We start from the raw sequence: 55,264 nt of genomic DNA, 5'->3' as shown, positions 1-55,264 counted from the left end.
TGGAGGCCTTCGCCGCCGAGGACATGCAGAACCTGCCGTTGTAGTCGATCTGCGAGGTTCCCAGCGCGACCCTGGCGAACTTCCCCAGCGCGTAGGTCTTCTCATTGGTCAGGCTGCCGGAGCCGAACACCCCGATCGCGTCTGGGCCGTGGGTGGCCTGGATGCTGCGCAGCCGCTCCGCGATATGGTCCAGCGCCTCCTCCCAGGAGGCCGCGCGGAAGCTGCGCTCGCCGTCGTCGTCGGTCTCGGCGATCAGGGGGGAGCGGAGCCGGTCGCTGCGTGGGCCGAGCAGCTCCGCGGCGGTGCTGCCCTTCCGGCACAGCCGCCCCCGGTTGGTCGGGAACCGGGCACCTTCCACCGTGATGCCCGGCGGGGTCTGCTCCGTCTCGGCGCTGCTCGGTCTCTCGGGGATCCGCAGCGTCATGGCGCATTGCAGCGCGCAGTACGGGCAGTGGGTGTTCACCTCGCGGGTGGTCTGGGGTGCCGGCATCAGACGTTGGCGCGGGCGAAGACGGTGCCGGGGCGCATGTAGACCAGCCAGGTGAGCCCGGCCAGGGCGACGTAGCCGGTGGCGAAGACCCAGAAGGCGATGTCGAAGGAGCCGGTGGACTCATTGGACACCCGCAGGATCTGCGGAATCGCAAAGCCGCCGTAGGCGCCGATCGCGCCGATCAGACCCAGCGCGGAGGAGGCCTTGCGCTCGTGTCCGACCCGGTCGGCAGGGTCCACCGAGAGCCTGAAGACCACCGGGATCATCCGGTAGCTGGACCCGTTCGCGACCCCGGTGAGGGTGAACAGGGCCAGGAACAGCAGCAGGTAGATCCAGAAGTTGGCCATCGAGAGCGTCAGCACGACGGCGGCGGTGACCCCGGCCATCGCCAGGAAGCTGGTGATGGTCACCCGGGCGCCGCCGATCCGGTCGGCGAGCCTGCCGCCGCAGGGCCGGGCCAGCGAGCCGACCAGGGGACCGAGGAAGGCCAGCGAGAGCGCCGCGCCGAAGACCTGGATGCTGGAGAACTCGGGGAACTGGATGTTGATCAGGGTCGGGAAGACCGAGCCGAAGCCCATGAAGGAGCCGAAGGTCCCGATGTAGATCAGCGAGATGATCCACAGGTGCTTCTCCTTCAGCGCCGAGAGCGAGCCTTTGAGGTCGTTCTTGGCGTGAGAGAGGTTGTGCATGTACTTCCGAGCGCCCCAGGCGGCGAGCAGGATGAACGGGATCCAGAACAGCCCGGCGGCCGGCAGGTTCGGCTGCAGCGCGCCGAAGGCGAACGCGGTCACCACGATCGGCACGGTGAACTGGGCGACGGCGACGCCGAGGTTGCCGCCGGCGGCGTTGACTCCCAGCGCCGCGCCCTTCTCCTTGGCCGGGTAGAAGTAGGTGATGTTGGCCATCGAGGAGGAGAAGTTGCCGCCGCCGAACCCAGCGGCCGCGGCGATGGCGAACAGCGCCCAGTTCGGCGTCTCCGGGTTGCCCAGGGTCAGCGCCATGGCGACGGTGGGGATCAGCAGCAGCAGCGCGGAGATGATGGTCCAGTTGCGTCCGCCGATCATCGCCACCATGAAGCTGTAGGGGACCCGCAGGGTCGCCCCGACCAGCGGAGGCAGCGACACCAGCCAGAACTGCTCGGAGGTGGTCAGGTCGAAGCCCACCAGGGGCAGGAATACGACCGTGACCGACCAGAGCTGCCATACGGCGAATCCGAGGAACTCGCAGAACACGCTCCAGATCAGGTTGCGCCGCGCGGTGGGGCGTCCCGGGCCATCCCAGAACTCGGAGTTCTCGGGCTGCCAGTTGGTGATCCAGCGGCCCTCCTCGACGACGAGCCGATCCGTCGGCGCGGCGACATCGGTCTCGGCGGCCGGACTTCTGCGTTGCGCCGCTGTGGCGGAGATCTGGGGGTTCATCGCGATGTCCTGCTTCCTGGCGTCTCGCGGGGCTGGGCCGCGCGGTGACCATTCAGGGTCCGGTGGTGAGGGCTCCACTGTGCCAAGGCCGTGTTTCCGCGAGGGGATCGTCGAGTTTCGGTCGCGATAAACCAGCCTCATAGTCCCCACCGGGTGGTGTGAGGTTTTTCGAGAGCGCCTCGCCGAGGCCTGTAAGCTGACCGCCGTGAGCACTCAGTCCTTTGACCCGTGGACCAGCGGGACGCGCGCCTACCGGGTCACCCTCGTCCTGGGCATGGCCTCCACCGCCGTCGGTGTGATCCTGGTGGTGCTGGCGACGCTGCTCGACGCCGCGGAGACGACCGACGCGCTGCGCAGCACGGGTCTGGTCTTCCTGGGCGTCGGCATCCTGAGTCACCTGATCGCCATCGGACTGCGCCGACGCCAGGCCGCTCAGATCCTCTCCCGTCGAGCGAAGGAAGACTGAATGATCAACCCAGACCGCCAGGGCCACCAGTACCCTCCCGCCGCGCCGTACCAGGTCAGCCGTGAGGCGATCCGTGAGTTCGCGCTCGCGGTGCAGGCCGAGCACCCCGCGCACCATGACCTCGACGCCGCCCAGGCGCTGGGTCACCACGACCTGGTCGCGCCGCCGAGCTTCGCGGTGATCATCGCCCAGCGCGCCGAGGCTGCTGTGATCAACGACGACGAGGCCGGCATCGACTTCTCCCGCGTGGTCCACGCCGAGGAGCGCTTCACCCACCACAGCCCGATCCTCGCCGGAGACACGTTGAGCTCCCAGGTCACCCTGGAGCGGATCCGCACCATGGGCGCCGGCGCGATGGTCACCACCGTGGTGCAGATCAGCGCCGAGGACGGCGCCGCCCGGAGCACCGTGACCTCCACCCTGCTGGTCCGCAACGAGGAGGATGCCGCATGAGCACCCCAGTCTTCGAAGACCTCCAGAAGGGTCAGCAGATCGGCACCCGCGAGCTGAGCTTCTCCCGGGCGGACCTGATCCGCTACGCCGCCGCGTCGGGGGACCACAACCCGATCCACTGGAACGACCGCTTCGCCCGCGAGGTCGGCCTGGACGGGGTCATCGCCCACGGCATGCTCACCATGGGCTCCGCCGTGGACCTGGTCAGCGTCTGGGCGGGCGACCCGGGCGCCGTCGTCGACTATCAGTCCCGCTTCACCAAGCCGGTCCCGGTGCCCGACGCCGCGTCGGGCTCCCCGGAGACCGCCACCGCCCGGCTTCAGATCAGCGGGAAGATCGGCGCGGTGGATGCGCAGCAGCGCCGGGTCCGGGTGGACCTGAGCGTGGAGCTGCTCACCGAAGCTGCGACTGAGGCCGGACCGGATCAGCAGTCGCACCAGGAGCCCGTCCGCACCAAGGTGCTCGCGAAGTCCCAGGCCCTGGTGCAGTTCTAGGTCACGTTCAGTTCTGGATCACGTGCAGGTCCCGCTCACATGCATCCCAGGTCACGGCGCGACGGCCCTCGATGAAGACACGCCGTCAAGCTTCCGCCCGGCTGACATAGGGCTGAAACACAGCATCACCGTATAATCGCGGAAACCGTCTGACATCGGTTTCAGCTGATCAACCTAAGGATCCAAATATGCCCAAGCATAAGACCGCGGCCAAGGCCGTAGGCGCCTCCGCGCTGGCAGCGCTTCTGCTGACCGCCTGTGGCGACAGTGAAGAAGGTGGCGAGACCCTCGAGGCCGAGCCGCAGAACGAGATCACCGTGGACCTCGATCTCGGCGACGTCGAGCTGAACAACGAGGGCACCCTGCAGGTCTGCTCCGATGTTCCCTACCCGCCGTTCGAGTACTACGACGGCGAGGGCGATGTCGTCGGCTTCGACATCGACATCGCCGAGGTCATCGCCGACGCGCTGGACGCCGACCTGGAGGTCGTGCAGACCGGATTCGAGGGCATCCAGTCCGGTGTGGCACTGGACGCCGGCACCTGCGACCTGGCGATCTCCGGCATGACCATCACCGAGGCGCGAGCGGGCAACATGCTCTTCTCCGAGCCCTACCTCGACGACAACCTTGGCCTGCTCGCCGCCACCGAGGCTGAAGTCAGCTCGCTGGATGACCTTGAAGGCCTCACCGTGGGTGTGCAGACCGAGACCACCGGCGCTGACTACGCCCAGGAGCAGGGTTATGAGGTGCGCGAGTACAGCGACTCCGGCCTGCTGATCCAGGGCCTCGACTCAGGTCAGGTGGAGGCCGCAATCGGCAACATCTCCATCCTGGGCTACCAGGCCGGCGAATCAGACACGTCGGAGTTCATCGAGGAGATCGACACCGGTGAGCAGCTCGGAATTGCCGTGGCCACCGGCAACGATCAGCTGATCACTGCGGTCAACGAGGTCCTCGCCGAGCTGGACGCCTCCGGCGGTATGGAAGAGCTCGAGGACCGCTGGTTCCGCGAGGGCGACACTCCTGAAGAGGGTGACGCCGACGAGGAGGCTGCCGACGAGGAGCCCGCTGAGGACGCGGCCACCGAGGACGAGGGCGACGAATAACCCTCATGGCAATGACAACCCGTGACCGAGCGCGCCTGAGCCTCGGGATCCAGGCAGGGATATTCCTTGCAGTCGTGATCGTGCTGGCCATCCTCATCGACTGGACAGCGATCCGCAGCAGCTTCTTCGCCGTCGAGAACATCGGACCGATGTTCCCGGAGATCATCACCGTGGGACTGGTCAACACCGTGCAGTACACGGTGGTGGGCTTCGTCTTCGGTCTGCTCGGCGGAACGCTGCTGGCGCTGATGCGGATGTCCTCGTTCCCGATCTACCGGTGGCTGGCCACCGCGTACATCGAGTTCTTCCGAGGCATCCCTGCGATCCTGGTGTTCATCGCGCTCGGTTTCGGTGCGTCGCTGGCCTTCGGGTGGAACCTCTCCACCCTGCAGATCGCCGGTTCAGCGTTGGCCATCGTGGCCAGCGCCTACATCGCAGAGACCCTCCGGGCAGGCCTTCAGGCCGTGCCCAAGGGCCAGCTGGAGGCCGCCCGCGCGCTGGGCATGCCCGCCTGGCGCGCCATGGTCACCATCCAGATCCCGCAGGCCTTCAGGATCGTGCTGCCCCCGCTGACCAATGAGGCGATCCTGCTCACCAAGGACTCCTCGCTGATCTTCGTGGTCGGCATGGCCGGCGGCGCCGCCGAGCTGACCAAGATGGGTCGCGACGGAATCAACATCTACCAGGCGGGGCTGACCCCGCTGGTGGTCGCCGGATTCTGCTACCTGCTGCTCACCGTGCCGCTGTCGCTGCTGGCTCGCCGCATGGAGCACCGCACCCCCCGGACGGGGAAGAAGTAGAGATGGACGCGAATATGAGCCAGAGCCAGAGCCAGAGCCAGGGCCAGAGTCAGAGTCAGGCCGAGACGTCGGGGTCCACGGCCCCGGACACCGCCTCAGCCAAGCGCGTGCCCGGCGCGCGCAGCACTTCCGCCGCCGGGGTGACCATCACCGGTCTGCACAAGTCCTTCGGGGACAACGAGGTGCTCAAGGGCATAGACATGAGCGTGGCTCCGGGTGAGGTCGTCTGTCTGATCGGAGCATCCGGCTCCGGCAAGTCCACGCTGCTGCGCTGCGTGAACCGGCTGGAGACCCCCAATGCGGGGACGATCACCGTCGGTGAGCACGAGGCGACCCATGCGGACGTCAATCTCGACGCCATGCGCCGGCAGATCGGCATGGTCTTCCAGCAGTTCAACCTCTTCCCCCATCTGAGCGTGCTGGAGAACTGCACCATCACCCCGCGGCGGGTGCTGGGCCAGTCCAAGGCCGAGGCAGAGACCGAGGCGCTGGCACAGCTGGACGCCGTCGGGCTCCAGCACCTCTCCGAGCGCCGCCCCGACCAGCTCTCGGGCGGTCAGCAGCAGCGGGTGGCCATCGCCAGGGCGCTGACCATGAAGCCGCAGCTGATGCTCTTCGACGAGCCCACCTCCGCGCTGGACCCTGAGACCGTCGGCGACGTGCTCGCCAGCATGCGCAAGCTCGCCCAGGCCGGCATGACCATGCTCGTGGTGACCCACGAGATGGGCTTCGCCCGCGAGGTCGCAGACCGGGTCGTCTTCATGGACCAGGGTCTCGTGGTCGAGGAGGGCCCGGCGACCGCAGTCATCGGGGATCCTCAGCAGTCGCGCACCCGGGACTTCCTGCGCCGGGTGCTGAACCCTCTCGGCGAGTAGCCGAGAGGGAGACGCCCGGGCGCCTGCTCCGGGCGACCCGACGAGGGCCTATCTCGGGAAGGTGATCCACGGCGCACAGGGCGCAGATGCCCATTTCAGCGACGCCGGGTAGGCTTCTCGTCTGTGACCAGTGTTGATACCTCCCCCCTCGCGTGGCCCCGTCGTTTCAGGGATCACACCACTGCCCGCGTCGGCGGCCCCGCCGGTCGATGGATCCGGGCAGACACCCAGGAGCAGGCGCTGGAGGTGCTTCGGCAGCACCCGCTGCCAGAGCACGCAGCCCGCGAGCGCGGCGAGGACACCCTCATCGTCCTGGGCGGCGGATCGAACCTGCTGGTGACCGAGGACGGGTTCCCCGGCACCGTGCTGCAGCTGGCGTTCCAGGGGATCAGCACCGAGTTCCACGGCGACCGGGATGTGCTGCTCACCGTCGCCGCAGGACACAACTGGGACGACGTCGTCCGATTCAGCGTGGCACGCGGCCTCACCGGGCTGGAGGCGCTCTCCGGGATCCCCGGCGCCACCGGTGCGGTGCCGGTGCAGAACGTGGGCGCCTACGGCGCTGATGTGGCCCACACCCTCAAAGACATCCAGGCCTGGGACCGGGCACGCGGTGAGCTGGTGCGCTTCACCAACGCCGAGCTGCAGTTCGGCTACCGCGACTCGGTGCTGAAGCAGACCACCGTGCATGGCTCACCCCGCTACGTGGTGCTGCAGGTCCGGTTCATGCTGCAGAACCGCCCCGATGGGCTCTCGGCCCCGGTGCGCTACGGCGAGCTGGCCCGGACCCTCGGCCTTGACGCCGAGAGCGCAGACCACGAGCGCCGCGCCCCGCTGAAAGAGGTCCGCAGCACGGTGCTGCGACTGCGCGAGGGCAAAGGCATGGTGCTGCGCGAGGGCGACCATGACACCTGGTCCACCGGGTCCTTCTTCACCAACCCGATCGTTCCGCGCGAGGTCGCCGCGGCGCTTCCGAACGGGGCGCCGCAGTTCTCCGCCGGAGTCGACGAAGCGGGCGCCCCGATGGTGAAGCTCTCAGCCGCCTGGCTGATCGACAACGCCGGCTGCGGCAAGGGGTTCGGCCTGCCCGACGGGCCGGCGGCCGGGCGCGGGGCGCAGGGGACCGGCATCGCCGGGGGCCGCGCAGCGCTCTCCACCAAGCACACGCTGGCGGTCACCAATCGAGGCTCCGCGACCACCGATGACCTGCTCGCGGTCGCCCGCGCCGCCCGTGACCAGGTCAGCACGGCCTTCGGCATCACGATGCACGAAGAGCCGGTGCTGATCGGACACGCGCTCTAGCAGCAGACCTCAGGTCTGCCGAGCCGGGCGCTGAAGCTCTGCAGAGGCGGCCTCAGACGCTCCGCGACGGAAGGGCTCAGAGCTTGCCGACCGCGATCAGCAGCATCCGGCGCAGCGGCTCCGCCGCGCCCCAGAGCAGCTGGTCGCCCACCGTGAACGCGGAGATGTACTCCGGGCCCATCTCGAGCTTGCGGATCCGCCCCACCGGGATGTCCAGCGAGCCGGTGGCGGCCACCGGGGTCAGCTGCGCCACGGTGGCTTCCTTCTCGTTCGGGACGAAGCTGGACCATTCGGTGCCCGAGGCCACGATCGCTTCGATCTCGGCCAGCGGAAGGTCCTCGCGCAGCTTCAGCGTCAGCGCCTGGGAGTGTGAGCGCAGCGCGCCCACCCGGACGCAGAGCGAGTCGAATGGCACTGCCGCGCCGCGGGAGGTGACCCCGGGGGCCAGATTGTCGCCGCGGCCCAGGATCTTGTTCGTCTCCACCCCGGCCTTCCACTCCTCCTTGGCCACGCCGTTGCCCAGATCGGCGTCGATCCAGGGGATCAGCGAACCGGCCAGCGGGACGCCGAACTGGGTGGCGTCGAGGTCGTTGCGCTGGGCGTGGAGCACGGCGCGGTCGATGTCCAGGATGGCGGCCGCGGGGTCGCTGAGCTCCTCGGCGACGGCGGAGTGCAGCGTGCCGAACTGGTTCAGCAGCTCGCGCATGTGCTTCGCGCCACCGCCGGAGGCCGCCTGGTAGGTCATGGCGGTGCCCCATTCGACCAGGTCGTTGGTGAAGAGCCCGCCCAGGCCCATCAGCATGTTCGAGACCGTGCAGTTGCCGCCGATGAACTCCTTCACGCCAGCGGCAAGCCCGGCGTCGATGACGTCGCGGTTGATCGGGTCCAGCGCGATGATCGAGGTCTCGGCCATGCGCAGGGTGGAGGCGGCGTCGATCCAGATCCCGTCCCAGCCGGCCTGGCGCAGCTTGGGGTACACCTCGGAGGTGTAGTCGCCGCCCTGGGCGGTGACGATGATCGGCAGCTTCACCAGCGTGTCCAGATCGAAGGCGTCCTGCAGGGTGGTCTCCTCGGGCGTGACGCCCGCGAAGCTCGGTGCCTGGCCTCCGGCGTTGGAGGTGGAGAAGAAGACCGGGTTGATGTGGGCGAAGTCCCCCTCCTCGAGCATGCGCGTGATCAGCACCGAGCCGACCATGCCGCGCCAGCCGATCAGACCCACCGAGGGGGTCTCGCCTGGCACGGCGGAGAGGGCAGGGGACACGGAGGAGTTCACTGCAGAAGTCATGCCTCCAGGGTAGCGGAGTCGGCTCAGCGCGTCAGGGTCACTTCTCGACGCCGGGGGCTTCCTCGGACTTCCTGGCTTCTTTGATCTCCTGCAGCAGACGACGGCGCGACAGATGAGCCCACAGCCCGCCGGCCACCCAGAGCTGCGCGACGAACAGGAAGACCAGGCCCGGGATGATCCGGTCATTGAGCACCAGGACGAAGCCCAGGGTCACGGTGAACAGGGCCAGGAACGGCAGGATGAGGTAGCCGCCGAGGCCCAGCATCATCAGATTGGTGGAGCTGGCCTGGGAGGCATTGTGCGTGTTCGGGGCGGGTGGGGAGGTCTCGGTCATCTCGGGCTTCCGTCGGGTGCGGGTGCGGGTGTGTCGTGGCAGGTGGACGAGGCCCCGGAGGTGGTCGTGTGCCGCTCAGCGGCGCCGCCGCGGCGGCGGTGGGTCTCGATGTGGTATCGCAGCCCGTCGGCGCCCTGGTGCGTTCCTGCGGCAGGCTCGCGCTGGGTCAGCTCCCATTCCGGAGTCAGGGTCGGGGCCGAGGTGTCACCGGAGACCTCGCTCTGGATCACGGTGATGACCGCGAGGTCCGCGATTCGTCGGTCCACGGTCTCGGCGTAGACCCGGCCGCCGCCGATGATCCAGATCTTCTCGGCTCTCGAGGCCGAGGCGATCTCAAGTCCTTCGTCGAGACTGGCCACGGGGTGCCCGCCCAGCGCGCGGATCTGATCTGCGGCGCGCTGATCGGCGGTGATCACGATGTTCTGCCGGCCCGGGAGCGGGCGGTACTTGGCCGGGAAGGATTCCCAGGTGCGGCGACCCATGACCACCGGGGCGCCGCGGGTGGTGGCCTTGAAGTGCGCCAGGTCCTCGGGCAGGTGCCAGGGCATGGTCCCGGCGTCGCCGATGACCCCGGTGTGGGTCTGCGCCCAGATCATGCCGATATCGGCCGCGATGGAGCGGATGCTCATACAGCGACGGCGGCCTTGATGGCGGGGTGGTGCTGGTAGTCGCGCACCTCGAAGTCCTCGAACTCGTAGTCGAAGATCGAGTCCGGGGTGCGGGTGATCGCCAGGGTGGGTGCGGGGTAGGGGGCGCGGGAGAGCTGTTCACGCACCTGCTCCACGTGGTTGTCATAGATGTGGCAGTCCCCACCGGTCCAGATGAACTCACCGGGGGCAAGCCCTACCTGCTGGGCGACCATCCTCGTCAGCAGCGCGTAGGAGGCGATGTTGAAGGGCACTCCGAGGAACATGTCGGCGCTGCGCTGATACAGCTGGCAGGAGAGCCGACCGTCGGCCACATAGAACTGGAACATGATGTGGCAGGGCGGCAGCGCCATCTCATCGATCTGTGCCGGGTTCCAGGCGCTCACCACGTGGCGTCGGGAATCAGGGTTCGTCTTCAGCGAGGTGATGAGCTGCTCGATCTGATCGATGTCCTCACCCGAGGGGCTGGGCCAGGAGCGCCACTGCACGCCATAGATCGGGCCGAGCTCGCCGTCCTCGCCTGCCCATTCGTTCCAGATCCGCACGCCGCGCTCCTGCAGCCAGCGCGCATTGGAATCTCCGCGCAGGAACCAGAGCAGCTCCAGCGCCACGGACTTGAAGTGCACTCGTTTGGTGGTGATCAGAGGGAAGGACTCCGCGAGATCGAACCGGATCTGGCGCCCGAAGACACTTCTGGTGCCGGTTCCGGTGCGGTCAGACTTGGCGGTGCCGACGTTCAGCACGTCTGCGAGCAGGTCCTCGTACGGGGTGGGGATCGTCGAGTTCACGCACCACAGCATACCTGCGGGGCCTGAGCGTCGGAGCGGGCCGAGCTGTCAGCGGGTTCGGCCGTTCGACGGCTGGACCCGCGTGCCGCAGTTCAGGAGAACGTGGCCTGCAGGGTGCGGTATTCGGGGTAGCGGTGCAGGTAGGCATCCACGTAGGTGCACTCGGAGGCGAAGAGCCTGCCCTCGGCCTGGAGCTGGTCCAGCAGCAGGGTGACCAGGCAGCGGGCGTAGCCCTGCCTGCCGTACTGGGGGTGGACGATGGTGTGCTGCAGGAGGGTGACCTCCTGGCCGCGGAGCGTCTCGGGGGTGAATCCGATGAACCCGATGAAGGTGCGGCGTCCGTTGATCGTGTCCCAGAGCTCGGCCCGGCCTCGGTCCTCGTCGATGTTGAGCTCGGCGGTCGGGTGAACGTTCTTCGGCGCACTCATGCAATGAGACTACCGTCACGGCCCGACATTGTCAGGAGTCCCGCCAGCGGTCAGTCCTCGAACGGCTCGTAGACCTCGATCGAGACGATCTCTCCACCGCGGTCCATGGCCTGCTGCGCCACCAGAACCGCGCCGGGGCGCAGATAGGGGTCCTCATCCGGGATGGCCCGCAGCAGGTCCGGGTCCTGCAGCCAGCTGCCCATGGTGTCCAGGATCAGCGGAAGGACCGGACGGTGGCTGCAGATCAGCGTCGGCAGCAGCAGCTCCAGGCAGCGGCGGACCCGGGTCCGGGTCCTTTCCGGGTGGGCCTCGGCGCGCTTCTCGGTGAGCGATTTCCGGTACGTGGCGCGGTTTCGATGGGCCTTGACGTAGGGCGCGATGGTCTCAGCGCAGCGTTGCCAGGGGCTGGACTCCAGATGTCGCGGGCGCCAACAGACCAGCAGCCGCTCCACCGCCCGGGCCTGACGCTTGCCGGTGGCCGCCAGCGGGCGCTCCGACTCGGCGCGGGACCAGGAGGAGCGCGGCTTGGCCTTGGCATGGCGCAGAACGATGAAGGGCAGGGTATGCAGCCGCTGGTCGTCGTGGAGGTTGGCAAGCTCGTCCAGCGGCAGCACGTCACCGCGGTTGGTCAGCATCTCCCGGGCTCGGTCCACGCTGACCCAGGCGGTCTCGTCCACCTCATCGCCGTCGGGGATCGGAGAGCCCTCAGCGACCTGGGCGGCCCAGTACCAGACGGCCTTGTCCTTGCCGCCATTGCCGTTGCCATTGCCGTTGCCGTTGCCATTGCCGTTCTTGACTCCGCGCGACTTGCCCACGGAATAACGGGTGATCGGCAGCGGCATTCCGAGCCTGACCTTGAGCCCGATCTCCTCACGGACCTCGCGGACCGCGCACTCCGGGAGGGTCTCACCCTCATCGAGCTTCCCCTTGGGGAAGGACCAGTCGTCATAGCGGGGCCGGTGGATCACCAGGACCTCGAGCTCGCCGCGGCGGAGCCGCCAGCACAGGGCGCCGGCGGCGAGTATCTCGGCGTCGAGCCCGTCATCGGAGACCGTGACAGTTCTGCGGCGGGGGACCTTGCTCATGGTCTCGGAGGAGCTCACGAGAGACCAAGATATCAGGCTGGTTCGGCGGCGGGCTCCACGGTCGGGGCGTACATGGTGTCGGCGTCCCATTTGGTGAATCCGAGCTTCTTGTACAGCTCCACCGCGGCGGTGTTGTCGGCGTCCACGTAGAGCATGATGGCGGCCAGGCCCGCTCGGTGCAGATGTTCGATCCCGGCCAGGGTGAGGCTGCGGCCGAGCCCACGCCCGCGGGCGCCGGGCACGACGCCGACCACGTAGACCTCGCCGAGCTCGGCGCCCTGGACCTTGGTCCAGTGGAACCCGACGAGCTCCTCGCCCTCCCAGGCCAGCAGGAATCCCTCCGGGTCGAACCAGTCCTCGGCCATCCGGGCATGCAGATCCTCCAAGGTGAGCCGGCCCTGCTCGGGGTGATCAGCGAAGGCGGCCGCATTCGCAGTCAGCCAGGCCTGATCGTCCTCACCGGGGCGGAAGCTGCGCACGGTGATGGTCTCTGGCAGCTCGGGGGAGGGTGCCTCATCGAGGTCGGTGAGTCGCATCCGCCAGAGCTCTCGGACGGGGGTCCAGCCGAAGCGCCGGGCGAGCCGGGCGGCGGCGTCGTGCTCGCCGTGGGCCCAGGCCCGCTGCACCCGACCGGCCGCGGGCGAGAGCACGTCTGCGGTGAGCGCCTCCACCAGCGCTGTGCCGATCCCGCGCTGCCGGCAGTCTGGACGGACCACCATCTCCAGCACGTCGGGGACTCCCTCCGCGCCCTCGACGACGACGCCGGCCCCGGCGAGCAGCCGCGAGTCGGGCTGGGCATCGGTCCAGGCGTAGGCGATGCGCAGCGGACTGCGGTTCGCTTCCTGGGAGGCGGCAGTCTCAGCGGACGCGGCCTCGCGCCGGTCGGCGGCGCGGTGCAGCTCTACGAGAGTCTGTTCCGAGAACGGCGGGTTGGCGTCGGCCTCGGTGGAGACGGCGGCCAGCTCGAGCAGCGCGTGGTGCAGGTCGGCATCGGGTGCGCCGTCGCTGAGCTCGACCACGGCCGGCTCGGTGCCTTCTGGGGTGACATCGCCTGGGTTCATGGGCTCACTGTAGCGGAGCCGAACCCTCAGGTCACCGGCTCAGGCGGCGTCCGCGCCGGCGACGCGCCGGTCATCGTCGGCGGGGCCGGCGGTGTCTGAACCGCCGATCACCAGTCGGTAGCCGACATTGCGCACCGTGCCGATCAGTGACTCGTGGTCGGGCCCGAGCTTGGCGCGCAGGCGTCGGATGTGGACGTCGACGGTGCGGGTGCCGCCGAAGTAGTCGTAGCCCCAGACATCGTGGAGCAGCCGGTCGCGGGTGAAGACCTGACCCGGGTGCAGAGCCAGGTGCTTGAGCAGCTCGAACTCTTTATAGGTGAGGTTCAGCAGGCGGCCGTTGATCGTGGCCATATAGGTCGTCTCATCGATGGTGATCCCGCCGGCGCGGATCTCTCCGACCGGGGTCTCCTCCGCGGTCTCCACCGCCGCGAGCCTGATCCGGGCATCGATCTCGCCCGGGCCGGCCTCGTCGAGGATGAAGTCATCGGCCTGCCAGGACTCGTTCAGCGTGGCCAGGCCCGCCTCGGTGACGATCACCAGCACCGGGGAGAGCATCGAGGACTTCACCAGCTGGCACAGGGAGCGGGCGTGGGCAAGCTTGGTGCGCGCATCGATCAGCGTCACATCCACATTGGGAGCCCGCACGATGGAGGAGGCCTCGGCGGGGAACGTGCGGATCCGGTGGGTGAGAAGCCCCAGTGGCGGCAGTGCGTCGTCGGGGGTGTCTGAGAGCAGCAGAACCTGGGCCATGCATGACTCCTTCCCCTCGGGCCATCATCTTCACCGGGTCCCGCAGGGTCGTCAACGGTGATTGCGGTCTTCAACGCCGGTGATTGCACAATGTGGAAACGCGATTCAGCGATCCGGGGTTGAGTATATGCGACGTGCGAAGCGCGGACCTCTAGGATGGCCTGTTGTGAAGTACATCCCAGTGGCAGCCTCCGCCCTGCTCGCAGCCACAGCGCTCGCCCTGGCCTCCTGGGCCGGGACCATCGCTATGACCCTGGTGGTCTGTGGGCTCTCGATCCTCATCGCGCTGGGGTGGCCCCAGCTGATGGGAGTCTCGGCCCGACGCTCGCTCTCCGCCGTCATCGCCTGCGCCGGAGTCGTCGCGGCCCTCGGCGCCGGCATCGTGGGGACCGCCGGTGACCTCTTCTTCTGGTCCTCCGTGGCACTGGCCTTCGGCGTCATGAGCGTCTTCCTGATCCAGGTCCTGCGCGGCACCGGAAGGCCGCACCGGCTGGAGTCCACCATCGGAGCCTGCGCCGGGGTGCTGATCGCCACCACCGGAGCCGGCTGGGTGGCCGGTCTGCGCTACCCGGTGGAGCTGGCAGGAGCAAACGGGGGAGACGACGCCGGAGGGATCCTCGCCGTGCGCGGTCTGCTGCCGGTGGAGGACACCACCCTGCTGGCCGTCACCGGAGCGTCCGGGGAGCTCGCCGTGGTGACGCTGGCCGCGGGTGCGCTGATCATCGCGACCCTGCTCGCCGCGATTCCGCTGCCCAATGCGTGGGCCATGCTCCTGGTGGTCCTGGGAAGCGTCGGGGCCGCCATCGGGATGACCTTGGCCTGGGGTGAGCTGACCCTGCTCTTCGCCGGGACGCTCGGGCTGGTGGCCGGACTGCTGCTCGCCTCCTTCCGCCGCTTCCTCCTCGCACAGGGTCCGCCACAGGGGATTCTCTCCGGAATTGCGGTCGGCGCAGCCCCGATCGCGGCCATGGGCGCGCTGACCTACTTCACGGAGCGTCTTCTGCTGGTGTGAAGTTGTACACTTTCACCCATGAACCTCGCATTGCAGAACGTCTCACTGCTCGCACTGGAGATCTTCTTCATCGGGCTGCTGGTCCTGGTGACGCTGATGATCGCCGGCATCTCCTGGACCGTCATCTCCCGGTTGTACAAGGGTCAGCGCTGATCCGCCTGCACCGCACCGAGACACAGCCCAGTGTCGACCGCGCGCTGAGGAGCTGAGCCGATGGCCCCGATGGAGCTTCCCACCGACCTGACCCCGGAGCTGGCCCCGCTCTACTGGCTGCTCGGCAGCTGGCGCGGTCAAGGCCGCCTGGGCTCGGGAGAGCAGGACGATCCGATCTTCACCCAGGACGTCACATTCCGTGACACCGGCCTGGAGTTCGTCGAGTACCGCGCCGAGACCTGGCTCGCCGATGAGGCGGGTGCACGGCTGCGTCCGCTCTCGGTGGAGACCGGCTTCTGGTCGCTGGACCGGGCCCGCACCGACGCCGATGTCGGCCCCGGCCTGGACCCGGCGGACGTGGTGCCCGCGTACAAGAGCGCGGCCGAGGTCGACCAGCTCGCGGAGCAGGACGGATCCTTTGCGATCACCGCCACCATCACCCATCCGGGCAGCATCTCGGAGCTCTACTACGGCAAGATCAAGGGCCCGCAGCTGCACCTGGCCACCGACGCGGTGATGCGCGGGGAGCACGCTGCGGAATATCCGGGTGCCTCGCGGATGTTCGGACTGGTGAACAGCCAGCTGTTCTGGCGCTGGGATCTTCGCGCCGCCGATGGGGAGATGGTTCCCCACGCCTCCGCGATCCTCGACCGCACGGCTTCCGCCGACGAGGTCAGCGCCAAGCGCACCGCCTGAGCCTCGCTCTCGCCTGCCCCTGGCAGGTGCCCCGCGCCGTGCGCCCTGCGCGCTCGCCGCAACGAACAAGGAGTCCGCCCGTGGATGAGAACTCGAAGTCACCCCTGCTGAACCGCGCCGGCGCCGTCGCTGACGGCGGTGACGACGCCGCGGTGGCCGCACACTACGGCGACCCCACCCGGGAGCAGCGCGCACTGGCCCGTGGCGCCGCCGTCGTCGATCTCTCCCAGCGCAGCGTGGTCACGGTCTCCGGGCCCGACCGGCTGACCTGGCTGACCACGCTGTCCTCCCAGGAGATCGCCGGACTCAAGCCGGGGGAGCCCACCGAGCTGCTGCTGCTGGACATCTCCGGGCGCATCGAACACGATGCGGCGGTGGTCGACGACGGTGAGACCGTCTGGCTGATCACCGAGAACTCACACGGCGGGGTGCTGGCCCAGTGGCTCGACTCGATGAAGTTCATGCTCCGGGTGGAGATCGCCGACCGCACCGCCGACTACGCGGTGCTCGGCTCCACCGCACCGCTGCCCGCCTCAGCCTCCGGTGAGGTCGTCATCGGCTGGGCGGACCCGTGGCCGAAGCTCGGTCCCGGCGCGGCCAGCTACGCCCAGGTCGCCGAGGCGGACCACCCTGGCGCGGACTGGTCCTGGCGGCTGCACGTGGTGCCGCGGACCTCGTTGGAAGCCACGATCGACGGTCTCGAACAGGCCGGATGGATCCTCGCCGGCACCATGGCGGCCGAGGCGCTGCGCGTCGCCGCCTGGCGACCCCGTCTGGCCCGCGAGGTCGATGAGAAGACGATCCCGCACGAGCTGGACCTGATCCGCACCGCCGTGCATCTGAGCAAGGGCTGCTACAAGGGTCAGGAGACCGTGGCACGGGTTCACAACCTCGGCCATCCACCGCGCCGCCTGGTGTTCCTGCATCTCGACGGCAGCGAGCACACGCTTCCGGCGATCGGTTCAGACATCCTGGCCGCCGCCCCAGAGGCCTCCCCGGCCGAGCTGGCCGGGGAGCGCCCGGTGGGGAAGGTCACCTCGGTGGCGCGGCACCACGAGATGGGCCCGATCGCGCTGGCGCTGGTCAAGCGCAAGGTGGACCCGGCGCTGCAGCTGGTGGTGCGCGACGGCGACGCAGATTCTGCGACCTTCTACGCGGCGGCCCAGGAGGTCATCGTCCGTCCCGACGCCGGACAGGCCGTGGGGCGTCCCAAGGGAGACTTCCTGCGCGGACAGCGCCGCTGAGCAGGTCGCCCAGCAGGTCTCGCCGAGCTGGAGGCTCAGTCGAAGACCACGGTGGTCTGTGAGCCGGCGGGGCTGAACCCCAGCGCCGCGGCGATGCGCAGCGAGCCGACGGACTCGGTGCGGGCCCGCCACTGCGGGACGAGTCCCTCGCTGAATGCCTCCTCCGCCGCCACCGCGGCCAGCTGCAGCCCGACCCCGGCACGGCGCTGATCGGGCACCGTGAGGACCCCCAGCTGGCCCAGCATCCCGGCCCAGAGCTCCCGCCCGGCGGCGCCGAGCGCCGTGCCGGTGCCCTCATCCACCAGCGCTGCGCTCCAGGGCGCCGCGGCGATCCCTGAGGCCTGCACGTCATCGGCCGGTGAGGCGGCGAGCACTGCGCGCACATGTTCCGGATCGAAGGAGACCGCCCCGCGCTGCGCGGCGCCCAGGGCGGCCGGCTCCTCGGCGTAGAGCAGGTTCGCCGCACCCAGGCTGCGCGCGCCCGGGGCGTGCCGACGCGAGAGCTCCAGGAGCCGGCGTTCATCGGCGAGCTCGGTGTCGTCGCGCCGGCGGGCATGGCGCAGCACCTCGGCGGGTCCGCTGAGAACGGTGTGATCGAAGAGTCGCAGGAAGGCCACCGCGGAGCCGTCTGCGGTGATGACCTCGTGATGGGATCCCGCGCCGAGCAGCTCCTCATCGCCGAGGCCGATCATCCGTGCCCACGCCAGCGCGATGATGCTGCGCGTATGGTCCGCCAGGCTCACGGGAGGAGGCTCAGCAGGGAGGGTGCGTCCTGCGCCGCGGTCCGGGGCAACGGTTCAGCGGCCGAAGAGGATCTGGGCCTCGTTGTAGCGCTCGGGGGGCACGGTCTTGAGCCCGTCCAGCGCCTCGGCGAGATCGACCTGGAGAATCTCGGTGCCGCGCAGCGCCGCCATGTGGCCCCAGGCCTGTTCGTGCACGAGGTCCAGGGCGCGGATGCCGAAGCGGGTGGCGAGCACCCGGTCATAGCCGGTGGGGTTTCCGCCGCGCTGGATGTGGCCCAGGGTGGTGTTGCGCGACTCGATGCCGGTCTTGGACTCGATCTGCCGAGTCACCCAGTCCCCGATGCCGCCCAGCCGCGGGCGACCGTCGGACTCTTCGCCCTTGCCTGCCAGCGCCTCCTCGGCGTCTTCGGGGATGAACCCCTCGGCGACGACCACCAGCGGGGAGCGTCCGCGGGAGTGGACCTGCTCGACCCATTCACAGACCTGGTCCATGGAGACCTTGTGCTCCGGGATCAGGATGGCGTGGGCTCCGGCGGCCATGCCGGAGTGCAGCGCGATCCAGCCGACGTTGCGGCCCATGACCTCGGCGACCATGCAGCGGTGGTGGGACTCCCCGGTGGTGCGCAGCCGATCCATCGCATCGGTGGCGATGGAGACCGCCGTGTCGAAGCCGAAGGTGTAGTCGGTGGCCTTGAGGTCGTTGTCGATGGTCTTCGGCACCCCGACCACCGGGATCCCGTCATCGGCCAGGCGCTTGGCCCCGGCCAGGGTGCCCTCGCCGCCGATGGCGATGACGGCGTCGACGTCGTGGCGCTTGAGCTGCTTGGCCATGTTCTCCGGTCCGCCGCCCGGGTGGTTGTACGGGTGGGTCCGCGAGGTGCCGAGGATCGTGCCGCCCTGACGGGAGAGACCGCGCACGGACTGCCGGGGCAGGTCGATGTAGTCGCCCTCGATGAGGCCGCGCCAGCCGCCCTTGAAGCCGACGAACTCGTCGCCGTAGCTCTTGATGCCGTGGAGCACGGCGGAGCGGATGACGGCGTTCAGGCCGGGGCAGTCGCCGCCGGAGGTGAGCAGTCCGATGCGCATGATGATTCAGCTCGTCCCTTCATGGATTCCAGGAAAAATCTCAGGCCTGACTTCCTCGGCAGGTTGCTGCGCCCAGTCTATGGGGTCCCGCCCGACGGGAGGCATCAGCCGGGCGGGGCTGCGCTCATCAGCCGAGCAGGTCCTGGAGCCGACGCAGCCCCTTGGCCAGGTCCTCATCGCCCAGCGCGTAGGACAGGCGCAGGAATCCGCTGGGACCGAAGGCCTCACCCGGGACGACGGCGACCTTGGCCTCCTCCAGGATCAGCTCGGCCAGCTCCGCGGAGGTCTGCGGCGTGCGACCGGCGATCTCACGGCCCAGCGCCTCGCGGACATCGACATAGGCGTAGAAGGCGCCTTCCGGGGTGGGGCAGGAGAACCCGGTGATCTCATTGAGCCCGCTGACGATGGCACGGCGTCGTCGGTCGAAGGCGGTCTTCATCTCGTTGACCGCATCCAGCGGACCTTCGACGGCGGCCAGCGCGGCCATCTGTGAGACGTTGGCGACGTTGCTGGTGGCATGGGACTGCAGGTTCGCCGCGGCCTTGATGACGTCGGTCGGACCCACCATCCAGCCCACGCGCCACCCGGTCATCGCGTAGGTCTTGGCGACTCCGTTGAGGATCACCACCTGATCGGCCAGCTCCTCGACGGCGGCGATGGAGGTGAACTCGGCGTCGTCGTAGGTGAGGTGCTCGTAGATCTCGTCGGTGACCACCCACAGGCCCTTCTCCGCCGCCCAGCGGCCGATCTCGCGGACCTCCTCGGCGGAGTACACCGCGCCGGTGGGGTTGGAGGGGGAGACGAAGACCAGCACCTTGGTGGCCTCGGTCAGGGTCTGCTCCAGCTGCTCCATCGTGACCTTATAGCCCTGCTCCGGCCCGGCGAAGACGTCCACGGGCACGCCGCCGGCCAGCTTGATGGCCTCGGGGTAGGTGGTCCAGAAGGGAGCCGGGAGGATGACCTCATCGCCCGGGTCCAGCAGGGTGGCGAAGGTGTTGTACACGGCCTGCTTGCCGCCGTTGGTGATCAGCACGTTCGCCGGCGCCAGCGCCTCGCCCTCGATCCGGTACCCGGAGTCCCGGGTGGTCTTCTCCGCCACCGCGGCGCGCAGCTCGGGCAGCCCGGCGGCGGGGGAATAGCGGTGGAAGCGGGGGTTCAGGGCCGCTTCGCGCGCCGCTTCCACGATGTAGTCCGGGGTGGGGAAGTCCGGCTCGCCCGCACCGAAACCGATGACATCCTCACCGGCTGCCTTCAGCGCCTTGGCCTTCGCGTCCACGGCAAGGGTGGCGGACTCGGCGATGGAGCCGATACGGTCGGAGATGCGTGAGTTCGGAGCAGTCATGTCTGAGGGATCCTTTCGGGATTCATGGACTGGTTCAAGCCTACCGGTTTGTCCTGCACCGGGCCGAGGGCGTAGAGTGATCTACCGGTGTCTCAGGCGCCTCCGATCCATCGTGCCCCGAAACCGGTGCTCCGGTTCTCGATGCGGTAGCGTGGCGGAGGGTCGGTTACCCCTAGGGCAGTGGCGCAATTGGTAGCGCAACGGTCTCCAAAACCGTAGGTTGCAGGTTCGAGTCCTGTCTGCCCTGCTAGGCACCCGCCTTAACCGTGAACAGATGGAGTCTTCGTGTCCCAGTCGCCTTCGACGCCAGATCAGGGCTCCACGCCTGCCGGCGGCGATCCGAAGGGCCCGTTCGGGAAGCTGTGGCTGTTCCTCCGCCAGGTCATTGACGAGCTCCGCAAGGTGGTCGTTCCGACCCGGCGGGAGCTGACCAACTACACGCTGGTCGTGCTGGTCTTCGTCATCATCGTGATCGGGATCGTCACCGGCTTCGACGCGGTCTTCAGCCGGGGCGCCGAGGCGCTCTTCGGCTCAACGGGAGGCGTCGAGCAGCCCATCGAGCCGCCCGCCGGAGCCGATGGCGGCGCCGAGGACTGAACTGGGCCCGCCAGATGACCATGACGTGATGCCGCAGCCAGGGCATCCACCACGTGAACGAGAGCTCGCCGTGTGGCGGTGAGCACCACGGAAAGCAGGAGAACAGTGTCTGAACAGGATCTTTCGCAGCAGACCGAAGAGGTCGACGCCGCCCAGGATGCCGCTGCCGAGTCAGCAGCGGGCACCGAAGCGGCCGAGGGCACCTCAGCCGCTGTCGAGACGGACGCGCAGACCGAAGCCGAGATCGGCGAGGACGCCGAGGGTGCTGACGCCGCGCCCGCCGAGGCTGAGACCGACTCCGACGCCCAGCCCGAGGATGCGGCTGAGGGCGAGGGTGACGAGCCGGTCGCGACCGAGGCCGACGCGGAGGTGCCCGAGGAGGAGAAGTCCTACGAGGAGCGCGCCGCCGCACTGAAGTCCACGCTGCGCCGCCAGCTCGGTGACTGGTACGTGGTGCACACCTACGCGGGCTACGAGAAGCGCGTGAAGTCCAACCTGGAGACCCGTATCCAGACCCAGGACATGGAGGACCACATCTTCGAGATCGAGGTCCCCATGGAAGAGGTCGTGGAGATCAAGGGCACCCAGCGCAAGGTCGTGAGCCGGGTGCGCATCCCGGGCTACGTGATCGTCCGCATGGAGCTCACCGACGCCTCCTGGGGCGTCGTCCGGCACACCCCCGGAGTCACCGGATTCGTGGGCAATGCCCACGACCCGCACCCGCTGAGCTCCGACGAGGTCTTCGACATGCTCTCGGACCACCTCCTCGGCAAGCCCGATGCACCCAAGCACGGCGCCGGTGAAGACGGCTCCGCCGCGGCAGCCTCGGACATCAAGGTGGACTTCGAGATCGGCGAATCGGTCACCGTCACCGATGGCCCCTTCGCCACCCTGCCGGCTTCCATCTCAGAGATCCACGCAGACTCGCGTCAGCTCGTGGTCCTCGTCTCGATCTTCGAGCGTGAGACCCCGGTGACGCTGAACTTCAACCAGGTCGAAAAGATCTACTGAGGTTCACTCACCCGACCTGGGCCGACGACGTCGTCGGCCCAGGTCGGGTGAGAACCAAAGACTTTCGATGTCGCAGGTGGCTTTGACCGGCGACGTCGAACCGGTCATCACGCCATGATGGCCACCCCCCTGCGTCACGCTCCTGTGGCACAGGGACACCAGGTGAGGGTTGAAGCCCTCGCGCCGCCCAAGCGGCGTGAGAGCCTGAATCCACCACGCAAGCAAAGGACGCTGAACATGGCCCCGAAGAAGAGAGTCTCCGGCCTGATCAAGCTGCAGATCAAGGCAGGCGCCGCTAACCCGGCTCCGCCGATCGGTCCTGCACTCGGTCAGCACGGTGTCAACATCATGGAGTTCTGCAAGGCTTACAACGCCGCGACTGAGGCTCAGCGCGGCAATGTGATCCCTGTGGAGATCACGGTCTACGAAGACCGCTCCTTCACCTTCGTCACCAAGACCCCGCCAGCCGCCGAGCTGATCAAGAAGGCCGCAGGCGTGGCCAAGGGCTCAGGCGTGCCGCACACCGACAAGGTCGGCAAGCTGAGCCGGTCGCAGGTCGAAGAGATCGCCCAGACCAAGATGGAGGACCTCAACGCGAACGACCTCGCCGCGGCCTCCAAGATCGTCGCCGGAACTGCCCGCTCCATGGGCATCACGGTCGAAGGCTGAACCGGGCTCACGCCCAACATCAACTGACAAACAGTCCGGCCACGAGTCGGACGGTGGGAAGGGTCGAGCGCGACCCGCGTACCACGACTGCTAAGGAGAACAACGCAGATGGCAAAGCGCAGCAAAGCTTATGAAGCAGCGGCACAGAAGGTCAACGAAGATGCCCTGTACTCCCCGGCCGAGGCAGTAGCCCTGGCCAAGGAGATCAACCCGTCCAAGTCGGACGCCACCGTCGAGGTCGCCATGCGGCTTTCGGTGGACCCGCGCAAGGCGGACCAGATGGTCCGCGGCACGGTCATCCTGCCCAACGGCACCGGCAAGACCTCCCGCGTCGTCGTCTTCACCCAGGGCGACAACATCGCCAAGGCTGAAGAGGCCGGGGCTGACTACGTCGGCGGCGACGAGCTCATCGCCAAGGTCGCCGATGGCTGGACCGACTTCGACGCCGCCGTCGCCTCGCCCGACATGATGGGCAAGGTCGGTCGCCTGGGCAAGGTGCTGGGTCCGCGTAACCTGATGCCGAACCCCAAGACCGGCACCGTGACCCCCGACGTCGCCAAGGCTGTCAACGAGCTCAAGGGTGGCAAGATCACCTTCCGCGTGGACAAGCACTCCAACCTGCACTTCATCGTGGGCAAGACCAGCTTCGATGCCAAGGCGCTGGCGGAGAACTACGCCGCAGCGCTGGAAGAGATCCTTCGTCTGAAGCCCTCGGCTTCGAAGGGTCGCTACATCGCCAAGGCCACCGTGACCACCACCTTCGGCCCCGGCATCCCGGTGGACCCGAACGTGACCAAGGTGCTCACCGACTGACACGAGGCAACTCGTGCAGCACCAGGAAAGGCCCTCGTCCACCCGGACGGGGGCCTTTCCCGTCTCCGCGTCGTCTCCCGTTTTGCGCGGGCGCAGACCACCATGTAGAGTCAGGGCTGACCAAAGACCGCCGGTCGTTGTCGTCGTGCGCAGATCATTGGCTGATCTGCGTGGTCAGCAGACATCATGTCTGTGAGGCGATGCAACGTAAAGACCCGAATCGGGCGACCTGCGCAGGACACGATCAGCTCTTCTGAGAGACTCTGCTCGCGGTGATACGCGAGCAGGTCAATCTTGAAGCCACGCCCCGTGCCTTGCGCAGCGGGGCATTTTTTATGCCCCGCCCGAGGGTGGTGACCGGCTTACATGATCGGAAGGAGTGCCATGGCGAATCCTGAGAAGGCTGCCGCCGTCGACGAGTTGAAGGAACTCTTCAACAACTCGACTGCCGCAGTGCTCACGGAGTACCGCGGCCTCTCCGTGGGCCAGCTGCAGACTCTGCGCCGGTCCGTGCGAGAGAACGCACACTACGCTGTGGTGAAGAACACGCTCACCGAGATTGCGGCCCGGGAACTCGGCATCGACGCCTTTGAAGGCAAGATGTCCGGACCCTCCGCAATCGCCTTCGTCCACGGCGATGCCGTGGACGTGGCCAAGGCGCTGCGTGACTTCGCCAAGAGCAATCCTGCACTGATCGTCAAGGGCGGCTACATGGATGGCGCCACCCTCGACGAGGCAGGAATGAAGCAGCTCGCGGATCTTGAATCCCGTGAGGTTCTGCTCAGCAAGATGGCTGGTGCCTTCATCGGCGTCCAGTCCAAGGCTGCCGCCGTCTTCCAGGCGCCGCTGTCCAAGACCGTTCGCACGGTCGAGGCGCTGCGCGAGAAGCAGGAAGCTGCCTGAGCTCGAGCTCAGCATTGATCCGCAAGCAACACCCCCTAAACATTTAGAAGGAGCGCCCCCATGGCGAAGATGAGCAACGAAGAACTGATCGAACAGTTCAAGGACATGTCCCTGATCGAGCTCTCCGAGTTCGTCAAGGTCTTCGAAGAGACCTTCGATGTCACTGCAGCCGCTCCCGCAGCCGCCGCAGCAGCTCCGGCAGCCGCAGCTGAGGAAGAAGAAGAGCAGACCGAGTTCGACGTGGTCCTCGAGGCCGCAGGCGAGAAGAAGATCGGCGTCATCAAGGAGGTGCGCGGTCTGACCTCCCTGGGTCTCAAGGAGGCAAAGGACGTCGTCGACAGCGCGCCCAAGGCAGTTCTCGAAGGTGTCGACAAGGCAACCGCCGAGAAGGCCAAGGAGACCCTGGAAGCAGCAGGCGCCACCGTCACCCTCAAGTGATCGGGGCGGCGACAGCCGCATCCAGGCAGTCCTGACTGCACACAGAGATCCCCCGGAAGGCTTCCTTCCGGGGGATCTCTGTATGCGCAGCACCTGGACCCGGCTGCAGCGACGGCTCAGATGCGCTGTCCCGGCTTCGGCCGCAGACCTGCCCCCACCAGGGCCAGCCCGGCAAGGCTGCAGACGCCGAGCGCGACGATGAGCGGCTCGATGTGGATCCCGAGCACCACGCTCGCCAACACCCACAGGGCCAGCGCGATGGCCACCGCGGCGTAGACGGCGCCGCCGATGCGCGGCCCCTGCCGGTGTCCCGACCGGGGGGATCGCTCGGCTCCGGACACCATGCCGCCTGGATCCCTGGTCGTCCTCGTGAGCGCATCCCGGGCCTGGTCGGGGTCTGTCGTCGTGCCGCCGGCGAGAGCCGCCTCCTGCTCGGCGCGCTCGAACCAGCGCGGCCCGCGCTCCGGTTCCTTCCAGGCGAAGTCCTGCTCGCTCTGGGCCCGCAGCGATTCCGCGAGCAGCTCATCGACGTCTGCGGGCTCGGGCGGCAGCGGGGTGGTGGGATGCGTGGGGGAGTGTTCGCCTGGGCGCTCTGGTGTGGTGTTCATCGCGCATTCTCTGCTTCCTGGGCGTAGGTGGTGTCGTCATAGATCGTGGTGTTGCCGAAGGCTGAGTTCAGGTCGAGACGGATCTCCCGCTCGAAATCTTCCGGGCCCAGCACGAGGTCCTCCCCGGAGATGCCGGACCGCTCGAGCCGGTCGTCCTGGGTGGCGATCTCGAGGTTGCTCAGCGCCTGCCCATTGCTGACCACGATCCGCGCGTCATCGGGAACGATCACCGTGGTGTTTGAGAACGCGTTGTTGATCTCCGCGTCCTCGGTGGGGATCACCCCATCCGAGGGATCTCCGGCGGCGAGGTCGCGCAGATCAACCGTGGTGTTGGAGAAGCCGCTGTTCACCTCCGACTCCGTGGTCGTGTAGCTGCCGAAGGCGTAGTTCGCGCCGGATCCGAAGCCCCCGGCCCCGCTCTGGCCGGCGAAGAGCACCAGCATGATCACGGTGCTGACCATCAGCAGACCTGGGGCGCCGGGTCGTCCGCGCAGCGCGGCGACGAGGTGGCCTGAGGCCAGCAGCAGCACCAGGCCCGCGGTGGCGACCAGGGCCACGGCGAGTGCGGAGAGCCCTAACCCGCCGCCGAACCAGGCCAGCCCGATGATCACCGGGATGGAGAGCATGGCCAGTCCCCAGCTGAGCTGGCGATGACGACGACGCTCGGCGCGTTCGCGCGGGGAGGCTCCCGGGCTCCTGCCGGGTCGCGGTGCCGCGGCCCGCGCGGTCATCGTCTCCTGACGAGCAGCCCGTTGAGCGGCAGAACCGTGTCCCGCAGCTGAAGCCGGGGCCCCGGTCTGAGGCGCGGGGTCCTGTTCCTTCGGGTACCAGGCCGGCTTTCCGTCCGCACGCGGCGGTGCGGGCTCGCCGGCCTCAGCTTTTCCCGCCTGCGCGCCGGCCGTTCCCGGGGTCGTGCGCGTGCCTCCGGCACCGTTGATGGTGGTGTTGCTGCGGTGATTGCGGATCAGCACGTAGACCAGCCAGGCCACCGCGCCGAGGACGACCAGGTTGATCAGCACCGCCAGCGGTCCGGCGATGCTGATCGGGGTGAAGATGTTCAACGCCCCCACGATCGCGAGCAGCACGCCTCCGATGAAGCCGGAGCTGAAGCTGCCGCGCACGGCCTGCTCCGCGTGTATCTCACCCGCCCGGTTGGGGACCAGGATCCAGGCCAGCCCGTAGAGCAGGGCCGCCGGCGAGAAGAAGATGATGAAGGCGACGACGCCGAGCCCACGCACCAGCGCGACGTCCCAGCCGACCTTGGCGGCCAGTCCGGCGAAGACCCCGCCGAACCAACCTTCGTCGGGGCGCATCAGCCCCGTTGTGCGCATCCAGCTGAAGAAGCGCCGGCCCGTCTCAGGCTTGTGATTTTCCATGTCTCCAGTCTGCGCCAACCACACCGGCGGCCGCTATTGGGGGGCCCCCTGATCGAACCCTGATCTCCGTTCTCCGTCCCCGGATCCTGGGGCAGAACGCATCGAGGTGAGGGAGCGGGCGTGGCACTATGGAAGATATGGACGCCGCCCCCGAGACACCTCCGGCGCCGCAGCGCAGCCCCGTGCCGCGGCCACCGCTGCTGCGCGCCGCCGACACTCCGCTGGCGGGGGTCTGTCTGGGGCTCTCCCGCCACCTGAAGGTCTCGGTGCCCGTGGTGCGCGCCGTGATGATCGGGCTGAGCATCGCCGGAGGGGTGGGGCTGCTGCTCTACTGCTGGCTCTGGATCTTCGTCCCCGGCGAGGATGAACCTCGTTCGCAGGCCGCCACCCGTGGGCTCAGCGGGCCCGCGGTCGACGCCGCCGGGTCTGCCCACCCCGATGCCCGTACCTCCCCGTCGAGTGCCGCGGAGGGGATCGGTCCGAGGGCCGACCCGATGTCGTCCTGGGGGACCCGGGTGAAGGGGCTCGTCGATGCGCTCACGTCCTCGCCCCAGGTCCTGCTCGGCGGCGCGCTCCTCGGCGGAGCCGGTCTGATCGGACTGCAGCTTCTCGGTGCGCAGATCAACTGGTGGCTCATCGGCCCTCCCATGATCCTCGGGGCCGGAGTGCTGCTGGCCTGGTCCCAGGTCGACGCGATCAGTCCCATCGCCGGGGACGAAGCGGGGGCAGGTGCGCGCGGCGCGGCCGGGCGACGCTCGCGACAGGCGATCCTCTGGCAGTTCTGCATCGGAGTGGCCCTGGTGATCCTTGCGCTGCTGCTGCTCGCGGGAGGATTCCTCCCGGCCGCGGACCTGATCCTGGGACTGATGGTCGCCGGGATGCTGCTCGCCGGCGTCGCCCTGGTGACCGCCCCCTGGCTCATCAGGCTCTACCGCACCTCCAACACCGAGCGTGCCCGCGCCGCCGCCGAGGCCGAACGGGCCGACATCGCGGCACACCTGCACGACTCGGTGCTCCAGACGCTGGCCATGATCCAGAAGCATCGCCATGACCCCGCCGCGGTGGAGCGGCTGGCGCGGCGGCAGGAGCGGCAGCTGCGCGGGTGGCTCTACAGCCGAGACAGCGCCGACACCGGGACGCTGAAGGAGCAGCTGACCAGCGTCGCGGCAGAGCTCGAGGAGCTGCACAGCGTGCCCGTGGAGGTCATCGCCGTCGGCGAGTCGCGGGGCACCGATCACCGAGTCCTGGTGGCGGCGGCCCGGGAGGGGATCGTCAACGCGCTCAAACATGCCGGCCCCGCCTCGGTGTACCTGGAGTCCACCGCTGCTGAGGACGCGGTGTTCATCCGCGACCGTGGGGTGGGCTTCGACCCCGCCGGCATCGAATCTGACCGGCTCGGGGTGCGTGAATCGATCATCGGGCGGATGAACCGGGCCGGGGGATCCGCGCGGATCCGTTCCGGGGAGAACGGCACCGAAGTCCAGCTCCGGATGCCCGTCGCCGCGGCGACCGGGCCGGAGCCGGCGACCGAGCCGACGCCAGAGCGCGAGGAGACCTATGGGTGAGCACCCTCCCCGGCAGCCTTCAGGCGCCATGGGCGGCCAGAGCAGAGGCCGCGCAGAGCCAGCACCACCGGGCGCGCGACTGCGCCGGGTGGTGATCATCGATGACCACGGCATCTTCCGCGCCGGGCTCAAGTCAGAGTTGGCTGGTCGCGTGGAGGTCGTCGGAGAGGGCCACGACGTCGAGTCGGCGATCTCTGCGGTCCGGGCCGGACAACCGGATGTGGTGCTCCTCGACGTCCATCTGCCCGGAGGCACCGGCGGGGGAGGGGCCGAGGTCGTGCGCGCCTGCCGAGACCTCCCCGAGGTGCGCTTCCTCGCGATCAGCGTCTCCGATCAGGCTGAAGACGTGGTCTCGGTGATCCGCGCCGGGGCCCGCGGCTACGTCACCAAGACCATCAGCACCGCCGAGCTGGTCGAGGCGGTCCAGGACGTCGCCGGCGGTGATGCGGTCTTCTCTCCACGCCTGGCAGGCTTCGTCCTGGACGCCTTCGGCACCGGCGGCGTCGAAGACGTGCGCGATGAGGAGCTCGACCGACTCTCCGCGCGTGAGGTGGAGGTCATGCGGCTGATCGCGCGCGGCTACACCTACCGGGAGCTCGCCAGCGAGCTGTTCATCTCGATCAAGACCGTGGAGACCCATGTCTCCAAGGTGCTGCGCAAGCTCCAGCTCTCCTCCCGACACGAGCTCACCCGCTGGGCGGAGCGGCGCCGGATCGTCTGAGGCCCGACCGGCCGGGCCGCAGGCCCCGCCCAGAGGGCCACCGCGCCCCCGGCCGGAGGCGTCGTGGACCCTCGGCCGGCGGCGTCGTGGACCTTCACCCGGAGCCGGCGCTGAGTCGGCGCTGAGCCGGGCGCGCCGGGGATGTGTCCCACCGCACGCCCCGCGCGTGGAGGCTGGTACAGTTACTGCCCAGAAAGCCCGGAGCCCGTCAGCGCTCTCCGCCGGCCTTCCCATTCGGCGTCAGGCGCAGTCCTCACGTCCTTCGCCCCAGTGGCCTCGTCTTGCCTTGGGCTGCCTTCGTGGTCTATTCTGTACTTTTGCGCATCTTCTCTACATCAGTGCCTTCAAATAGCGGTGGGCAGTTGAATTTATGCGTGATTCCTACGGAAGCTACGAAGGTCTGTGGAAGGATCCAACTTGGTCGCCTCGAGCACCTCAACGACTCAAACCGCTGCCTCGGCCCGCACTGCTGAATACGCAGGCCGACTCTCATTCGCAAAGATCCACGAACCCCTCGATGTCCCAGAGCTTCTGGCTCTGCAGATCGACTCCTTCGACCGCCTCATCGGCAACGACAGCTGGGCTGCTCGCGTCGAGGAGGCCCGACAGAAGGGCATCAAGGGCGTTTCCGAAACCTCCGGACTCTCCGACATCTTCGAAGAGATGTCACCGATCGAGGACTTCCAGGGCACCATGTCCCTGAGCTTCTCCGATCCTGAGTTCGCCGACCCCAAGATGCCGGTCGCTGAGTGCAAGGAACGGGACACCACGTATTCCGCTCCGCTGTACGTCAAGGCCGAGTTCATGAACCACAACACCGGCGAGATCAAGCAGCAGACCGTGTTCATGGGCGATTTCCCGCTCATGACCGATCGCGGCACATTCATCATCAACGGCACCGAGCGTGTCGTGGTGTCCCAGCTGGTCCGTTCCCCGGGTGCCTACTTCGAGCGCACCCCGGACAAGACCAGCGACAAGGACATCTACACCGCCAAGGTCATCCCCTCCCGCGGTGCCTGGTTCGAGCTGGAGATCGACAAGCGCGATCAGGTCGGCGTGCGCCTCGACCGCCGTCGCAAGCAGCCGGTCACCGCGCTGCTGAAGGCCCTGGGCTGGAGCGAGTCCCAGATCCTGGAAGAGTTCGGCGAGTATGACTCGATCCGCGCCACCATGGAGAAGGACGCCTTCGAGACCCAGGCCGATGCGCTGATCGACATCTACCGCAAGCTGCGTCCAGGCGAGCCGCCGACCGTGGAGGCCGCCGAGTCGCTGCTGCGCGGGCTCTACTTCACCCCGAAGCGCTACGACCTGGCCAAGGTGGGCCGTTACAAGCTCAACCGCAAGCTCGGCGTGGACAAGGCGTTCACCGACGCCGACGCCTCAGTGCTCAACGAGCAGGACATCGTCGCGATGATCCACTACCTCGCCGCGCTGCACGCCGGCAAGGAGAACATCAAGGGCATCCGCGACGGCTCCGAGATCGACGTCCACATCTCCGTGGACGACATCGACCACTTCGGCAACCGGCGCATCCGTGCGGTCGGCGAGCTCATCGAGAACCAGGTCCGCACCGGCCTGTCTCGTATGGAGCGTGTGGTGCGTGAGCGGATGACGACTCAGGACGTCGAGGCCATCACGCCGCAGACGCTGATCAACATCCGCCCCGTCGTCGCCTCCATCAAGGAGTTCTTCGGCACCTCCCAGCTCTCGCAGTTCATGGATCAGAACAACCCGCTGGCCGGACTGACGCACAAGCGTCGCCTCTCCGCGCTGGGCCCGGGCGGTCTCTCCCGTGATCGCGCCGGCATGGAGGTCCGTGACGTCCACCCGTCGCACTACGGCCGCATGTGCCCCATCGAGACCCCGGAAGGCCCGAACATCGGCCTGATCGGCTCGCTGGCCACCTACGGACGGATCAACGCCTTCGGCTTCATCGAGACCCCGTACCGCAAGGTCGTCAAGGGTGTCGTCACCGAACAGATCGACTACCTCACCGCCGACGACGAGCTGGTCTCCCAGATCGCCCAGGCCAACGCGCCGCTGAACGAGGACGGGACCTTCGCAGAAGCCACCGTCCTCTGCCGCGGCCGTGCAGACGGAACCGGTGAGCAGGGCGAGCCCGTGCTGACCATCCCGGACGAGATCGACTACATGGACGTCTCGCCGCGCCAGATGGTGTCAGTCGCCACCGCGCTGATCCCGTTCCTGGAGCACGACGACGCCAACCGCGCGCTGATGGGTGCGAACATGCAGCGCCAGGCTGTGCCGCTGCTGGAGTCCGAGTCACCGCTGGTCGGCACCGGCATGGAGAAGTTCGCCGCCATCGACGCCGGAGATTCGGTCACCGCTGAGAAGCCCGGCGTGGTCACCCGCGTCGCGGCCGACATGGTCACCGTGCTCAACGACGACGGCACGCAGATCCACTACCCGATCATGAAGTTCCAGCGCTCGAACCAGGGCAACGCCTACAACCAGCGTGTGCGGGTCTCCGAGGGGGATCGTCTGGAGCGCCAGTCGATCATCGCCGACGGACCTTCCACCGAGGCCGGCGAGCTGGCCCTGGGCAAGAACCTGCTGGTCGCGTTCATGTCCTGGGAGGGTCACAACTTCGAGGATGCGATCATCCTCTCCCAGCGGATGATCCAGGACGATGTGCTCACCTCGATCCACATCGAGGAGCACGAGGTCGACGCCCGCGACACCAAGCTCGGTGCCGAAGAGGTCACTCGTGACATCCCCAACGTCTCCGAGGAGATGCTCGCCCAGCTCGACGAGCGCGGCATCATCCACATCGGTGCCGAGGTCTCCGCCGGAGACATCCTGGTCGGTCGCGTCACGCCCAAGGGCGAGACCGAGCTGACCCCGGAGGAGCGCCTGCTGCGCGCCATCTTCGGTGAGAAGTCCCGCGAAGTGCGCGACACCTCGCTGAAGGTTCCCCACGGCGAGTCCGGCACCGTCATCGGCGTCCGGATCTTCGATGCGGAGGAGGGCGATGATCTGCCCCCCGGTGTGAACCAGCTGGTCCGCGTCTACGTGGCCAACAAGCGCAAGATCACCGACGGCGACAAGCTCGCCGGCCGCCACGGCAACAAGGGCGTCATCTCCAGGATCCTTCCTGTGGAGGACATGCCCTTCCTGCCCGACGGCACCGCGGTGGACATCGTGCTCAACCCGCTGGGCGTGCCCGGTCGTATGAACATCGGCCAGGTCATGGAGGTCCACCTCGGGTGGGCCGCCAAGCAGGGCTGGAAGATCGAGGGCGAGCCTGACTGGATCAAGAAGCTCCCGAACCTGCCCCGCGAGACCGGACCCACCAAGGTCTCCACCCCGGTGTTCGACGGCGCCGAGCCGGCCGAGCTGACCGGCATCCTGGAGTCTGTGAACCCGTCACGCGACGGCGAGCAGCTCGTGGGTGCCAACGGCAAGGCGCAGCTCTTCGACGGTCGCTCCGGTGAGCCGTTCCCCGAGGGCGTCGCGGTCGGTTACATGTACATCCTGAAGCTGCACCACCTTGTCGACGACAAGATCCACGCACGCTCCACCGGACCGTACTCGATGATCACCCAGCAGCCCCTGGGCGGCAAGGCACAGTTCGGCGGACAGCGCTTCGGTGAGATGGAGGTCTGGGCCCTGGAGGCCTATGGCTCCGCCTACACCCTGCAGGAGCTGCTGACGATCAAGTCCGATGACATCCACGGTCGCGTGAAGGTCTACGAGGCCATCGTGAAGGGCGAGAACATTCCGGAGCCAGGCGTTCCGGAGTCGTTCAAGGTGCTCATCAAGGAGATGCAGTCGCTCTGCCTCAACGTGGAGGTCCTCTCCGCGGACGGCAGCAAGGTCGAGATGCGTGACTCGGAGGAAACCGGGTTCAGCGCTGCGGAGGAGCTCGGCATCGACCTCTCCCGCGCAGAGCCCAGCTCGGTCGAAGAGGTCTGAGGGCCTCACCGATGCACCTTCACTCCGTCACGAATCTTTAGAGAAAAGAGAGATACCGGACTATGTCCCAAGAATCCTCATTCGGCACAATGCGTATCGGGCTTGCCACCGGTGACGAAATCCGTGGTTGGTCATATGGTGAGGTCAAAAAGCCTGAAACCATCAACTACCGCACCCTGAAGCCCGAGAAGGACGGACTCTTCTGCGAGAAGATCTTCGGCCCGTCCCGGGACTGGGAGTGCTACTGCGGCAAGTACAAGCGGGTCCGCTTCAAGGGCATCATCTGTGAGCGCTGCGGCGTCGAGGTCACTCGCGCCAAGGTGCGTCGTGAGCGGATGGGCCACATCCAGCTCGCCGCCCCGGTGACCCACATCTGGTACTTCAAGGGCGTCCCCTCGCGCTTGGGCTACCTGCTTGACCTGGCGCCGAAGGACCTCGAGAAGGTCATCTACTTCGCCGCCTACATGATCACCGAGGTCGACACCGACCGTCGCCACGACGACCTGCCGAACCTGCAGGCCGAGATCGATCAGGAGCTCAAGCACCTGGCCGATCAGCGTGACTCCGACATCGCCGCGATCTCCAAGGACCTCGAGGGTGACCTCGAGCGCCTGGAGGGCGAGGGTGCCAAGGCTGCCGAGAAGAAGAAGGCACGCGACACCTCCGACAAGCAGATGTCGCAGGTGCGCAAGCGCGCCGACGCCGAGATCGAGCAGCTCGAGCGGGTCTGGGATCGCTTCAAGAACCTCAAGGTCTCCGACCTCGAGGGCGATGAGGCGCTCTTCCGTGAGATGCGCACCCGCTACGGGCAGTACTTCGAAGGTGCGATGGGCGCTGAAGCGATCCAGCGTCGCCTGGCCACCTACGACATGGAGGCCGAGGCAGAGCGTCTGCGCGAGATCATCGCCACCGGCAAGGGCCAGCGCAAGACCCGCGCCCTGAAGCGGCTGAAGGTGCTCAACGCGTTCCTCGCCAACGGGACCACCCCGCGCGGCATGGTGCTCGAGGCCGTCCCGGTGATCCCCCCGGAGATCCGTCCGATGGTCCAGCTCGACGGCGGTCGCTTCGCGACCTCAGACCTCAACGATCTGTACCGTCGCGTGATCAACCGCAACAACCGCCTGAAGCGTCTGCTGGATCTCGGTGCACCCGAGATCATCGTGAACAACGAGAAGCGCATGCTCCAGGAGTCCGTGGACTCGCTCTTCGACAACGGTCGTCGCGGTCGTCCGGTCACCGGACCGGGCAACCGTCCGCTGAAGTCGCTCTCCGACATGCTCAAGGGCAAGCAGGGACGCTTCCGGCAGAACCTGCTCGGCAAGCGCGTGGACTACTCCGGCCGTTCGGTCATCGTGGTGGGCCCGCAGCTGCAGCTGCATCAGTGTGGTCTGCCCAAGCAGATGGCGCTGGAGCTGTTCAAGCCCTTCGTGATGAAGCGCCTGGTCGATCTCAACCACGCGCAGAACATCAAGTCGGCCAAGCGCATGGTGGAGCGTCAGCGCCCCCAGGTGTGGGATGTTCTCGAAGAGATCATCACCGAGCACCCGGTGCTGCTGAACCGCGCACCCACCCTGCACCGTCTGGGCATCCAGGCCTTCGAGCCGCAGCTGGTGGAGGGCAAGGCCCTTCAGCTGCACCCGCTCGTCTGCTCGGCGTTCAACGCCGACTTCGACGGCGACCAGATGGCAGTCCACCTCCCGCTGTCCCCCGAGGCCCAGGCCGAGGCGCGCATCCTGATGCTCTCCTCGAACAACATCCTGAAGCCCTCGGACGGACGCCCGGTGGCGCTGCCCTCACAGGACATGATCATCGGTCTGCACCACCTGACCACCCAGCGTGAGGACGAGACCGGCGCAGGCCGCGCCTTCTCCTCCATCGGTGAGGCTCAGATGGCCTTCGACCTGCGCGAGCTGCACATCAACGCGCCGGTCAAGATCACCGTCGAGGGCTACACCCCCTCGGCGGCGGTTCCTGCTCCCGAAGGCTGGGAGCCCGGAACCCCAGCCACGCTGAACACCACGATGGGCAAGGTGCTCTTCAACCAGCTGCTGCCAGAGGGCTACCCCTGGCAGGACTCGGTGGCGGACAAGGGCCAGCTCTCGAGCCTGATCAACGATCTGGCCGAGCGCTACCCGAACAACGTCACCGCGCGCACCCTGGACAACCTCAAGGATGCCGGCTTCTACTGGTCCACCCGCTCGGGCGTCACCGTCGCAATCTCCGACGTGACCTCGAACATGGACAAGAAGAAGATCATGGACGTCTACGAGGACCAGGCCGCCAAGGTCCAGTCCCAGTACGACATGGGCCTGATCGGTGATGACGAGCGCCACGCAGAGCTGGTCGAGATCTGGACCAAGGCCACCGACGAGGTGGCCGCAGCGATGCAGGCCGGCATGGATGAGCACAACAACATCAACCGGATGGTCACCTCCGGCGCCCGAGGCAACTGGCTTCAGGTCCGACAGATCGCGGGCATCCGTGGTCTGGTGACCAACCCCAAGGGTGAGATCATCCCGCGGCCGATCAAGTCCTCCTACCGCGAGGGCCTCTCGGTCCTCGAGTACTTCATCGCCACCCACGGTGCCCGCAAGGGCCTGGCGGATACGGCGCTGAAGACGGCGAACTCGGGTTACCTGACCCGTCGTCTGGTGGACGTCTCGCAGGACGTCATCGTGCGTGAAGCAGACTGCGGGACCTCCCGCGGGCTGACCGTCACGATCGCGGTGGCCGATGAGAACGGTGAGCTGAAGCTGCACGACGAGGTGGAGAACTCCGCCTACGCACGCACGCTCGCCGTCGACGTGAACGACGCCGAGGGCAACCTTCTGGCCGAGGGCGGCTCAGACGTCGGCGATGTGCTGATCGACAAGCTCTTCGCCGCAGGCGTCTCTGAGATCAAGATCCGCTCCGTGCTGACCTGTGAGTCCGCCGTGGGTACCTGTACCCGCTGCTACGGACGCTCGCTGGCCACCGGACAGACCGTGGACATCGGCGAGGCTGTCGGCATCATCGCCGCACAGTCCATCGGTGAGCCCGGCACGCAGCTGACCATGCGTACCTTCCACACCGGCGGCATCGCCTCGGCCGATGACATCACCCAGGGTCTGCCCCGTATCCAGGAGCTCTTCGAGGCCCGCACCCCCAAGGGTGTGGCGCCGATCGCAGAGGTCGCCGGACGGGTGCACCTGGATGATTCAGAGAAGCAGCTGCGACTGGTGCTGACTCCTGATGACGGATCCGAGGAGCACGCCTACCCGATCCTGCGCCGCGCACGTCTGCTCGTCTCCGACGGTGAAGCCGTCGAGGTCGGTCAGCAGCTGGTGGCAGGCGCTGTGGATCCCAAGCAGGTGCTTCGAGTGCTCGGCCCCCGCGCCGCGCAGAAGTTCCTGGTCTCCGAGGTCCAGCACGTCTACCAGTCCCAGGGCGTGGGCATCCACGACAAGCACGTGGAGGTCATCGTCCGGCAGATGCTGCGCCGGGTCACCGTCATCGACTCCGGCGGCACGAAGCTGCTGCCGGGCGAGCTGGCGGACCGGTTCCGCTTCACTGCCGCCAACCGCAAGGCTGTGGCAGAGGGCGCGCAGCCGGCCTCGGGCCGTGACGAGCTGATGGGCATCACCAAGGCCTCACTGGCCACGGATTCCTGGCTCTCGGCGGCCTCCTTCCAGGAGACCACCCGGGTGCTCACCCAGGCGGCGATGGAGAGCAAGTCCGACCCGCTGCTGGGCCTGAAGGAGAACGTGATCATCGGCAAGCTGATCCCGGCCGGCACCGGTCTGGATCGCTACACGCAGTCCACGGTCGAGCCGACCGAGGAGGCCAAGGCCAACCTCTTCACCGGCCCGAGCCTCTACGGATCCAGCTTCGACTACGCAGGAGTCGAGGGCGACGGCGAGTTCCATGCCATCCCGCTCGACGACTACAACACCGATGTCGACTTCCGCTGAGCGGAGCTGACGGCTGCGTCCGCTGAGGCCCGCAGCACCGGGTATCAGGGACTGAGCACGAGAAGAGGCCCGGGGGAGCGACGCTCTCCCGGGCCTCTTCTCGTCCGTAGGACCTTCCTGCGGCTGCAGAGTCTCCAGTCGAGCGTCGTGCCGGAGGGCCCGCCCTCGGCCCCGTTCGCTCTCTGCGGGTGCAGCTGGTAGTGTTAACCTGATTGTTTCTGATGTGGCAGAGGGACTCGGTCCGGGTTGCGGGGAAGGTGCGCAACACATGCCACATTTTTGCACGCCTGGGGACCAGAGCCCGCGGACCGTGTGTAGAACTCTCGACCGCGGGCAGACCTCAAGCCTCTGCTTCCCTCACTACACGTATGGAGAACGCATAGTGCCTACTATTCAGCAGCTTGTGCGCAAGGGGCGTCATCCCAAGCGCACCAAGAACAACACCCCTGCACTGCAGGGCAGCCCGATGCGTCGTGGCGTATGCACCCGTGTGTACACCACGACCCCGAAGAAGCCGAACTCCGCGCTGCGCAAGGTGGCTCGTGTTCGCCTCGGCGGCGGCGTCGAAGTCACCGCCTACATCCCAGGCGAGGGTCACAACCTGCAGGAGCACTCGATCGTGCTCGTGCGCGGCGGCCGTGTGAAGGACCTTCCCGGTGTCCGTTACAAGATCGTCCGCGGCGCCCTCGACACCCAGGGTGTCAAGGGTCGCGGTCAGGCTCGCTCCCGCTACGGCGCCAAGAAGGAGAAGAAGTAATGCCACGTAAGGGACCCGCACCTAAGCGCCCTCTCGTCCAGGATCCGGTCCACGGATCACCCTTGGTCACACAGCTGATCAACAAGGTCCTGGTCGACGGCAAGAAGTCCACCGCTGAGCGCATCGTCTACGGCGCGCTCGACGGCGTCGCGAAGAAGTCCGGCGATGACCCGGTGACCACGCTCAAGAAGGCCATGGACAATGTCCGCCCCGCACTGGAGGTCCGCTCCCGCCGCGTCGGCGGCGCGACCTACCAGGTCCCGGTGGAGGTCAAGCCCGGTCGCTCGACCGCGCTGGCCCTGCGCTGGCTGGTCGGCTACTCCAAGGACCGCCGCGAGAAGAGCATGACGGATCGCCTGATGAACGAGATCCTCGACGCCTCCAACGGCCTCGGTGCCGCTGTGAAGCGCCGCGAGGACACTCACAAGATGGCAGAGTCCAACAAGGCCTTCGCCCACTACCGCTGGTAATAGAAAAGGGGAATCACCGTGGCACAAGACGTGCTCACTGACCTCAAGAAGGTCCGCAACATCGGCATCATGGCTCACATCGATGCCGGTAAGACCACCGCAACCGAACGCATCCTGTTCTACACCGGCATGAACCACAAGATCGGTGAAACCCACGACGGTGCGTCCACGACGGACTGGATGGAGCAGGAGAAGGAGCGCGGCATCACGATCACCTCCGCCGCGGTGACCTGCTTCTGGGGCGACAACCAGATCAACATCATCGACACCCCCGGGCACGTGGACTTCACCGTCGAGGTGGAGCGCGCGCTGCGCGTCCTCGATGGCGCCGTCGCCGTCTTCGACGGCAAGGAAGGCGTGGAGCCGCAGTCTGAGACTGTCTGGCGCCAGGCCGACAAGTACAACGTCCCGCGCATCTGCTTCGTCAACAAGATGGACAAGCTCGGCGCTGACTTCTACTACACCGTGGACACCATCAAGTCCCGACTCGGTGCAACACCCCTGGTGATGCAGCTGCCGATCGGCTCTGAGAGTGAATTCGTCGGCGTCGTCGACCTGCTCCAGATGAAGGCCCTGGTGTGGCCCGGTGACTCCAAGGGCGATGTGACCATGGGTGCTGAGTATGAGACCCAGGAAATCCCCGAGGACATGAAGGAACAGGCCGAGGAGTACCGCAACACGCTCATCGAGCAGGTTGCCGAAGCTGACGATGTGCTGATGAACAAGTACCTCGAAGGCGAAGAGATCTCCAACGACGAGCTCAAGGAAGGCGTCCGCAAGCTCACCGTGGCTTCCGCCGCCTACCCGGTCTTCTGCGGCTCCGCGTTCAAGAACCGCGGCGTCCAGCCGATGCTCGACGCTGTCATCGACTACCTGCCCACCCCGGCAGACGTCGAGGCCATGGAGGGCCACAAGCCCAACCATGAGGACGAGATCCTGACCCGCCGCCCGAGCAAGGACGAGCCGTTCTCCGCTCTGGCATTCAAGATCGCCTCCCACCCCTTCTTCGGGCAGCTCACCTTCATCCGCGTCTACTCCGGCAAGCTCAACGCCGGAGCGCAGATCGTGAACTCCACGAAGGGCAAGAAGGAGCGCATCGGCAAGCTCTTCCAGATGCACGCCAACAAGGAGATGCCGGTCGACGAGATCCAGGCCGGTCACATCTACGCGGTCATCGGACTCAAGGACACCACCACCGGTGACACCCTGTGCGATCCGAACCACCAGATCGTGCTCGAGTCGATGACCTTCCCGGAGCCGGTGATCTCTGTGGCCATCGAGCCGAAGTCGAAGAGTGACCAGGAGAAGCTCTCCACGGCCATTCAGAAGCTTGCAGCCGAGGACCCGACCTTCACCGTCACCCAGAACGACGAGACCGGCCAGACCGAGATCGGCGGAATGGGCGAGCTCCACCTGGACATCCTGGTGGACCGCATGCGCCGCGAGTTCAACGTGGAGGCGAACGTGGGCAAGCCCCAGGTCGCCTACCGCGAGACCATCAAGAAGCGTGTGGAGAAGGTCGACTACACCCACAAGAAGCAGACCGGTGGTTCGGGTCAGTTCGCCAAGGTGCTCATGAACTTCGAGCCCCTGGACACCGCGGACGGCGAGATGTACGAATTCGCCAACCTGGTGACCGGTGGACGCATTCCCCGCGAATACATCCCCTCGGTGGATGCAGGCATCCAGGACGCCATGGGTCTCGGCGTCCTCGCCGGCTACCCGATGGTCGGTGTCAAGGCCGAACTGACCGACGGCGCCTACCACGACGTCGACTCCTCGGAGATGGCGTTCAAGCTCGCCGGCTCCCAGGTGTTCAAGGAAGGCGCACGCCGGGCCAACCCGGTGCTGCTCGAGCCGATGATGTCCGTCGAAGTCCGTACTCCTGAGGAGTACATGGGCGAGGTCATCGGTGACCTGAACTCCCGCCGCGGACAGATCCAGTCCATGGATGACGCGGCAGGCGTGAAGGTCATCAAGGCACTCGTGCCGCTGTCCGAGATGTTCGGCTACATCGGCGAGCTGCGCTCGCGCACTCAGGGCCGCGCAGTCTTCACCATGTCCTTCAACTCTTACGCAGAGGTTCCGAAGGCCGTGGCAGAAGAGATCATCGAGAAGAACCGCGGCGCCTGATCCCCAACTCGGCTCCCCGGGTCCGCTGAGTCCGCTCAGCGGCCCGGGACCGAGCCGGGCGGCTCGGCGATGCTTTGAGGAAGCGAGGTCCCCGATTGACCTCCATTGCTCCTCACGCACCACCATTCGGGAAATTTCACCAAATACCTAGCGATTAGTAGACTTGCATGAGTTTCAGCCTCGTTGACAGTGCGGCTGGAGTAAGTCTTCTTACCTGAACAAGTTCTATAGGAGGAACCTGTGGCCAAGGCAAAGTTCGAGCGTAACAAGCCGCACCTTAACATCGGCACCATCGGTCACGTCGACCATGGCAAGACCACCCTGACCGCCGCGATCTCAAAGGTCCTGGCAGATAAGTTCCCGGACCTGAACCAGGGACGCGACTTCGCCTCGATCGACAACGCTCCCGAGGAGCGCGAGCGCGGCATCACGATCAACGTCTCCCACGTGGAGTACCAGACCGACAAGCGCCACTATGCACACGTGGACGCCCCCGGTCACGCTGACTACGTGAAGAACATGATCACCGGCGCTGCACAGATGGACGGTGCGATCCTGGTCGTCGCCGCCACTGACGGCCCGATGGCACAGACTCGCGAGCACGTGCTGCTCGCCCGCCAGGTGGGCGTCCCCTCCCTGCTGGTCGCACTGAACAAGTCCGACATGGTCGAGGACGAAGAGCTCCTGGACCTCGTCGAGATGGAGGTGCGCGAGCTCCTCGATTCACAGGGCTACGACGGCGACAACGCACCGGTCATCCGCACCTCAGGCCTGAAGGCTCTCGAGGGCGACGCCGAGTGGGTCAAGACCGTTGAAGAGCTCATGGAAGCCGTGGATACCTTCATCCCGGAGCCAGAGCGCGACAAGGACAAGCCGTTCCTGATGCCCATCGAGGACGTCTTCACCATCACCGGTCGCGGCACCGTGGTCACCGGCCGCGCAGAGCGCGGCACGCTGAAGATCAACTCCGAGATCGAGATCCTCGGTATTCGTCCGAAGCAGAAGACCACCGTCACCGGTATCGAGATGTTCCACAAGCAGCTCGACGAGGCATGGGCCGGCGAGAACTGTGGTCTGCTGCTTCGCGGTCTGAAGCGCGATGACGTTGAGCGCGGCCAGGTCGTGGCTGCTCCCAACTCCATCACCCCGCACACCCAGTTCGAGGCCAACGTCTACATCCTCTCCAAGGATGAGGGCGGTCGCCACAACCCCTTCTACACCAACTACCGTCCGCAGTTCTACTTCCGGACCACCGACGTCACCGGCGTCATCTCGCTGCCCGAGGGCACCGAGATGGTCATGCCCGGTGACAACACTGAGATGACCGTTGAGCTCATCCAGGAGATCGCCATGGAAGAGGGCCTCGGCTTCGCCATCCGCGAGGGTGGACGCACCGTTGGTTCAGGTCGAGTCGTCAAGATCCTCAAGTAAGACCTGAGCTTCATGATGGTCGCGCAGACCTGAGCTGAACAACAGCTCAGCACAGGTCTGCGCAGCTCGATGAACAGGAGACCCCGGTGGCATGAGCCACCGGGGTCTCCTGTTTGTCATGGGTCTCCATCTATGTGAGAATAGACAGGTTGCTCACGGGCGCCATGCCCCGGTGTGCCCTCGGGTCCACCGTGTGGAGCGAATACCAGAACTTCAATACCGACACCTCGCCAAGTGTCTCGCTGTGTGCAGATTCAATGTTCATATAAGCGACACGCCCGACCGCGGGGGTCGGATGCCCGTCAGTTCGAGGAACCCGTCGAGACCTGCTTCCCGCAGGATTCGCCCGGACGGATTCGGACTGTGCGGGTCGTGCATCAGCTTCGTGATCGTCAGACTCGGGAGACCGAGCAGATCGTGTTGCAGGTGCGCAGCCCATAACTGCAGAAGGTCAGTACCGCCTGTGCCCGCGAGGGACCAGCGCTGAATGCCTCTCTGGGAGCCCCATGGCTCCGTCACAGTCTTGGGCTGCGACGTAAGACGAATGTCAGAACACCAGAAAGAGGCTCAACGCATGGCGGGACAGAAAATCCGCATCCGGCTGAAGTCGTATGACCACGAAGTCATCGACACCTCGGCCCGGAAGATCGTCGACACGGTCACACGTGCTGGTGCAACGGTTGTCGGCCCAGTGCCGCTGCCCACCGAGAAGAACGTGTACGCCGTGATCCGGTCTCCCCACAAGTACAAAGACTCTCGCGAGCACTTCGAGATGCGCACCCACAAGCGCCTGATCGACATCGTGGATCCGACGCCCAAGGCTGTCGATTCCCTGATGCGACTCGACCTGCCTGCAGACGTCAATATCGAGATCAAGCTCTAGCAGGGAGGTGCTGAGAACACTATGACCAATATTTCCCGCGTTGAACTGAACGTCAAGGGGCTGCTGGGCACGAAGCTCGGCATGACCCAGGTCTGGGACGAGAACAACCTTCTCATCCCAGTCACTGTTGTCCAGGCCGACTCCAACGTCGTGACCCAGATCCGCACCACCGACAGCGACGGCTACAACTCCGTCCAGATCGGCTTCGGACGCATCGATCCCCGCAAGGTGACCAAGCCGCTGGCAGGCCACTTTGAGAAGGCCGGCGTGACTCCACGCCGCCATGTCGTGGAGATCCGCACCGGTGACTCGGGCTCGTATGAGCTCGGCCAGGACCTCACCGTCGAGTCTTTCGAGACCGGCCAGAAGGTCGATGTCATCGGCAAGACCAAGGGCAAAGGCTTCGCCGGCGTCATGAAGCGTCATGGCTTCGCTGGTGTGGGCGCCTCGCACGGTTCCCACAAGAACCACCGCAAGCCAGGCTCCATCGGCGGCGCATCCACTCCGGGTCGCGTCTTCAAGGGTCTGCGCATGGCAGGTCGGATGGGCGGCGTCCGTCAGACCACCCACAACCTGACCGTCCACGCAGTGGACCCCGAGAAGAACCTGCTGCTCATCAAGGGTGCCCTTCCGGGTGCTCGCGGCCAGGTCGTCCTGGTCCGCACCGCAGTGAAGGGAGCATGATCCACATGGCCAACAAGGTTTCTGTCGACTTCCCCGCCGAAGTATTCGACGCCAAGACCAATGTCGCGCTGATCCACCAGGTGGTCGTCGCACAGCGGGCCGCGGCTCGCCAGGGCACCCACAAGACCAAGACTCGTGCAGAGGTCTCCGGCACCGGCGCCAAGCCGTTCCGGCAGAAGGGCACAGGTCGTGCTCGTCAGGGTTCGCTGCGCGGACCGCACATGGTCGGCGGTGGCGTGGTCCACGGACCGCAGCCACGCGACTACTCCCAGCGCACGCCCAAGAAGATGAAGGCCGCCGCCCTGCGCGGTGCCCTCTCGGACCGGGCACGCAACGACCGCATCATCGTCGTGGACGCACTGGTCACCGACCAGGCGTCGACGAAGGCGGCCAAGGCTGCACTGGCAGGTCTCGGCGGAGCGAACCGCAACTGGCTGGTCGTGCTCGACCGCAGCGATGACATCGCCGCGCTGTCGACCCGCAACCTGCCGCACGTCCACACCCTGTATGCCGATCAGCTGAACACCTACGACGTCATCGTCTCCGATGACATCGTGTTCACGCAGGCCGGCTATGACGCCTTCCTGGCACAGGGCACTGCGAAGGAGGAGACCAAGTGAGCGTCCTTACCAGCAAGGACCCGCGCGACGTCGTCATCGCACCCGTCGTGTCGGAAAAGTCCTACAGCCTCATCGATGAGGGCAAGTTCACCTTCCTGGTGGACCCCCGGGCCACGAAGTCCGAGATCAAATACGCGGTCGAGAAGATCTTCTCCGTGCGTGTCGACTCGGTCAACACCATCAACCGAGCTGGCAAGCGCAAGCGCACCAAGTTCGGATGGGGCTCACGCACCGGCACGAAGCGGGCGATCATCACCCTCAAAGAGGGACACAACATTGACATCTTCGGAGGATCCGCAGCCTGATCGGCTGATCGGAACCACTTGATCGAGGAAGAAGAATATGGCTATCCGTAACCTCAAGCCGAACACACCGGGCCAACGCGGCTCGTCTGTGGCCGACTTTGCAGAGATCACCCGGGACACCCCGGAGAAGTCCTTGCTGCGTCCGCTGTCCAAGACTGGCGGCCGAAACAGCTCGGGCAAGATCACCACACGTCACAAGGGTGGTGGCCACAAGCGCCAGTACCGTGTGATCGATTTCCGTCGCGCAGACAAGGACGGCGTGCCGGCGAAGGTCGCTCACATCGAGTATGACCCGAACCGCACCGCTCGTATCGCGCTGCTGCACTTCATCGATGGCACCAAGCGCTACATCCTGGCTCCGGCCAAGCTGGAGCAGGGTGCTGCCGTGGAGTCCGGCCCCAACGCTGACATCAAGCCGGGCAACAACCTGCCGCTGCGCAACATCCCACTCGGCACCGTGGTGCACGCGGTGGAGCTGCGGCCAGCAGGCGGCGCCAAGCTCGGCCGCTCCGCAGGTGCAGGCATCCAGCTGGTGGCCCGCGAGGGCAAGTTCGCCCAGCTGCGTCTGCCCTCCGGCGAGGTCCGCAACGTCGACGTGCGCTGCCGTGCGACCATCGGCGCCGTGGGCAACGCCGAGCAGTCCAACATCAACTGGGGCAAGGCTGGACGCATGCGCTGGAAGGGCGTTCGTCCGACCGTCCGCGGTGTTGTGATGAACCCGGTCGACCACCCGCACGGTGGTGGCGAAGGCAAGACCTCCGGCGGTCGTCATCCGGTCAACCCGAATGGCAAGCCGGAAGGGCGCACCCGCCGTCCGAACAAGGCAAGCGACAAGCTCATCGTGCGTCGCCGTCGTACCAAGAACAAGCGATAGGAGCCTGGAGACATGCCACGCAGCTTGAAGAAGGGCCCCTTCGTAGATCAGCACCTGTACCTCAAGGTCGTCGCTGAGAACGAAAAGGGCACCAAGAATGTCATCAAGACATGGTCCCGCCGTTCCATGATCATCCCCGACATGCTCGGCCACACTCTGGCTGTGCACGACGGACGCAAGCACATCCCCGTGTTCATCACTGAGTCGATGGTCGGGCACAAGCTCGGCGAGTTCGCTCCGACGCGTACATTCCGCGGCCATGTGAAGGACGACAAGAAGGGCAAGCGCCGCTGATCGCTTCCTCATCCGAGGAACGATCTGCGAGCTTGTACTTCGTGTCACAAGACGAGAGAAGGAAAGCAATGGAAGCCAAGGCAATTGCGCGCTACCTGCGTGTGACGCCTATGAAGGCCCGGCGCGTCGTCGACCTTGTCCGCGGCAAGCAGGCCAACGAAGCACTGGCAATTCTGAAGTTCGCCCCTCAGGGCGCTACAGAGCCGGTGGCCAAGGTGGTCGCTTCTGCGCTGGCGAATGCTCGCCAGCACGCAGACAAGGAAGGAGTCGCCTTTAACGAGGACGCCTTCTTCATCACCGAGGCACGCGTCGACGAAGGCCCGACCATGAAGCGGTTCCGACCCAGGGCTCAAGGCCGGGCGTTCCGCATCAACAAGCGCACCAGCCACGTGACCATCGTGGTCGGCGCCGAAGAGAAAGGTGGGGATCAGTAGTGGGACAGAAGATCAACCCCAATGGTTTCCGTCTGGGCATCACCACTGACCACGTTTCGCACTGGTACGCCGACTCGACCAAGGCCGGTCAGCGATACAAGGACTTCGTGAAAGAGGATGTCCAGATTCGGGAACTCCTGGCCAAGTCCGTGGAGCGCGCCGGCATCTCGAAGGTTGAGATCGAGCGCACCCGCGATCGTGTTCGTGTGGATATCCACACTGCGCGGCCAGGCATCGTCATCGGTCGCCGCGGCGCCGAGGCGGACCGGATCCGCAGCGAGCTGGAGAAGCTCACCGCCAAGCAGATCCAGCTGAACATCCTCGAGGTCAAGAGCCCCGAGACCGATGCTCAGCTGGTCGCCCAGGGTGTGGCCGAGCAGCTCGCGGCTCGTGTGGCCTTCCGCCGCGCGATGAAGAAGGCCATCACCTCGGCGATGCGTTCAGGGGCAAAGGGTATTCGTATCCAGTGCGCCGGTCGCCTCGGCGGTGCAGAGATGTCCCGCTCCGAGTTCTACCGCGAAGGTCGCGTTCCGCTGCACACCCTGCGCGCGAACATCGACTTCGGCAAGCACGAGGCCAAGACCACCTTCGGCCGCATCGGTGTGAAGGTCTGGGTCTACAAGGGCGATCTCACCGCCAAGGAACTCGCCGCCCAGCAGGCTGCACAGCCTTCCGGTCGCGGTGGAGCCCGTGGTGGTCGTGGTGGACCCCGTGGTGGAGGCGAAGAGCGTCGTCGTCGTGGCCCAGGCCGCGGTCGCGAAGCCGGTGCCCAGGCACCCGCCGAAGCCGGATCTGGTGCTGAAGGAGGGCAGAGCTGATGTTGATGCCCCGCCGAGTCAAGTACCGCAAGCCGCACCGGCCCAAGCGCCGCGGGCGGGCCAAGGGTGGAACCGAGCTCGCCTTCGGCGAGTACGGCATCCAGGCCCTTGATCCCGCCTACGTGACGAACCGCCAGATCGAATCTGCGCGTATCGCCATGACCCGCCACATCAAGCGTGGCGGCAAGGTCTGGATCAACATCTACCCGGACCAGCCGCTGACGAAGAAGCCTGCCGAGGTCCGCATGGGCTCCGGCAAGGGTTCTCCCGAGTGGTGGATCGCCAACGTCAAGCCCGGACGCATCATGTTCGAGCTGTCCGGTGTCACGGAGGAAGTCGCCAAAGAGGCGCTCCGCCTGGCAATCCACAAGCTGCCCATGAGGGCACGCGTGATCAGCCGAGAGAGTGGTGAGTGACAATGGCAGTTGGAACCAAAGAGCTGACCGTTGAGAAGCTCGCAGAGATGGACTCAGCAGGCCTGTCAGAGGCGCTGCGCTCTTCCAAGGAAGAGCTGTTCAACCTCCGCTTCCAGTCCGCCACCGGCCAGCTGGAGAGCTCCAGCCGGTTGAAGGACATCAAGCGCGACATCGCCCGGATCTACACCGTGGTGCGTGAGCGGGAGCTGGGCATTCGCGAGAATGTCGATGCCGCCGCGGACTCCTCGGATTCGGCTGATGAGCAGAACGAGAAGAAGACTGAGGACTGAGCATGAGTGAAGCAACTGCAGAGACCCGCAATGACCGCAAGACCCTGCGTGGCGTCGTCGTCTCCGACAAGATGAATAAAACCATCGTCGTCGAGGTCGAGGACCGTCGCAAGCATGGTCTGTACGGCAAGATCATGAAGCGGCACACGAAGTTCATGGCACACGATGAGAACGAGCAGGCAGGTGTCGGCGACACCGTGGTGATCGCCGAGACCCGTCCGCTGTCCGCAGCCAAGCGCTGGCGGCTGGCCGAGATCGTCGAAAAGGCAGAGTGATTCCGGTGCTCCGGGATCGGCGCAGCAGCTGCTGCCGCTGACGCCGGAGCACCGAGAGCGCCTGCGTGCCTCCGAGGGCCCGACTGCTGCACCCCAGGGTGCGGGAGTTGGGCCCTCGGTGTATCTCGTGTAGGATATTGAGGCTGTGCGCCCTTTTAGATGAGGCTATCCACCTCAAAGGACAGCGCACGTCCCCGAAAGGGCCCCTCGGGGCCCCGGGAAACGCCGCCTCGGCCATGCATTCAGCTGCCCGTCCCGTGAGGGACGGAGAGTGTGTGGGTAAGCGGCCAGGGGACTTGTCAGGTAAGTCGGACCACATGCCCGAAGCGGTTTGATCGCCGCGTGAAGGTGTCCGACTCAGGCTAGAAGTTCCACAAGGCTCGGCACGAGTCCGAGAACCAGTGAGACGACAGGAGAAAACAAGTGATTCAACAGGAATCGCGGCTCAAGATCGCCGATAACACCGGTGCCAAGGAAGTCCTTGTCATCCGTGTCCTCGGTGGATCCGGACGCCGCTATGCAGGTATCGGCGACACATTCGTCGCCACCGTCAAGGACGCAATTCCGGGCGGCAACGTCAAGAAGGGCGACGTCATCAAGGCTGTTGTCGTGCGCACCAAGAAGAAGATCCGTCGCAACGACGGGTCATACATCAGCTTCGACGAGAACGCTGCTGTGATCCTCAAGGGTGAGACTCCTGAACCGCGCGGAACCCGTATCTTCGGGCCCGTCGGTCGCGAGCTGCGCGAGAAGAAGTTCATGAAGATCGTCTCGCTCGCCCCGGAGGTGCTCTGACTCATGGCCAAGATCAAGAAGGACGACCTCGTCCAGATCCTCACCGGCAAAGACAAGGGCAAGCAGGGCAAGGTCCTGCAGGTCCTGCCTCAGAAGGAACGCGTCCTCGTAGAGGGCGTCAACCGCGTGAAGCGTCACCTCCGTGCCGGCCAGTTCGGCAGCACCGAGGGCGGCATCGTGGAGTCTGAGGCTGCTATCCACATCTCCAACGTCGCTGTGGTTGACCCCGAGACGGGCAAGCCCACTCGCGTCGGCTACCGGCAGGAGACCGTGGAGCGTGATGGCGTCAGCAAGACCGTGCGCATCCGCTTCGCCAAAGCTTCCGGAAAGGACCTGTGATGACTGAGGTTCAGAGCGAGACTGAGAAGACCACCCCACGGCTCAAGGGCAAGTACCGCGCGGAGATCCGCTCCACGCTGCAGGAAGAGTTTGGATACTCCAACGTCATGGAGGTCCCCGGCCTGGTCAAGGTCGTGGTCAACATGGGCGTCGGCGAGGCAGCTCGCGATTCCAAGCTCATCCAGGGCGCCATCGAGGACCTGACCAAGATCACCGGTCAGAAGCCCAAGGTGACTCGCGCTCGGAAGTCCATCGCTCAGTTCAAGCTGCGCGAAGGACAGCCGATCGGCACGCACACCACGCTGCGTGGCGACCGCATGTGGGAGTTTGTGGACCGCCTGGTGACCCTCGCACTGCCCCGTATCCGCGATTTCCGCGGACTCAGCGGCAAGCAGTTCGACGGCAACGGCAACTACACCTTCGGTCTGACCGAACAGTCGGTGTTCCACGAGATCGATCAGGACAAGATCGATCGCCCTCGCGGCATGGACATCACTGTGGTGACCACCGCGAAGACTGATGAGGAAGGCCGCGCGCTGCTCAAGGCGCTGGGCTTCCCCTTCAAGACCGAATAACAGTAACTACGCCGCAGGTCCTTTCACCAAAGGTTCCGAACCCCCCGACTCACCTCGGGGGATCGAGTTCCTTCGGAGATCTGAAACCACGGCGAGGAAGGGCAGAAGCCCCTCATGACAATGACTGACCCAGTTGCAGACATGCTGACACGTCTGCGCAATGCCAACTCGGCTTTCCACGATCAGGTCTCGATGCCAAGCTCCAAGCTGAAGGTTCGCTTGGCTGACATCCTGAAGGCGGAAGGCTACATCTCCGAATGGCGCGAAGAGGAGGCCGAGGTCGGCAAGACCCTGGCCATCGACCTCAAGTTCGGCCCGAACCGTGAGCGTTCGATCGCCGGCCTGCGCCGCATCTCCAAGCCCGGTCTCCGGGTGTACGCGAAGTCCACCAACCTCCCGCACGTTCTGGGCGGCCTCGGCATCGCGATCCTGTCCACGTCCTCCGGTCTCCTCACTGACCGGCAGGCAGCCAAGAAGGGTGTAGGTGGGGAAGTCCTCGCCTACGTCTGGTAACCGGAAGGAGTCGAAGCACTATGTCACGCATCGGTCGTCTTCCGATCACCATCCCTGCCGGCGTCGAGGTCAAGCTGGAAGGTCGCCAGGTCTCCGTCAAGGGGCCCAAGGGCGAACTCTCCCGCACTCTTGCCGAAGGCATCACCGTCTCAGAAGAGGACGGCACCCTTACGGTGTCCCGTCCCAACGATGAGCGCGAATCGCGTTCACTCCACGGCCTGACCCGCACCCTGATCAACAACATGATCATCGGTGTCACCGAGGGCTACTCCAAGAAGCTCGAGATCGTCGGCACCGGTTACCGTGTGCTGGCCAAGGGCTCCGACCTGGAGTTCGCACTCGGCTACTCGCACCCCGTTCCGGTGAAGGCCCCTGAGGGCATCACCTTCGAGGTTGCGACCGCCACCAAGCTGGCTGTCAGCGGGATCGACAAGCAGCAGGTCGGCGAGGTCGCCGCCAACATCCGCAAACTGCGCAGGCCTGACCCGTACAAGGGCAAGGGCGTGCGTTACGAGGGCGAGCAGGTTCGCCGCAAGGCTGGAAAGGCAGGTAAGTAAACCATGGCTATTGGTATCAAGGGCAAGTCCAAATCCGCTGCCCGCGGCCGCCGCCACCTCCGCCTGCGCAAGAAGCTCAACGGTTCCGCTGAGCGTCCGCGCCTGGTGGTCAACCGCTCTGCTCGTCACATGGTCGCTCAGGTCGTCAACGACCTCGAGGGCACGACCCTGGTCTCCGCCACCACTATGGAGGCAGACCTGCGCAGCTTCGACGGCGACAAGACCGCCAAGGCGAAGAAGGTCGGCGAAATGGTCGCTGAGCGCGCCAAGGCAGCCGGCATCGACGCTGTGGTCTTCGACCGCGGCGGCAACAAGTACCACGGTCGCGTGGCCGCCGTCGCCGACGGCGCCCGGGAAGGTGGTCTGAAGCTGTGAGTGAGAACGCAAACAACCCTGAGAAGGACTCGTCTGTGACTGAGGCCAAGGAAACCGCCGCCCCCGAGACTGCACCGCAGACTCAGGCCGCCGGCGAGAACAGCAATGCTGCTCGCGGTGAGCGCGGCGGCCGCGGTGACAACCGCGGCGCTCGTGGTGGTCGCAGCGAAGGCGGCGGCCGCGGCGGTCGTGGTGGTCGTGGCGGGCGCGAAGAGGAGAAGGACAAGTTCCTCGAGCGCGTCGTGACCATCAACCGAGTGTCGAAGGTCGTCAAGGGCGGTCGTCGCTTCAGCTTCACCGCCCTGGTCATCGTCGGAGACGGCGACGGCCTGGTCGGCGTCGGCTACGGCAAGGCCAAGGAAGTCCCGGCTGCCATCGCCAAGGGTGTGGAAGAGGCCAAGAAGAGCTTCTTCCGCGTCCCGCGCGTCGGCTCCACCATCCCGCACCTGGTCAAGGGTGAGGATGCTGCCGGTGTCGTCCTGCTTCGTCCGGCCGCACCGGGTACCGGTGTGATCGCCGGCGGTCCGGTCCGCGCAGTCCTGGAATGCGCAGGCATTCACGACGTGCTGACCAAGTCCATGGGCTCGGTGAACGCCATCAACATCGTTCACGGCACCATCGACGCCCTCAAGCAGCTCGAAGAGCCCGAAGCCGTGGCAGCACGCCGCGGCAAGGCTCTCGACGAGATCGCACCGGCCCGGATGCTGCGCACGATGGCGGCTGACCGCGAAGCCCGTGCACAGAAGGCAGGTGCATGACTTTGCGCAGTACCGTCAATTACAACACCGCGCGGAACCTGAAGATCGGTGAGCACAAGCTCACCGTGACCCAGGTGAAGTCCCTGATCGGCGCCAACCCCAAGCACCGCGAGACTGTTCGCTCGCTCGGCCTGAAGCGGATCGGCCACACCGTGGTCCGTGACGCAGACGCCGTGACCGTGGGCATGCTCAACAGTGTGAAGCATCTAGTGAAGGCTGAGGAGGCGAACTAAGGATGCCAGAGAACACCGCTGCAGAATCCAACGTCCTCAAGGTCCACGATCTGCGTCCAGCACGCGGCGCCAAGAAGTCCCGCACCCGTGTGGGACGTGGTGAAGCCTCCAAGGGCAAGACCGCAGGCCGTGGTACCAAGGGCACGAAGGCCCGTTACCAGGTCCGCGCCGGCTTCGAGGGTGGTCAGCTTCCGCTGTACATGCGCCTTCCGAAGCTGCGCGGCTTCAAGAACCCGTTCCGCGTGGAGTACTCGCCGGTCAACCTGACCAAGCTCGGCGAGATGTTCCCCGAGGGCGGCGACGTCACTGCTGATGACCTCATCGCCAAGGGGGCTGCTCGCAAGGGCCGCCCGGTGAAGGTCCTCGGCTCCGGTGAGATCTCTGTCGCCGTGTCCGTGAAGGCTCACGCCTTCTCGGCCAGCGCCGAAGAGAAGATCAAGGCTGCCGGTGGTTCCACCGAGCAGCTGGCGCTGAAGGCTGCTTCCAAGCAGGCCTGATCGGCTCATCAATGATCAAGACCCCCGTGGTTCCCACGGGGGTCTTGTCATATCCGGGCCGACTCCGGCCGCAGGATTCTTTCCCCGTGCGCACCGCGCGTTAGTATGACTGACTGTGTGGCCGAAGGCCGCGCAACGGCAATTCACGCATCAGGAGGCCGCTTGTTCAGCGCGATCGCAAGGGTGTTCAAGACACCCGACCTGCGTCGAAAGATCTGGTTCACCATCGCGATCATCGCGATCTACCGCATCGGCGCATTCATCCCGGCACCCGGGGTGGACTACTCAGCAGTGCAGCAATGTCTGGCACTGGGGACCACTGAGGGCGGCCTCTATTCCTTCGTGAACATGTTCTCCGGCGGGGCCATGCTCCAGGTGTCCATCTTCGCGCTCGGGATCATGCCCTACATCACCGCGGCCATCATCGTGCAGCTGCTGCGCGTGGTCATCCCGCGGTTCGAGAACCTCCAGCGGGAGGGTGCGCAGGGGCAGTCCAAGCTGACCCAGTACACGCGCTACCTCACCATCGCGCTGGCCCTGCTCAACGCCACCACCCTGGTCTCCATGGCCCGCACCGGTGCGCTGCTGGGCTGCGACATCCCGATCATCACCAACGACGTGCTTCCGGTCGTGCTGCTGATGATCCTGGCCATGGTCACCGGTGTCGCGCTGATCATGTGGCTCGGCGAGCAGATCACCGAGCGCGGCGTCGGCAACGGCATGTCCATCCTGATCTTCGTCTCCATCGCCGCCGGGTTCCCCGGCGCCATGGGCGAGATCTGGACCACCCAGGGCTGGCGGACCTTCGGCATGGTGATGCTCATCGGTCTGGTCACCATCGCCGCCGTGGTCTTCGTGGAGCAGTCCCAGCGTCGCGTGCCGGTCCAGTACGCCAAGCGCCAGGTGGGCCGCCGCACGGTCGGCGGGACCTCCACCTACATCCCGATCAAGGTCAACATGGCCGGCGTCATCCCGGTCATCTTCGCCTCCTCGGTCCTGATGCTCCCCTCGGTGCTGGCCCAGTTCAACCAGCCCGGTCCCGGTGAGGAGCCCTCGGCCTTCATCCAGTTCATCCAGACGTACTTCGTGGGCGGAACGCACCCGCTCTACATGGCCGCGTTCTTCATGATGACCATCTTCTTCACCTACTTCTACGTGACCATCACGTTCAACCCGAACGAGGTCGCCGAGAACATGCGCAAGTTCGGTGGGTTCATCCCCGGAATCCGCGCGGGCAAGCCCACCGAGAGCTATCTCGCCTACGTGATCTCCCGGATCACCTTCCCCGGCGCGCTCTACCTGGGCCTGATCGCGCTGATCCCGCTGATCGCCTTCGTCCTGATCGGGGCGAACCAGAACTTCCCGTTCGGCGGCACCTCGATCCTCATCATGGTCGGCGTCGGGCTGACCACGGTCAAACAGATCAACGCACAGATGGAACAACGAAACTATGAAGGGTTGCTGCGATGACGCGCATGTTGATAGTTGGACCGGCCGGTTCAGGCAAGGGAACCCAGTCGAAGCGGATCTCCGAGGACCTTGGCATCGTCGCCATCTCCACCGGTGACATCTTTCGGGTGAACATCAAGGAGCAGACCGAGCTCGGACGCGAGGCGCAGGGCTATGTCGACGCCGGCGACCTCGTCCCGGACTCGGTCACCAACCGGATGGTCGAAGATCGACTCACCTGGAAGGATGCGGAGAACGGATTCCTGCTCGATGGCTACCCGCGAAACCGGACGCAGGTCGCCGCGCTCGATGAGATGCTCTCGCGTCTGGATGTGAGCCTCGATGTGGTGCTGGAGCTCACGGCTGACCGCGAGGAGCTGATCACTCGGCTGAAGAAGCGCGCAGAGATCGAAGGCCGGGAGGACGACGCCGACGAGGGCGCCATCCGCCGTCGGCTGGAGATCTTCGAATCCGAGACCGCGCCGATGATCGCTGAATATGACTCCCGCGGGCTCGTGCGCCGCGTCGACGGGCTGGGCCCCATGGACGAGGTCAACTCACGCATCATGGAAGCACTGAAGTCCTGATGTTCTCGCGCAGCCGGATCGAGCTGAAGTCGGAGCAGCAGCTGCGTCATATGGCCGCGGCGGGCGCGATCCTCAACGAGGCCCTGGAGGCCACGCTGGCGACGGCCGTGCCGGGCGTGACCACCGGGGAGCTCAACGACGTGTTCGCCGAGGTCATCACCGCCCGCGGCGCGAAGCCCAACTTCTTGAACTACCACGGGTTCCCCGGCTACATCTGTGCCTCGGTCAACGAAGAGGTCGTCCACGGGATACCGGGGGAGCGGGTCCTGCAGCCCGGGGACGTGCTCAAGATCGACGGCGGCTGCATCATCGAAGGCTGGCACTCCGACTCGGCCCGCACCCGGATCCTGGGGTCCTCCCAGGACGGCACCGCGGACCCTGAGGACGAACGGCTCTCGGCGATCACGGAGGCGGCCATGTGGCGGGGGATTGCGGCATTCGCGACCGCCAAGAGCACCGGCGAGATCGGCGAGGCGATCGAGGACTACGTCTCGGCCCAGCCCGGCAGGAAGCTCGGGATCCTGGAGGACTACGTGGGCCACGGCATCGGATCGCAGATGCACATGCCCCCGGATGTGTTCAACTACTCCACCGGCATGAAGGGCGCCAAGATCCGCCCCGGCATGGCGCTGGCCATCGAGCCGATGCTCACCCGCGGCGGCATCGAGACCGAGGTGCTCGACGATGACTGGACGGTGGTCACCAGCGATCGCTCCCGCGCAAGCCAGTGGGAGCACTCGGTGGCACGTCATGAGGACGGGATCTGGGTGCTGACCGCCGCAGACGGCGGGGCCGCGGCGCTCGCGCCGTTGGGCGTGACACCGGTGCCGCTTCCTTAGCGCCCGAGCAGAGTCGGCGCGGCGACGTCAGATGAGTCGTCGCCCTCTCTGAACTGAAGTTGTCCAGGGCGGAACCGTCCTGTAGGCTGTACTGCTGGTTGTCTCTCTCGTTCTGCATGCCTGCATACTGTGCCGGCATGCATGATGCAGAGGCGCCGCAGCAATCGAATCAGACCCCTCGGTCATCTGGAACTGCACTGCGCCGCAGTGTGGGCTTCGGAGGGCTCGGGGTCGCGAACGGTATGTGGAGCATATGGGTAAAAAAGAAGGCGTCATCGAAGTAGAGGGCCGGGTTTCTGAAGCCCTGCCGAATGCAATGTTCCGCGTGCGTCTGGAGAACGAGCACGTCGTCCTCGCGACCATTTCGGGCAAGATGCGCCAGCACTACATTCGCATCCTCCCCGAGGACCGCGTAGTG

The 55,264-nt window shown here is 66.3% G+C and carries 64 protein-coding genes and 1 tRNA gene (2 of these 65 only partly in view); 50 read left to right on the top strand and 15 right to left on the bottom strand.

Annotation, left to right across the window (positions count from 1 at the left end):
- Together LTI14_RS06355 and LTI14_RS06350 are read right to left on the bottom strand one after the other, a co-directional pair.
- Positions 1–490: the 5' portion of a molybdopterin oxidoreductase family protein gene (locus tag LTI14_RS06355; RefSeq protein WP_241470589.1), read on the bottom strand. It extends 1,796 nt beyond the left edge of the window; only the first 490 of its 2,286 coding nucleotides appear in the window; the start codon lies at positions 488–490; the stop codon falls past the left edge of the window.
- Positions 490–1,908 (bottom strand): MFS transporter, encoded by a 1,419-nt coding sequence (locus tag LTI14_RS06350; protein ID WP_241476063.1) that lies wholly within the window; start codon positions 1,906–1,908, stop codon positions 490–492. Before LTI14_RS06350 ends, LTI14_RS06355 begins: the two co-directional genes overlap by 1 nt.
- Before the next feature lie 205 nt (positions 1,909–2,113).
- Between LTI14_RS06350 and LTI14_RS06345 the strand changes: the two genes are divergently transcribed.
- The 7 genes from LTI14_RS06345 to LTI14_RS06315 all read left to right on the top strand — a co-directional run bounded on the left by LTI14_RS06345 (position 2,114) and on the right by LTI14_RS06315 (position 7,404).
- Entirely contained in the window at positions 2,114–2,374 is a 261-nt protein-coding gene (locus tag LTI14_RS06345) for a hypothetical protein (protein ID WP_241465418.1), read from the top strand.
- The gene (locus LTI14_RS06340) at positions 2,375–2,827 is read left to right on the top strand and encodes an FAS1-like dehydratase domain-containing protein (protein ID WP_241476062.1); all 453 of its coding nucleotides are present in this window, start codon (positions 2,375–2,377) and stop codon (positions 2,825–2,827) included.
- Positions 2,824–3,321, top strand: a complete 498-nt coding sequence (locus LTI14_RS06335) for a MaoC/PaaZ C-terminal domain-containing protein (RefSeq protein ID WP_241465416.1) — start codon at positions 2,824–2,826, stop codon at positions 3,319–3,321. Before LTI14_RS06340 ends, LTI14_RS06335 begins: the two co-directional genes overlap by 4 nt.
- A gap of 188 nt (positions 3,322–3,509) precedes the next feature.
- Positions 3,510–4,427: an ABC transporter substrate-binding protein gene (locus tag LTI14_RS06330; protein WP_241470586.1), complete on the top strand. Its 918-nt coding sequence runs from the start codon at positions 3,510–3,512 to the stop codon at positions 4,425–4,427.
- A 5-nt stretch (positions 4,428–4,432) separates the two neighbouring features.
- Positions 4,433–5,227, top strand: a complete 795-nt coding sequence (locus LTI14_RS06325; RefSeq protein WP_241476061.1) for an amino acid ABC transporter permease — start codon at positions 4,433–4,435, stop codon at positions 5,225–5,227.
- A gap of 14 nt (positions 5,228–5,241) precedes the next feature.
- The gene (locus LTI14_RS06320; RefSeq protein WP_241476060.1) at positions 5,242–6,102 is read left to right on the top strand and encodes an amino acid ABC transporter ATP-binding protein; all 861 of its coding nucleotides are present in this window, start codon (positions 5,242–5,244) and stop codon (positions 6,100–6,102) included.
- A 123-nt stretch (positions 6,103–6,225) separates the two neighbouring features.
- Positions 6,226–7,404, top strand: a complete 1,179-nt coding sequence (locus tag LTI14_RS06315; RefSeq protein ID WP_241476059.1) for a UDP-N-acetylmuramate dehydrogenase — start codon at positions 6,226–6,228, stop codon at positions 7,402–7,404.
- Between the two features lie 76 nt (positions 7,405–7,480).
- Here the strand turns inward: LTI14_RS06315 and asd are convergent, their stop codons facing one another.
- From asd to LTI14_RS06275, 8 genes are all read right to left on the bottom strand, one after another.
- On the bottom strand, positions 7,481–8,689 hold the full coding sequence (gene asd, locus LTI14_RS06310) for an aspartate-semialdehyde dehydrogenase (RefSeq protein WP_255728077.1): 1,209 nt from the start codon (positions 8,687–8,689) through the stop codon (positions 7,481–7,483).
- Between the two features lie 37 nt (positions 8,690–8,726).
- Positions 8,727–9,023, bottom strand: a complete 297-nt coding sequence (locus LTI14_RS06305) for an NF038396 family protein (RefSeq protein WP_241476058.1) — start codon at positions 9,021–9,023, stop codon at positions 8,727–8,729.
- On the bottom strand, positions 9,020–9,652 hold the full coding sequence (locus tag LTI14_RS06300) for a dihydrofolate reductase (protein ID WP_241476057.1): 633 nt from the start codon (positions 9,650–9,652) through the stop codon (positions 9,020–9,022). Before LTI14_RS06300 ends, LTI14_RS06305 begins: the two co-directional genes overlap by 4 nt.
- Positions 9,649–10,470: a thymidylate synthase gene (locus LTI14_RS06295; protein WP_241465409.1), complete on the bottom strand. Its 822-nt coding sequence runs from the start codon at positions 10,468–10,470 to the stop codon at positions 9,649–9,651. The genes LTI14_RS06300 and LTI14_RS06295 overlap by 4 nt, the downstream gene beginning before the upstream one ends.
- 80 nt (positions 10,471–10,550) lie before the next feature.
- Positions 10,551–10,886: a GNAT family N-acetyltransferase gene (locus LTI14_RS06290; protein ID WP_241465408.1), complete on the bottom strand. Its 336-nt coding sequence runs from the start codon at positions 10,884–10,886 to the stop codon at positions 10,551–10,553.
- 50 nt (positions 10,887–10,936) lie between these two features.
- Complete coding sequence (locus tag LTI14_RS06285; RefSeq protein ID WP_342357728.1) at positions 10,937–11,989, bottom strand: NUDIX hydrolase; 1,053 nt, start codon at positions 11,987–11,989, stop codon at positions 10,937–10,939.
- A 14-nt stretch (positions 11,990–12,003) separates the two neighbouring features.
- Positions 12,004–13,032 (bottom strand): mycothiol synthase, encoded by a 1,029-nt coding sequence (mshD, locus tag LTI14_RS06280; protein ID WP_241470580.1) that lies wholly within the window; start codon positions 13,030–13,032, stop codon positions 12,004–12,006.
- 39 nt (positions 13,033–13,071) lie between these two features.
- Entirely contained in the window at positions 13,072–13,782 is a 711-nt protein-coding gene (locus LTI14_RS06275) for a response regulator transcription factor (protein WP_241470579.1), read from the bottom strand.
- Positions 13,783–13,948: 166 nt separating this feature from the next.
- On the opposite strand from LTI14_RS06275, the gene LTI14_RS06270 reads away from it, so the two are divergent.
- The 4 genes from LTI14_RS06270 (at position 13,949) to ygfZ (ending at position 16,887) form a co-directional block, all read left to right on the top strand.
- Positions 13,949–14,794, top strand: coding sequence for a hypothetical protein (locus LTI14_RS06270; protein ID WP_241465405.1), 846 nt, complete (start codon positions 13,949–13,951; stop codon positions 14,792–14,794).
- Between the two features lie 18 nt (positions 14,795–14,812).
- Positions 14,813–14,947, top strand: a complete 135-nt coding sequence (locus tag LTI14_RS13070) for a hypothetical protein (RefSeq protein ID WP_255727372.1) — start codon at positions 14,813–14,815, stop codon at positions 14,945–14,947.
- Positions 14,948–15,007: 60 nt separating this feature from the next.
- On the top strand, positions 15,008–15,643 hold the full coding sequence (locus tag LTI14_RS06265; protein WP_241465404.1) for an FABP family protein: 636 nt from the start codon (positions 15,008–15,010) through the stop codon (positions 15,641–15,643).
- Positions 15,644–15,723: 80 nt separating this feature from the next.
- Positions 15,724–16,887 (top strand): CAF17-like 4Fe-4S cluster assembly/insertion protein YgfZ, encoded by a 1,164-nt coding sequence (gene ygfZ, locus LTI14_RS06260; RefSeq protein WP_241476056.1) that lies wholly within the window; start codon positions 15,724–15,726, stop codon positions 16,885–16,887.
- Positions 16,888–16,922: 35 nt separating this feature from the next.
- Here ygfZ and LTI14_RS06255 read toward each other — a convergent pair whose 3' ends face one another.
- The 3 genes from LTI14_RS06255 to LTI14_RS06245 all read right to left on the bottom strand — a co-directional run bounded on the left by LTI14_RS06255 (position 16,923) and on the right by LTI14_RS06245 (position 20,058).
- Positions 16,923–17,630 (bottom strand): GNAT family N-acetyltransferase, encoded by a 708-nt coding sequence (locus LTI14_RS06255; protein ID WP_241465402.1) that lies wholly within the window; start codon positions 17,628–17,630, stop codon positions 16,923–16,925.
- A 54-nt stretch (positions 17,631–17,684) separates the two neighbouring features.
- A complete protein-coding gene (locus LTI14_RS06250; protein WP_241465401.1) occupies positions 17,685–18,716 on the bottom strand; it encodes a 6-phosphofructokinase in 1,032 nt (343 codons plus the stop codon).
- A 127-nt stretch (positions 18,717–18,843) separates the two neighbouring features.
- Entirely contained in the window at positions 18,844–20,058 is a 1,215-nt protein-coding gene (locus LTI14_RS06245; protein WP_241465400.1) for a pyridoxal phosphate-dependent aminotransferase, read from the bottom strand.
- A gap of 174 nt (positions 20,059–20,232) precedes the next feature.
- Here LTI14_RS06245 and LTI14_RS06240 point away from each other — a divergent pair.
- The 7 genes from LTI14_RS06240 to rplL all read left to right on the top strand — a co-directional run bounded on the left by LTI14_RS06240 (position 20,233) and on the right by rplL (position 24,489).
- Positions 20,233–20,305 (top strand) — tRNA-Trp (locus LTI14_RS06240).
- A 38-nt stretch (positions 20,306–20,343) separates the two neighbouring features.
- Positions 20,344–20,655: a preprotein translocase subunit SecE gene (gene secE / locus LTI14_RS06235; protein WP_241465399.1), complete on the top strand. Its 312-nt coding sequence runs from the start codon at positions 20,344–20,346 to the stop codon at positions 20,653–20,655.
- A 105-nt stretch (positions 20,656–20,760) separates the two neighbouring features.
- Positions 20,761–21,666 (top strand): transcription termination/antitermination protein NusG, encoded by a 906-nt coding sequence (gene nusG / locus LTI14_RS06230; protein ID WP_241476055.1) that lies wholly within the window; start codon positions 20,761–20,763, stop codon positions 21,664–21,666.
- A gap of 237 nt (positions 21,667–21,903) precedes the next feature.
- Positions 21,904–22,335, top strand: a complete 432-nt coding sequence (gene rplK, locus LTI14_RS06225; protein WP_241465397.1) for a 50S ribosomal protein L11 — start codon at positions 21,904–21,906, stop codon at positions 22,333–22,335.
- Between the two features lie 108 nt (positions 22,336–22,443).
- Positions 22,444–23,148, top strand: a complete 705-nt coding sequence (gene rplA, locus LTI14_RS06220; RefSeq protein WP_241465396.1) for a 50S ribosomal protein L1 — start codon at positions 22,444–22,446, stop codon at positions 23,146–23,148.
- A gap of 384 nt (positions 23,149–23,532) precedes the next feature.
- Positions 23,533–24,051: a 50S ribosomal protein L10 gene (rplJ, locus tag LTI14_RS06215; protein ID WP_241465395.1), complete on the top strand. Its 519-nt coding sequence runs from the start codon at positions 23,533–23,535 to the stop codon at positions 24,049–24,051.
- 60 nt (positions 24,052–24,111) lie between these two features.
- A complete protein-coding gene (gene rplL, locus LTI14_RS06210) occupies positions 24,112–24,489 on the top strand; it encodes a 50S ribosomal protein L7/L12 (RefSeq protein ID WP_241465394.1) in 378 nt (125 codons plus the stop codon).
- 116 nt (positions 24,490–24,605) lie between these two features.
- Here rplL and LTI14_RS06205 read toward each other — a convergent pair whose 3' ends face one another.
- Together LTI14_RS06205 and LTI14_RS06200 are read right to left on the bottom strand one after the other, a co-directional pair.
- The gene (locus LTI14_RS06205; RefSeq protein WP_241465393.1) at positions 24,606–25,097 is read right to left on the bottom strand and encodes a phage holin family protein; all 492 of its coding nucleotides are present in this window, start codon (positions 25,095–25,097) and stop codon (positions 24,606–24,608) included.
- Entirely contained in the window at positions 25,094–26,473 is a 1,380-nt protein-coding gene (locus tag LTI14_RS06200) for a PspC domain-containing protein (protein WP_241476054.1), read from the bottom strand. The genes LTI14_RS06205 and LTI14_RS06200 overlap by 4 nt, the downstream gene beginning before the upstream one ends.
- A gap of 128 nt (positions 26,474–26,601) precedes the next feature.
- Between LTI14_RS06200 and LTI14_RS06195 the strand changes: the two genes are divergently transcribed.
- The 32 genes from LTI14_RS06195 to infA all read left to right on the top strand — a co-directional run.
- On the top strand, positions 26,602–28,038 hold the full coding sequence (locus tag LTI14_RS06195; protein WP_241465391.1) for an ATP-binding protein: 1,437 nt from the start codon (positions 26,602–26,604) through the stop codon (positions 28,036–28,038).
- 28 nt (positions 28,039–28,066) lie between these two features.
- Entirely contained in the window at positions 28,067–28,759 is a 693-nt protein-coding gene (locus LTI14_RS06190; RefSeq protein ID WP_274615993.1) for a response regulator, read from the top strand.
- Between the two features lie 417 nt (positions 28,760–29,176).
- Positions 29,177–32,695, top strand: coding sequence for a DNA-directed RNA polymerase subunit beta (rpoB, locus tag LTI14_RS06185; RefSeq protein WP_241465390.1), 3,519 nt, complete (start codon positions 29,177–29,179; stop codon positions 32,693–32,695).
- A 62-nt stretch (positions 32,696–32,757) separates the two neighbouring features.
- Positions 32,758–36,645 carry a DNA-directed RNA polymerase subunit beta' gene (locus LTI14_RS06180; RefSeq protein ID WP_241465389.1) on the top strand — a complete coding sequence of 1,296 codons (3,888 nt, stop codon included), beginning with the start codon at positions 32,758–32,760 and terminating at the stop codon, positions 36,643–36,645.
- A gap of 382 nt (positions 36,646–37,027) precedes the next feature.
- On the top strand, positions 37,028–37,402 hold the full coding sequence (gene rpsL / locus LTI14_RS06175) for a 30S ribosomal protein S12 (RefSeq protein WP_036473238.1): 375 nt from the start codon (positions 37,028–37,030) through the stop codon (positions 37,400–37,402).
- Positions 37,402–37,872 carry a 30S ribosomal protein S7 gene (gene rpsG / locus LTI14_RS06170; RefSeq protein ID WP_106121792.1) on the top strand — a complete coding sequence of 157 codons (471 nt, stop codon included), beginning with the start codon at positions 37,402–37,404 and terminating at the stop codon, positions 37,870–37,872. Before rpsL ends, rpsG begins: the two co-directional genes overlap by 1 nt.
- An 18-nt stretch (positions 37,873–37,890) precedes the next feature.
- Positions 37,891–40,005 carry an elongation factor G gene (fusA, locus tag LTI14_RS06165; RefSeq protein ID WP_241465388.1) on the top strand — a complete coding sequence of 705 codons (2,115 nt, stop codon included), beginning with the start codon at positions 37,891–37,893 and terminating at the stop codon, positions 40,003–40,005.
- Positions 40,006–40,245: 240 nt separating this feature from the next.
- Positions 40,246–41,436, top strand: coding sequence for an elongation factor Tu (gene tuf / locus LTI14_RS06160; protein WP_241465387.1), 1,191 nt, complete (start codon positions 40,246–40,248; stop codon positions 41,434–41,436).
- 574 nt (positions 41,437–42,010) lie between these two features.
- Positions 42,011–42,319 (top strand): 30S ribosomal protein S10, encoded by a 309-nt coding sequence (rpsJ, locus tag LTI14_RS06155; RefSeq protein WP_022871716.1) that lies wholly within the window; start codon positions 42,011–42,013, stop codon positions 42,317–42,319.
- Positions 42,320–42,340: 21 nt separating this feature from the next.
- Positions 42,341–43,003 carry a 50S ribosomal protein L3 gene (gene rplC, locus LTI14_RS06150; protein ID WP_241465386.1) on the top strand — a complete coding sequence of 221 codons (663 nt, stop codon included), beginning with the start codon at positions 42,341–42,343 and terminating at the stop codon, positions 43,001–43,003.
- A gap of 5 nt (positions 43,004–43,008) precedes the next feature.
- Complete coding sequence (rplD, locus tag LTI14_RS06145; protein ID WP_106121922.1) at positions 43,009–43,623, top strand: 50S ribosomal protein L4; 615 nt, start codon at positions 43,009–43,011, stop codon at positions 43,621–43,623.
- Complete coding sequence (gene rplW, locus LTI14_RS06140; protein WP_106121796.1) at positions 43,620–43,928, top strand: 50S ribosomal protein L23; 309 nt, start codon at positions 43,620–43,622, stop codon at positions 43,926–43,928. Before rplD ends, rplW begins: the two co-directional genes overlap by 4 nt.
- 37 nt (positions 43,929–43,965) lie before the next feature.
- Positions 43,966–44,802 (top strand): 50S ribosomal protein L2, encoded by an 837-nt coding sequence (rplB, locus tag LTI14_RS06135; protein WP_241465385.1) that lies wholly within the window; start codon positions 43,966–43,968, stop codon positions 44,800–44,802.
- 12 nt (positions 44,803–44,814) lie between these two features.
- Positions 44,815–45,096 (top strand): 30S ribosomal protein S19, encoded by a 282-nt coding sequence (gene rpsS / locus LTI14_RS06130; RefSeq protein ID WP_036473245.1) that lies wholly within the window; start codon positions 44,815–44,817, stop codon positions 45,094–45,096.
- A 68-nt stretch (positions 45,097–45,164) separates the two neighbouring features.
- Positions 45,165–45,530 carry a 50S ribosomal protein L22 gene (gene rplV / locus LTI14_RS06125; protein ID WP_036473246.1) on the top strand — a complete coding sequence of 122 codons (366 nt, stop codon included), beginning with the start codon at positions 45,165–45,167 and terminating at the stop codon, positions 45,528–45,530.
- Positions 45,530–46,348: a 30S ribosomal protein S3 gene (gene rpsC / locus LTI14_RS06120; protein ID WP_241465384.1), complete on the top strand. Its 819-nt coding sequence runs from the start codon at positions 45,530–45,532 to the stop codon at positions 46,346–46,348. Before rplV ends, rpsC begins: the two co-directional genes overlap by 1 nt.
- The gene (gene rplP / locus LTI14_RS06115) at positions 46,348–46,764 is read left to right on the top strand and encodes a 50S ribosomal protein L16 (protein ID WP_036473248.1); all 417 of its coding nucleotides are present in this window, start codon (positions 46,348–46,350) and stop codon (positions 46,762–46,764) included. Before rpsC ends, rplP begins: the two co-directional genes overlap by 1 nt.
- Positions 46,765–46,766: 2 nt before the next feature.
- Positions 46,767–47,054 (top strand): 50S ribosomal protein L29, encoded by a 288-nt coding sequence (rpmC, locus tag LTI14_RS06110; RefSeq protein ID WP_106121797.1) that lies wholly within the window; start codon positions 46,767–46,769, stop codon positions 47,052–47,054.
- 2 nt (positions 47,055–47,056) lie between these two features.
- Positions 47,057–47,329, top strand: a complete 273-nt coding sequence (gene rpsQ, locus LTI14_RS06105) for a 30S ribosomal protein S17 (protein ID WP_106121798.1) — start codon at positions 47,057–47,059, stop codon at positions 47,327–47,329.
- A gap of 423 nt (positions 47,330–47,752) precedes the next feature.
- The gene (gene rplN / locus LTI14_RS06100) at positions 47,753–48,124 is read left to right on the top strand and encodes a 50S ribosomal protein L14 (protein WP_036473253.1); all 372 of its coding nucleotides are present in this window, start codon (positions 47,753–47,755) and stop codon (positions 48,122–48,124) included.
- A 3-nt stretch (positions 48,125–48,127) separates the two neighbouring features.
- Positions 48,128–48,463 (top strand): 50S ribosomal protein L24, encoded by a 336-nt coding sequence (gene rplX / locus LTI14_RS06095; protein ID WP_241465383.1) that lies wholly within the window; start codon positions 48,128–48,130, stop codon positions 48,461–48,463.
- Positions 48,463–49,038, top strand: a complete 576-nt coding sequence (gene rplE, locus LTI14_RS06090; protein ID WP_036473255.1) for a 50S ribosomal protein L5 — start codon at positions 48,463–48,465, stop codon at positions 49,036–49,038. Before rplX ends, rplE begins: the two co-directional genes overlap by 1 nt.
- A gap of 114 nt (positions 49,039–49,152) precedes the next feature.
- Positions 49,153–49,551, top strand: coding sequence for a 30S ribosomal protein S8 (gene rpsH / locus LTI14_RS06085; protein ID WP_036473257.1), 399 nt, complete (start codon positions 49,153–49,155; stop codon positions 49,549–49,551).
- 20 nt (positions 49,552–49,571) lie between these two features.
- Complete coding sequence (rplF, locus tag LTI14_RS06080; protein ID WP_241465382.1) at positions 49,572–50,108, top strand: 50S ribosomal protein L6; 537 nt, start codon at positions 49,572–49,574, stop codon at positions 50,106–50,108.
- Between the two features lie 3 nt (positions 50,109–50,111).
- Positions 50,112–50,483 carry a 50S ribosomal protein L18 gene (gene rplR / locus LTI14_RS06075; RefSeq protein ID WP_106121803.1) on the top strand — a complete coding sequence of 124 codons (372 nt, stop codon included), beginning with the start codon at positions 50,112–50,114 and terminating at the stop codon, positions 50,481–50,483.
- The gene (rpsE, locus tag LTI14_RS06070; protein ID WP_241465381.1) at positions 50,480–51,241 is read left to right on the top strand and encodes a 30S ribosomal protein S5; all 762 of its coding nucleotides are present in this window, start codon (positions 50,480–50,482) and stop codon (positions 51,239–51,241) included. Before rplR ends, rpsE begins: the two co-directional genes overlap by 4 nt.
- Positions 51,238–51,474 carry a 50S ribosomal protein L30 gene (gene rpmD / locus LTI14_RS06065; protein ID WP_241465380.1) on the top strand — a complete coding sequence of 79 codons (237 nt, stop codon included), beginning with the start codon at positions 51,238–51,240 and terminating at the stop codon, positions 51,472–51,474. The genes rpsE and rpmD overlap by 4 nt, the downstream gene beginning before the upstream one ends.
- Positions 51,475–51,476: 2 nt before the next feature.
- A complete protein-coding gene (rplO, locus tag LTI14_RS06060) occupies positions 51,477–51,971 on the top strand; it encodes a 50S ribosomal protein L15 (protein ID WP_241465379.1) in 495 nt (164 codons plus the stop codon).
- Between the two features lie 162 nt (positions 51,972–52,133).
- Positions 52,134–53,441 carry a preprotein translocase subunit SecY gene (gene secY / locus LTI14_RS06055; RefSeq protein ID WP_241465378.1) on the top strand — a complete coding sequence of 436 codons (1,308 nt, stop codon included), beginning with the start codon at positions 52,134–52,136 and terminating at the stop codon, positions 53,439–53,441.
- Positions 53,438–54,007, top strand: a complete 570-nt coding sequence (locus tag LTI14_RS06050) for an adenylate kinase (RefSeq protein WP_241465377.1) — start codon at positions 53,438–53,440, stop codon at positions 54,005–54,007. The genes secY and LTI14_RS06050 overlap by 4 nt, the downstream gene beginning before the upstream one ends.
- Complete coding sequence (gene map / locus LTI14_RS06045) at positions 54,004–54,846, top strand: type I methionyl aminopeptidase (RefSeq protein ID WP_241470674.1); 843 nt, start codon at positions 54,004–54,006, stop codon at positions 54,844–54,846. Before LTI14_RS06050 ends, map begins: the two co-directional genes overlap by 4 nt.
- Positions 54,847–55,099: 253 nt before the next feature.
- Positions 55,100–55,264 carry the 5' portion of a translation initiation factor IF-1 gene (gene infA / locus LTI14_RS06040; protein ID WP_036473267.1) on the top strand. 57 nt of this gene lie beyond the right edge of the window, so 165 of the gene's 222 nt are visible here — the first part of the coding sequence; its start codon is at positions 55,100–55,102; its stop codon lies off the right edge, out of view.

This window comes from Nesterenkonia sp. YGD6, assembly GCF_022565895.1.
Taxonomy (GTDB): domain Bacteria; phylum Actinomycetota; class Actinomycetes; order Actinomycetales; family Micrococcaceae; genus Nesterenkonia.
This window is presented reverse-complemented; position numbering and strand designations above follow the sequence as displayed.

Excerpts from the sequence above, each read along its gene's own strand:
- LTI14_RS06350 (WP_241476063.1), bottom strand. The coding sequence starts at position 1,908 with ATGAACCCCCAGATCTCCGCCACAGCGGCGCAACGCAGAAGTCCGGCC.
- LTI14_RS06340 (WP_241476062.1), top strand. The coding sequence starts at position 2,375 with ATGATCAACCCAGACCGCCAGGGCCACCAGTACCCTCCCGCCGCGCCG.
- LTI14_RS06335 (WP_241465416.1), top strand. The coding sequence starts at position 2,824 with ATGAGCACCCCAGTCTTCGAAGACCTCCAGAAGGGTCAGCAGATCGGC.
- LTI14_RS06330 (WP_241470586.1), top strand. The coding sequence starts at position 3,510 with ATGCCCAAGCATAAGACCGCGGCCAAGGCCGTAGGCGCCTCCGCGCTG.
- LTI14_RS06325 (WP_241476061.1), top strand. The coding sequence starts at position 4,433 with ATGGCAATGACAACCCGTGACCGAGCGCGCCTGAGCCTCGGGATCCAG.
- LTI14_RS06320 (WP_241476060.1), top strand. The coding sequence starts at position 5,242 with ATGAGCCAGAGCCAGAGCCAGAGCCAGGGCCAGAGTCAGAGTCAGGCC.
- asd (WP_255728077.1), bottom strand. The coding sequence starts at position 8,689 with ATGACTTCTGCAGTGAACTCCTCCGTGTCCCCTGCCCTCTCCGCCGTG.
- LTI14_RS06305 (WP_241476058.1), bottom strand. The coding sequence starts at position 9,023 with ATGACCGAGACCTCCCCACCCGCCCCGAACACGCACAATGCCTCCCAG.
- LTI14_RS06300 (WP_241476057.1), bottom strand. The coding sequence starts at position 9,652 with ATGAGCATCCGCTCCATCGCGGCCGATATCGGCATGATCTGGGCGCAG.
- LTI14_RS06295 (WP_241465409.1), bottom strand. The coding sequence starts at position 10,470 with ATGCTGTGGTGCGTGAACTCGACGATCCCCACCCCGTACGAGGACCTG.
- LTI14_RS06290 (WP_241465408.1), bottom strand. The coding sequence starts at position 10,886 with ATGAGTGCGCCGAAGAACGTTCACCCGACCGCCGAGCTCAACATCGAC.
- mshD (WP_241470580.1), bottom strand. The coding sequence starts at position 13,032 with ATGAACCCAGGCGATGTCACCCCAGAAGGCACCGAGCCGGCCGTGGTC.
- LTI14_RS06275 (WP_241470579.1), bottom strand. The coding sequence starts at position 13,782 with ATGGCCCAGGTTCTGCTGCTCTCAGACACCCCCGACGACGCACTGCCG.
- LTI14_RS13070 (WP_255727372.1), top strand. The coding sequence starts at position 14,813 with ATGAACCTCGCATTGCAGAACGTCTCACTGCTCGCACTGGAGATCTTC.
- LTI14_RS06265 (WP_241465404.1), top strand. The coding sequence starts at position 15,008 with ATGGCCCCGATGGAGCTTCCCACCGACCTGACCCCGGAGCTGGCCCCG.
- LTI14_RS06250 (WP_241465401.1), bottom strand. The coding sequence starts at position 18,716 with ATGCGCATCGGACTGCTCACCTCCGGCGGCGACTGCCCCGGCCTGAAC.
- LTI14_RS06245 (WP_241465400.1), bottom strand. The coding sequence starts at position 20,058 with ATGACTGCTCCGAACTCACGCATCTCCGACCGTATCGGCTCCATCGCC.
- rplK (WP_241465397.1), top strand. The coding sequence starts at position 21,904 with ATGGCCCCGAAGAAGAGAGTCTCCGGCCTGATCAAGCTGCAGATCAAG.
- rplA (WP_241465396.1), top strand. The coding sequence starts at position 22,444 with ATGGCAAAGCGCAGCAAAGCTTATGAAGCAGCGGCACAGAAGGTCAAC.
- rplJ (WP_241465395.1), top strand. The coding sequence starts at position 23,533 with ATGGCGAATCCTGAGAAGGCTGCCGCCGTCGACGAGTTGAAGGAACTC.
- rplL (WP_241465394.1), top strand. The coding sequence starts at position 24,112 with ATGGCGAAGATGAGCAACGAAGAACTGATCGAACAGTTCAAGGACATG.
- LTI14_RS06205 (WP_241465393.1), bottom strand. The coding sequence starts at position 25,097 with ATGAACACCACACCAGAGCGCCCAGGCGAACACTCCCCCACGCATCCC.
- LTI14_RS06200 (WP_241476054.1), bottom strand. The coding sequence starts at position 26,473 with ATGGAAAATCACAAGCCTGAGACGGGCCGGCGCTTCTTCAGCTGGATG.
- LTI14_RS06195 (WP_241465391.1), top strand. The coding sequence starts at position 26,602 with ATGGAAGATATGGACGCCGCCCCCGAGACACCTCCGGCGCCGCAGCGC.
- LTI14_RS06190 (WP_274615993.1), top strand. The coding sequence starts at position 28,067 with ATGGGCGGCCAGAGCAGAGGCCGCGCAGAGCCAGCACCACCGGGCGCG.
- LTI14_RS06180 (WP_241465389.1), top strand. The coding sequence starts at position 32,758 with ATGTCCCAAGAATCCTCATTCGGCACAATGCGTATCGGGCTTGCCACC.
- rpsG (WP_106121792.1), top strand. The coding sequence starts at position 37,402 with ATGCCACGTAAGGGACCCGCACCTAAGCGCCCTCTCGTCCAGGATCCG.
- rpsJ (WP_022871716.1), top strand. The coding sequence starts at position 42,011 with ATGGCGGGACAGAAAATCCGCATCCGGCTGAAGTCGTATGACCACGAA.
- rplC (WP_241465386.1), top strand. The coding sequence starts at position 42,341 with ATGACCAATATTTCCCGCGTTGAACTGAACGTCAAGGGGCTGCTGGGC.
- rplD (WP_106121922.1), top strand. The coding sequence starts at position 43,009 with ATGGCCAACAAGGTTTCTGTCGACTTCCCCGCCGAAGTATTCGACGCC.
- rplB (WP_241465385.1), top strand. The coding sequence starts at position 43,966 with ATGGCTATCCGTAACCTCAAGCCGAACACACCGGGCCAACGCGGCTCG.
- rpsS (WP_036473245.1), top strand. The coding sequence starts at position 44,815 with ATGCCACGCAGCTTGAAGAAGGGCCCCTTCGTAGATCAGCACCTGTAC.
- rplV (WP_036473246.1), top strand. The coding sequence starts at position 45,165 with ATGGAAGCCAAGGCAATTGCGCGCTACCTGCGTGTGACGCCTATGAAG.
- rplP (WP_036473248.1), top strand. The coding sequence starts at position 46,348 with ATGTTGATGCCCCGCCGAGTCAAGTACCGCAAGCCGCACCGGCCCAAG.
- rpmC (WP_106121797.1), top strand. The coding sequence starts at position 46,767 with ATGGCAGTTGGAACCAAAGAGCTGACCGTTGAGAAGCTCGCAGAGATG.
- rpsQ (WP_106121798.1), top strand. The coding sequence starts at position 47,057 with ATGAGTGAAGCAACTGCAGAGACCCGCAATGACCGCAAGACCCTGCGT.
- rplX (WP_241465383.1), top strand. The coding sequence starts at position 48,128 with ATGGCCAAGATCAAGAAGGACGACCTCGTCCAGATCCTCACCGGCAAA.
- rplE (WP_036473255.1), top strand. The coding sequence starts at position 48,463 with ATGACTGAGGTTCAGAGCGAGACTGAGAAGACCACCCCACGGCTCAAG.
- rpsH (WP_036473257.1), top strand. The coding sequence starts at position 49,153 with ATGACAATGACTGACCCAGTTGCAGACATGCTGACACGTCTGCGCAAT.
- rplF (WP_241465382.1), top strand. The coding sequence starts at position 49,572 with ATGTCACGCATCGGTCGTCTTCCGATCACCATCCCTGCCGGCGTCGAG.
- rplR (WP_106121803.1), top strand. The coding sequence starts at position 50,112 with ATGGCTATTGGTATCAAGGGCAAGTCCAAATCCGCTGCCCGCGGCCGC.
- rpmD (WP_241465380.1), top strand. The coding sequence starts at position 51,238 with ATGACTTTGCGCAGTACCGTCAATTACAACACCGCGCGGAACCTGAAG.
- rplO (WP_241465379.1), top strand. The coding sequence starts at position 51,477 with ATGCCAGAGAACACCGCTGCAGAATCCAACGTCCTCAAGGTCCACGAT.
- LTI14_RS06050 (WP_241465377.1), top strand. The coding sequence starts at position 53,438 with ATGACGCGCATGTTGATAGTTGGACCGGCCGGTTCAGGCAAGGGAACC.